Here is a 52797-nt window from a genome sequence, read left to right as displayed (position 1 = left end):
GTTTGTGGCCTATATCGGCGTAGGGTTGGGCGAGCACACCAAAGCCGCGCAGGAAGGGTTCGAGCGCGCATTGCAGCGTGCGCCGGAAGTGGTTGAATGCCACAATATTACCGGAACAATCGAGTATCTGCTGCGGGTGGAGTGTGCCGACCTGCCGTCCTACAAGACTTTTCATACCGAGGTGCTGGGAACCCTGCCGCATGTGACCTCAATTACGTCCTATGTTGTAATGGATTCACCAAAGGACGTAAGGGCCTGACGTTGAGATTGTGAACTTCAACCGACTTGCGAGGTGAATTTTCACGTCCTAGTGTCTTCTCAAGAACCAGGTCGAAAGGGGAGCAACCCCAAAGGACCACACTCAGGGAGAAGACCATGAAACTCTTTCGGATCGGTGCGCTGGCCGCAGTCGCGGCAGTAATCGGCAGCACGGCCATGTCCGCGCCATTGAAACTGCAACCCGCAAACCCGCAGCCCAACGCGAAGGCGGGACTGAATGTGAAATACGCATGGGAGGGGAATCCACCGCGCAAGATTCAGAACCTCGCCAAAGTTGATTTCCTGTTGAAAAAGGCCAAGGCGGGTCCGCCTTTGAGGGGACTGGATTACCGTGACACATCGGATGGTGATCCTGTCATGACTTTCAACGAAGCCTATAATGTGGCGGCGGAGGTTACCGGGTTTATCCGTTTTGACTCCCCCGGTATCTATGAGCTGGAAACCTGGTCCAACGATGGAATTGACGCTTATGTCGGCGGTCAACAGATCGGGTATGTCAACGGACGCCAGGGCTGCGAAGCCAACCAGCGCACCGAGGTCGAAGTGCCAAAGGCCGGGTGGTACCCGCTGAATATTAAGTATTTCCAGAAATACGGAACATCCTGCCTGATGATGAAATGGGGCAAAGCGGGTGAAAAAATGAAATGGACCCCGAACAGCGCATTCGGGCGCTGACGCCAAGCGGGGCAACAGTCGGTTGGCCCAACGGGTCTGTTTGATCGGGCATGTCGGGCTTTTCCCAAAAAATGCACGAATTTGCACAAGGCCGCCTGCAAGTCTTTTTCATCGCACCTATCTTGGGTATGAAAACCACACCCCGGGTGCGATCCCCGGGGTCAACAAAGTAACTGCTGAACCTTCGGGAGGCCGCACATGTTAATTCGACGTCTCGCGCTAGCCGGGCTCTTTCTGGGAATGTTGCCCGCCATGGCGCTGGCGCAATCCGATGAAACCTCTGCGGCGGAACTGTTTGTCGAACTCAACACACTTCAGGATATTGATGACGCCTGCCAGATGACTTTCGTGGTGAGAAATGACACGGGGCAAGGTGTTGACGCTGTTTCGTTTGAAGCCGTGATTTTCGACACCTCCGGAGGCGTGGATCGCCTGACGCTTCTGCTTCTGAGGGACCTTCCCGAGGGCCGTATGCGCGTGCGCCAGTTCAACCTGTCCGGATTGTCCTGCGAGAAGATCGGTCAGGTTCTATTTAATGGTACGAATTCCTGTCAGGTCAACGGGGCAGAAAGCGACATATGCCGGGAAACGCTGACGCTTGGCAGCCGTGTCGACGTGGAGCTACTGGGATGAGCCCGCTGGTTGCGCTGCGCGAGATCGTGGCCCTGGGTGGGCCGGTGGTTGCGATCCTGATCGTGATGTCGGTGCTGATGCTCGCCGTCACGCTGTACAAACTCTGGCAGTTTGCCGCGTGCGGCGTGGGTCGGCATCGGGTGCTGTCTCAGGCGCTGGCGGCCTGGGATGCGGGTGATCGGCAGCTTGCGCGTGACCGTCTGACACAAAGCCACAGCTACCTTGCTCCGCTCGTGAATGCGGCGATGGACGCACCGGATGCACCGGGCCTGTCCGAGCGGCTGGATGCCGAGGCCGGGCTGGCGCTGGCGGGGTTAGAGCGGGGTTTTCGCCTGCTTGATACCGTTGCGCAACTCGCGCCGCTGCTGGGGCTGTTCGGAACTGTTCTGGGTATGATCGAAGCGTTCCAGAGCCTGCAATCCGCCGGGGCTTCGGTCGATCCCTCGCTTTTGGCTGGCGGTATCTGGGTTGCGCTGATCACCACGGCAGTCGGGCTGGCGGTCGCTATGCCAACCTCGATGGTTTTGTCGTGGTTCGAAAGCCGGACAGCACGCGAGCGTGTGTTCGCTGACAAGGCACTGCGAACCGTGCTGGTTCCGGGGCAGGGCATTCAGGCCGCGACGGGCAGAGCGCATACCCCGGTCGCGCCCGAACATGCGTAATACCGCACCCTTCGTTCGCCGCCCATTGTCGATGACGCCACTCATTGACGTAATTTTCCTGCTTTTGTTGTTCTTCATGCTGTCCTCGACCTTTTCCCGCTTTGGCGAGATCGAACTGAGCAGCGCAACCAGCGGTGGGGCGGCCTCGGATGCGCCGTCGGAACGCGCTTTCGTGCAATTGGGGGCGACCCGGCTGGTACTGAACGGCGCGCCGGTCACGCCCGAGGAACTGGCGGCCCGGGTCGAAGCGGGTCAGGTTCTGATCAGCATGGACAACGACGCCACAGCACAGCATCTGGTTGATATTCTGGCTCTGCTGCGCGGCCGTGAAGACCTCAGCGTTCTGGTGCTGGAGTAAGGCCATGATCCGCCGTACCCGCCCCAGCCGTAAACGTGATTCCACCATCGCGCTGATCAATGTCATCTTCCTGATGCTGATTTTCTTTCTGATCACGGGCACGCTGGCACCACCAATGGACGGGGATCTTGAGCTGGTGAACACGTCCGATCTGGCCGGGCGCGAACCACCCGACGCGCTGGTGCTGCACAGCGACGGAACACTTAGTTTTCGCGGTGCTCCATCCAGCGCCGAGGCCTATATGCAAACCCATGATGCAGGTCCGGTACGGATCGTTCCGGACCGCAATGCGCAGGGTCAGCGCCTGATCGAAATCACCACTTCCTTGCGCCGTCTGGGGGCAACATCGGTCTTTGTCGTGACCGAACAGGCGCTCGAATGATCCGCGGGTCTGCCCTGATTGCCGCCGTGGCGATCGCGATTTCCGTGATGGTTCACTTGATGGGGCTTACTCTGACGACACCGGCGCTGCCCGGATCTGAGACACCGGATACCCGGCCTGACAGGGTGGCAATGGGCAATGCCTTCGAGGATCTGGTCGAGCCCGTGGCGGAACCCGTCGAACCCGAGCCTGCTGAAACGCCCGAGCCGCCGGAGGAAACGCCGCCCGAGCCCGAACGAACGGAACCGGTTCCGATCACCGAGGCGCTGGTCGCCTCAAACGACCCAAAGCCGGTGCCGTCCCCTGATACCGGCGAAGCCGAAATCGTTCAGCCAGAGATCGCAGAACCGGTTCAGCCTTCAATTACTGCCGAAGAAGCCGATGGCGACGACAAACCCAGCGCCGATGAAGCCAATTCCGACCCGGTCGAGGCGGAAACCGCGGCCAAAGCGCCTCAGGGCGATCCTGATGCAATCGAGGCAGCGGCAGAACCCGAACAGCCTGCCGCTCTGCCTGTCGTGCCTGAAGCGGCCGCCACCCCGCCGGTCACGGCCATTGTTCCACCCGTGCAGGAAGCGGTGGAACCGGAGATCGCCGCTCTGTCACCGATACCGGATGCGGCGGAAACAGTGGAAGAATCTGAAGATTCAGAGCTCGCCGTGACCACCTCAATCAGGCCACGCCTTCCGGACCGGCGACCAACAACGGAACGGCAAGGTGTATTGAAGGGATCGAGGGATTTCAGCGACTTGCGCTTTCCTGATCAGGTAGTCGATTCGCCTTTGACCGTTTATCGCCGCGAAGGCATCGATAGGTTCAGGCAGGGCAGCGGGGGATCGCGCTCGGGCGGGCGCGGGCCTGGGAATTCCGATGTAACCAACTATGCCGGGCAGGTTCTGGTACATCTGAATCGCGCACCGGTTGTGTTTGTTTCGGCCCGAGGTTTTGCGCAGGTGTTTTTCCAGATCGATCCCGACGGTTCACTGGCCTGGGTCGAAATCGTGGACAGTTCCGGCTCGCTCGAAGTTGAACGCGCAGCCCGCGAACAGGTCAGGCGCGCTGCACCGTTCCCACGCCCGCCCAGCGGAACCAGCCGCAAGCTGTCATTCTTCTACCAGAACAACTGATTACGGTGGGAAGTTGATGTCAATCGAACAGGGTGACAGTCGACCCGTTCGTGAGTGCCGTAAATGCGGCTTCGATATCTGACCGCAGATTCCGAACCAAAGACAGCTCCGGAAGATCCTGAGGCGCAAAAAACGCGACCTCACTTGTTTCCATGCCGGGTTCTGGTGCTGTGACGCTGCTTTCCTCGCACAGAAAGAACAGTTTGTAGAAATCTCGTATGTCCGCCGGATACGGGTGGCGTGCCTTGTGTCGCAGCGCGTAAAGCTGACGTGCGCGGACCCGCAGTCCGGCCTCTTCCCAGACTTCGCGTTCAATGTTTTCCGCCGGGGAACTGCCGATATCGGCAAACCCGCCCGGCATTGCCCATCGTCCGTCGCTGCGTTCACGGACCAGAAGGATTCGACCGTCGCGAATAATTGCGCCGCGAATATCAATGCTGGGCGTTGCGTAACCGCCGGTGTGGTGCGAGATCAGCCCTTCGATCCGTGACAGCGGGACGTGGCCAAGATCAGCCAACATGGCGCGCGCCAAAGCGGCGATCTCGTCATAGCGTTCGCGGTCAAAACCGTCCGTGGTAAAGTGCTGCCCGGTCTCGGACAGCGCCAGCAGACGTTTCGCCCGCGCAAGCCAGGTATCCTCCAGCGCGGTCGGATCCTGGCGCATCCCGGTCAGCGACGGCGGTCGCGGCGGGCGCTCATGGGTTGAAAGGCCACGCCCACATGCGCCTCGCAATAGGGTTTGCCCTGTTCAACCGGCAGACCGCAGAACCAGAAATCTTCGGTTGCGGGGTCGCCGACCGGCCATTTGCAGGTTTTCTCGGTCAGTTCCATCAAAGTCAGCTTTTTGGCCTTCTTTTCGACCTCGTTGACCTTGGCCAGCGCTTCGGGGCTGATCTCGTTGGCCGACGGTTGCGGCGGCAGGGGCTGACCGGCCGGGATGATCTGACGACGGGCCGGAATGGCGGGCTTGGCTTCGGCTGCCGGGGCAGGGGCCGGGCGTGCCGGTTCAGTCTTAGGTGCAGGTTTTTGCTTGGCTTCCGCCTTTGGTTCGGGGGCTGGTTTTTCCTTGGGTTCAGCCTTGGCCGGTGCCGCGCCCGTGGTCCGGTTCGACAGGCCCAGACGGTGCACCTTGCCGATCACGGCGTTGCGGGTCACACCACCCAGTTCCTTGGCGATCTGGCTGGCCGACTGGCCCTCGCCCCACATCTTCTTCAGTAGTTCTACACGCTCGTCAGTCCAGGACATCATTTGCCTTTCAAAAGCGGAAAGCGGCCCCGGATTCGGGCCGCCTTGGGAATTCGTATCAGCCCCCTATTTTAATCACTGCAGCCCGAGTTACAAGCTGTCTTCGAATCAGGTTGAGGTCAGATGATGCAAATTCCCGCAGATCAGAATACGCGCCATTTCGGAGTAGTGAACTGGATGGGCCTTTACACGCTGGCGCAGCGCGAGACCCTGCGCTTTCTGGCGGTGTGGACGCAGACTTTGCTGGCCCCGCTGGTGACCGCGGGGTTGTTCCTGCTGATCTTCAATATCGCTATCGGCCCCGGCAGGCCGGACGTGATGGGTGTGCCGTTCCTGACCTTCCTGGCCCCCGGAATCATGATGATGACAGTCATTCAGAACGCCTTTGCCAACACATCATCATCGATGGTGATCGCCAAGGTGCAGGGAAACATTGTCGACACTCTGATGCCTCCGCTTTCGCCGCTGGAGATTTTGCTGGGCTATCTGGCCGGCGGCATCGCACGTGGCGTATTGATAGCCTGCGTTGTCGCCATCGCGCTGGCGGTGGTCCTGGGGCTGGTGCCGCACCATCCGCTGACAGCGCTGATTTTTGTGCTGCTTGGCGGCGCTTTCATGGGGGCACTCGGGCTGCTTGCCGGAATTTTCGCCAACAAATTTGACCAGATGGCGGCGATCACCAATTTCATTGTCACACCGTTGGCCTTTTTGTCGGGAACCTTCTACTCGGTCGAAGCCTTGCCACCGGTGCTAAACCGCCTGAGCCATCTGAATCCCGTCTTTTATCTGATTGACGGGTTGCGTTACGGGATGATCGGCGTGTCCGACAGTTCGCCGTGGCTGGGTATGGCCGTCTGCGCAGGCGCAACCGGCCTGATAGGCGCGCTGACCTGGCAGATGCTGCGCACAGGGTATCGGCTAAAGGCCTAGGCGGCTTCGGCCAGCGCACCCGGCTGCAACGGGACCCGGGGTCGTCCCAGCCTGGGGTGCAACCGTGCCGCTACCGCCCATGCCCCAAACAGGGCAACGCCGCCGGCCGCAAACACGCCTGCAACCGGCGTAGCCAGAAGTACCAGTGAAGCCACGCCCGGCGTCAGAATGCCCGATACGTCCCGATAGCTGGAATAGATAGCAGACATCTCGGTCCGCTCCGACGGTTTCACGGCCATCAGAAACGGCAATCCGGCGCAGATATCCAGCACGATCAGCCAGACCGACCCCAAAACCAGCGCCGCAACCGACGCGATGGGCCATCCCGCTACGGCCCCTGCGACAACGAAACAGACCCCACAGGCGGCAAATCCCGTCCGAACCGCAGCCCGCAAAGACCGCGCCTGGACCCAGCGCAGAATCAATGGGGCGACAAACAGCATTGCATTGGTTCCCGACAGCAGAATGCCGCCAAGCTGTTCACCCAGCCCGTTCTGAATGGCAAAGATTGGCAGGTAGACCACATAGATCCACCAGCCGCACGAGCGGATCATCGCAAACAGATATCCGGCCACCAGCCGGGGCTGGGAGAAGAAACGAGGCAGAAACGCCAGTGGATTCGTTGCCGGTCCGCGTGCTTTGGTGATCAGTTTGCCATTGCCCAGGCGCATGCTCCAGAACAGGATCAGCATGCCAAAAGAGGCGACCGCGCTGATCACGAAAGGCGCTGGTGCCCATAGTTCCATCAGCAATACGCCGGCCATCGGTCCGCCAGTCCAGCCCAGCGCGCTGTAAAACATGCGGCTGGTTTCGCAGCGTCCAAGTTCGATTTTGCTGATGTAATCCAGCACGTAAGCGTTGAAGCAGACAAATGTCACAACTGTCGCCACCGTGTTTATGGCCAAGGCAGCCACCACGGCGGTCGGGCTGCCCTCGATGGCCAGAACAGCGCTGACCATGAACATCACGCAGCCGATGGTGTACGCCCAGCGCCGCGGAATGAAGCGAATGATGAATGGCACCATCAGACCGGCCGTCAGTGACACGATCCCCACCAGAAAATACACAAAGGAAACCGAAGACGCGTCGCCCAGCGCGCGATACATCACCAGCGGAAAGACCGAAATCAAAATGCCCCGAACAATCGCCTCAAAACCCGCAAGCAGTCCAAACTCGCGAACCGACGGGGCAGGAGCATGGCGGACCCATTCCGGGATTCGGCGTTCGTGCATCGCGTAATCTCTCTAAACAACAAACAACTTCGACCAGAATGCGGGTCTCGGATCAGGTGTCGTGAAGATTTGCGACACCGAGGTCGCCCTCGGGCCAAAGCGTTGGAAGTTTCCGGATATTTTTATTGCCGCGCGCGGGCCTCGCGCCAGACCAGAATCAGGGCGCCGGTCAGGATGATGGCCGAGCCTGCCAAGCTGACCGCATCCGGAATTACGCCAAAAACAGCAAAATCGTACAGGGCGGCAAAGATCAAGGTCGCGTAGCTGATCGGCGCCACGAATGAGGCGTCAGCCCTGGCCATACCGTTGACAAAACAGGCTTGCGCACAGGCCATCAGCCCACCGATCCCCGCCAGAGCGACCCATTGTGCTGCGGTGGGCGGCTGCCAAACCGCAATTACCGCGACCGTTGCGATGCCCAGCCCCATAGAGTTGTTCACCAGCAGAATCTGGATCGGAATTTCACGACCCGAGAGTTTCTTGATAAATATCAGCTCCATCCCGATCACCGCAGCCGCCGTCAGCGCCAAAAGCGCTGCGGGCTGAAAACTGGCCGGCGTGGGGCGCAACAGGATCAGCGCGCCTGTCAGGGCCACCGCTGCCGCCAGCCAGCGCCAGGGACCGACCCCCTCTTTCAGAAGAGGGATAGCAAGCATCATCGCAAAGACCGGGTTTAGGAAGGAAATCGCAGTCGCATCCGCTATTGGAATATACGCGACCGAGGCAAACATCAGCGTGACCCCCAACCAGCCAAAGCTGGTTCGCCCGACATGCAGCCCCCAATGCGGTCGCCGCAGGTTCGGACGCAGCGCGACGACCGCGCTGATGATCACGACAAAGGCAAACAGAAACCGCCCATGGCTGATCTGTATCGGATGCAGCGCCGGACCAAGCGTATCGGTGCCCAGCGCCTTGGCCAGCAGTGTTGTGCCCGCGATCAGCGCGCTTGCAACAAAGATGAGAAAAGCCGCAAGGGCAGGGTTCTGGTGCGCCGGGGTCATGGTTCAGCGGTGCGCGACGCAGGGCGAAATGACAAGTGCCAAATGCTTGTGTCAGAGTGAAATTATGCGATCCACTCAATTTCGGGGTTTTCAGAAACCGAAGGTCCCGCTATACGGCCCGCATGATCAAACACGCACATATCCTGCGCCTCCGACGCCGACGCCTGACCGCGTAACCGGCCCTGTTGATCCTTTGTGCTGTTCAAATCAGCGCAATCTCCACCAAATCAGTTGACGAAACCGGCCTTCGTGTATCACTCACGGGGCTTAACCAATCTGAAAAGGATGATCCGATGATCCCGTCCGTTCTGCCGACCTACAATCGCGCACCGCTTTCATTCGTGAAAGGCGAAGGTGCCTGGCTGACCGAGGCGGATGGCCGACGTTTTCTGGACCTCGGCGCCGGGATCGCGGTGAACGCGCTGGGTCACGCGCATCCGGCACTGGTTGCGGCTCTGACGGATCAGGCGCACGCGTTGTGGCATGTTTCGAACCTGTACCAGATCCCTCAACAGCAGGCGCTGGCCGACAAACTGGTCGAACACACATTCGCGGATACTGTATTCTTCACCAATTCCGGTACCGAAGCCTGTGAACTGGCCGTCAAGATGGCTCGGAAGCACTTCTATGACAAAGATCAGCCGGAGCGGATCGAGATCATTACCTTCGAGGGATCTTTTCACGGGCGATCCTCGGCAGGTATCGCCGCCGCAGGGTCCGAGAAGATGACCAAGGGTTTTGGTCCACTGCTACCCGGCTTCGTGCATGTTGCATTCGGTGATCTGGACGGTGTCACAAACGCCATCACCGAACATACAGCCGCGATCATGATCGAACCCGTTCAGGGCGAAGGGGGCATTCGCCCGGTTCCGGATGCGGAACTCAAGGCGCTGCGTCAGATCTGCAACGATAACGGAATCCTGCTGATCCTGGACGAAGTGCAATGCGGTGTCGGCCGTACCGGAAAGCTCTTTGCTCATGAATGGGCGGGTATTACGCCTGATATCATGTTGGTTGCCAAGGGTATTGGCGGGGGCTTCCCGCTGGGTGCCGTGCTGGCAACCGAGGATGCTGCGAACGGCATGACTGCGGGCACACATGGGTCCACCTATGGCGGCAACCCGCTGGGTTGCGCGGTAGGCTGTGCAGTGATCGATCAGGTCGCCACACCGGCTTTCCTCGAAGGCGTGAACCGCAAGGCCGGCCTGCTGCGCCAGAAACTCGAAAGCCTGATCGCCAATCATCCTGACGTTTTCGAAGAAGTGCGCGGCGCCGGTCTGATGCTGGGCCTCAAATGCAAGCCGACAAACATGGACGTGGTGAATGCCGGCTATGACAACGGGGTCATCACCGTCCCTGCCGCCGACAACGTCATTCGCCTCCTGCCACCGCTCACTCTGACCGAGGACGATATCGCGCAGGCCATGATCCGCCTGGAAAAAGCCGCCCGACAGGTCGAAGCCAGTCTCGCAACCGCCTGATCTTCATCTTTTCCCAAATACTCCGGGGGTCCGGGGGCTGGCCCCCGGCGTCCGACAGCCAAAAGCGAAATGAAATGAACCATTTTCTCGACATCCATAAAACCGATGCAGCAGCCCTGCGCAGTGTGATCGACCAAGCCGACGCCATGAAAAAGGCGCGCCTCGGCCGCCCCAAGGCGGCTCATGACGATGAACAGCCTCTCAAGGATCGCATGGTCGCGCTGATCTTCGAAAAGCCTTCGACCCGAACCCGCGTGTCGTTTGATGTGGGCGTGCGACAGATGGGCGGGCAGACCATGGTTCTGTCCGGCAAGGATATGCAATTGGGCCATGGCGAAACCATCGCCGACACCGCCCGTGTGCTGTCACGCTATGTCGACATGATCATGATCCGGACCTTTGACGAAACCATTCTGACCGAAATGGCCGAGTACTCGGATGTCCCCGTCATTAACGGTCTGACAGATCGCACCCATCCCTGCCAGATCATGGCGGACGTATTGACGTTTGAAGAACACCGCGGCCCCATCGCCGGCAAGAAGGTGGTCTGGACAGGCGACGGCAACAATGTGTGTGCTTCCTTCCTGCATGCTGCAGGCCAGTTCGGCTTCGATCTGACGTTTACGGGACCCGCTCAATTCGATCCGGAAGAAGAGTTCATGGGCTTTGCCCGTCAGAAGGGCTCGAAGATCGTGGTCGAACGTGATCCCTACAAAGCGGTTGAAGGTGCCGATCTGGTGGTCGCCGACACCTGGGTCTCGATGCACGATTCCCAGTCGGCCAAGGAACGCCGTCACAACCTGCTGCGCCCCTATCAGGTCAATGCCGAACTGATGGCCCACGCCAAACCCGACGCGTTGTTCATGCATTGCCTGCCGGCGCACCGGGAAGAGGAAGCCACGTCCGAGGTTATGGATGGCCCGAACTCGGTCATTTTTGATGAGGCCGAAAACCGTCTTCACGCGCAAAAGGCGGTCATGCGCTGGTGTCTGGGTGTTTGACGCCGGAGGGCAATACCGGGGCAGGGCCGTCGCGCCTTGCCCTTTTGATCGTCTGCGCCCATAAACGCTGCAACGCAGAAACGACAGGAGAGCACAATGATCGGACGTTTGAACCACGTCGCCATCGCCGTTCCGGACCTCGAAGCCGCATCCGCGCAATACAGCAACGCGCTGGGCGCAAAGGTTGGCGCGCCTCAGGATGAGCCGGACCACGGTGTAACCGTCGTTTTCATCGAGTTGCCGAACACCAAGATCGAACTGCTCTATCCGCTGGGCGACAACAGCCCGATCAACGGGTTTCTGGAAAAGAACCCTGCGGGCGGCATTCACCATGTGTGTTACGAGGTCGAAGATATCATTGCCGCTCGTGACCACCTGAAGGAAACCGGTGCCCGTGTTCTGGGGTCGGGAGAGCCCAAGATCGGTGCCCACGGCAAACCTGTTCTGTTCCTGCACCCCAAGGATTTCAACGGATGTCTGGTCGAACTCGAGCAGGTCTGACCACAGCCTCGGAGGATCTGATATGACGATCACGGCAGCGATAGTTTTGTTTGCGGTCATCTGGTTCATGACCTTGCTGGTGGTGTTGCCCATCCGGATCAAAACGCAGGGCGATCTGGGCGAGATCGTTCCGGGCACCCATGCGGGTGCTCCGGAAGTGCATCACATGAAGAAAAAGATGTGGATCACCACCGGGATTTCGGCCGTCCTGTGGGCCATCATCGCCGGTATCATCGTGTCCGGCGTGATCTCGGTGCAGGATTTCGACTGGCTGAACCAGCTTGACCGCCAGGGATAGCCCTTACAAGTCCGTGGCTGACAGTTGATGGTAGATATGCGTGAACGTGGCTGCTCCGATAATGGGGATCAGCAGGTTTACAAGCGGCACTGACAGCGGAATTGCCATCAACGTGCCGGCTATCCAGATGGTTGCGGAATGCCTGGCGCGCAGCTTGCGCGCGCCATCGCGGCCCAGCCTGCGCATCGCTGCCAGAGTGAAGTATTCACGCCCCAACAGGAATCCGTTCAGCGCCCAGAAGATAAACGGGGCAAGCGGCGTGAAGATCACGTATAGAACCAGCGCCAGCAGGTTGGCCGCGATCAGAACGCCCAAAAAGTTCACCGTATCCTTCAACGCCTCGGATACCGGAATGCCCACAACCGGTGGCAGATTGGGATAGTGCCTGTCCTCGACGGCCTGCGCGACCTCATCCAGAAACATCGACGTGATGGCTGAGGCGACGGGCACCATCAGAAACACGGACAGTACCATCATCAACAGCAGTGAGGACACGCTGAGCAGATCGTTCAGCCACGTGACCTCACCCAGCAAGGGTAAAGTGGCCTGGTCGCCGACAAGCGCATTGATAAGCCACAGGAAACCGGCATAAGCCACGACCAGCAATGCGAAAGTCAAGCTGACGCCCAGCAGCAGGACCTTGCGAAATCTCGGGTCTCCGATCTGGCCGAGCGCCAGGAAGAACGACTGAAAGATAATCATTCAACAACCCATTGCGTCAGCGCGGTCACGTCCGGGCGAGGGCGCTCGGGTGGTTCCGCTCCTTCGGTCGCGATGTGAATCAGGCCCGCTACACGCTCGTGATCGGCCAGGCCCAGAGCGTCCTTGCAGAACTTGCGGTCATGGACTTGCCAGCCTGACAGCCAGTTCGCGCCCCAGCCGGCGGCCAGCGCCGCGTTTAATAGCGCCAGACAGACCGCTCCGGCGGAGTAGGTCTGCTCGATGGCGGGAATTTTTTCCGATGGTTTCTGAACCTCGATCACAGCGACGGCCAGATGACCCATGTCGAACTGGCTGCGGGCCTTGGAAATATCTTCAGGCGATTTCCCTAGTCGAGCGCCGCAGTCCCCGGTCAGCTCCGAAAGACGGGCCATCGCCCCTTTTTCCAGCACAAGAAAACGCCAGGGCTCGAGCTTGCCATGATCCGGACTGCGAGCCGCGGCTGTAAGCAGGGGCATCAGCTCTCGCCGCGTCGGGGCCGGTGCGATCAGCGTTTTGGCCGGACGTGAGCGGCGGATTTGCAGAAACTCCAGAGCAGCCTGATTCTTGAGAGGCATATGTTAACTTCCTTTACATAGGCAGTTTGTATCTTGGGTGGCACTGCCTCTGATTCAAGGGCAAGCTGTTTTGGTGTCAGATCAATTTCACTCTGTCCCCGTTCATGCAAGGGTGTTGCGAACAGGGAAGCAGGATGGCCAAAGCAAAACTACGAAATATACCGGATCTGAGCGCACTTGCCGTGCCGGGCAAACAGATTTCGGTCAGGGTTACTCCAAAAGCAGCGCGTGACAGCATTGCGGTGGACGGCACCACTCTGCGTGTCTGTGTCACCGCCGCACCTGAAGATGGGACGGCAAACAAGGCGGTTCGGAAGCTTTTGGCGCGCTCCATGGGGATTTCGGCGTCTGCCTTGATCCTGAAGCACGGTCAGACCGCTCGTGACAAAACCTTTGTCTATGATCTCTGAGGTGGCGTTTCGCGTATCTGATAGACCCCCTCGGGCAGGTCCAGCGCCGCCGCCAAGTCGCGCACTTGTTCGGGTGACAGGGTAATTTTCTGAACCTGGTCCGTGCGCGGATCCAATTGTTCAAGCGTCACACATTCTGCGAAACTGTTGATAACGACATCTTCGTTCAAAGGCTTTTCGCCTTCGTCCACCAGGGTAATGACCGTCGAGTCGAATTCATGCTCAATCGAAAACATAAAGGCAAAGTGCAGGGCCAACGCAGGTAATGCAACCCATTGACTGCCAATCAGACGTGGCCGTTCCCGGCATGGCACGCTATGGTTGCGATACGGTATGACCGGTCCAAAGGATTACTGATGCGCCGCCTGATATTTTTGCTGGTTTCTGTTCTGCTGGCGGCCTGCGAAGGCGGTACTTTGCGCGTTTTGCCTGCCGAGGATTGGGACAGCGAAAGCCCGGGTTCTCAGGTCTCGTCCGCAGAGTTCCGCGAAATCAGCCGAGCAGTCGGCAAAGCGGCGCGCACTGAATGCTTGCGACAGTCGGGCAACCGGAACTGCGACTTTACGATCATGGTTGATCTGAACCCACGGGCCCCAGAAAACGCGTTTCAGACATTGGATGATGACGGGCAACCGGTGATCATTTTCACACAGACCATGATCAATTCAGCAAAGAACGCCGACGAACTGGCGTTTGTTATGGGGCACGAGGCCGCGCATCACGTTTTGGGTCACCTTGCCAGGCAGTCGAACAATTCGCAGGAGAGCGCGGTGATTTTCGGTGACCTCGCGCGCCTCGACGGAGGAGATGACGCTGATGTTGAAGCTTGGCAGAAACTGGGGGCACAGGTCGGTGTGCAGGCCTATGTTAAGGATTTCGAGCTTGAGGCCGATCAACTGGGCACCGTCATTACCTATAGGGCGGGATACAACCCCTTGGTGGGGGCAGTGTATTTCAATCGCATTCCTGATCCGGGTGACAAGTTTCTTGGCACCCATCCACCTAACGCGCAGCGTGTGCAGATAGTTCAGGAAACCGCCCGGCAACTGGGGCTGACCCCATGACATCGCTTGTCCGGATGGGCGTGATCCTGACAGATCGCGGTTCGAAATATGCGGTATCCGGTGCGCCAGTTAAGACCCGGGATGAAATCGATGCGGTTTTGAGTGAGCTGAAATCTGACAAGAGCTATGCGAAAGCCACGCACAATACCTGGGCTGCGGTACTGCCGACCGGTGCGCTCAAAGCGGATGACGGCGAAAGCGGGGCCGGAATGGTGATCCTGCGAATGATGGAGCGGGCAGGTCTGGACAGTCATCTGATCGTAGTAACGCGCTGGTACGGCGGGAAAAAACTTGGGGGTGATCGCTTTAGGCGCGTGCAGGATGCGACGCGCGCCTATCTAGATCATCAGGCGGCGGCACCTTGACCTGAGTCAAAGGCTGACGCGACCGGGTGCGATATCCTTTCTTGTAACGCGAACGGGAAAGGATGCGTGATGCTCAGCCGTAACACATTGCGACGCCATGCCGGTCTTCTGGACCAGATGGCCACAACTGTCGGAGTTGATCTGGAAGAAGCCGCCATCGCTGGCCAGGTTTCGATCGACGCGATTTCCGATGCCGTTCTGCGCTGCACCGATTGCCCCAATCCCGGCCATTGCGAGAACTTCCTGACCAAAGCGGTAGCCACAAGCCAGACGCCGGAATACTGCCGAAATCAGGAATTGCTGAACAAACTGAAACCCTGAGCGGCCGGATGTACCATGTCACCACTGGGACACATCATGACCCATCTTCGACTGGTCCTGCGCATGGGGCAGGCGACCGGCGTAGACATCGCCGCAGCGCATAAGGGCGGGCACCTGACCCAGCGGGACTGGAGCAACATGGTGCAGCGATGCCGGGGCTGTAACTGGGCCAGTGCCTGTCCTGAATGGTTGGACCGTTGTGAAGACGCGTCCAACGCCCCTGAAATCTGTATGAACAAGGCTCAGTTTGCGGTGCTGAAAACCCGGCAAAAAGGATGCAAGTGATGGATTCGGACAGACTGGGAGATATCGACAAGCACTTCTGGCTTACCCGATCGACCGCACGGATCATCGGGGTTTCGTTCTCGGATGCGATGGCCGAAGGGGAACTGTCGCCCCACGGATTTGCCGAAATCGTTACTCGGTGCCGGGCAGCGGATTGTAGCAGCAAATGTGAGTTATGGCTGGCAACGCAGCAGTCACCACCGGAAAAGGCGCCTGATTTCTGCGCAAACGCCTCTACTCTTGAGGCGCTTAGAAAGTCTTCAAAGACGAGAATGTGAGCCGTCGCACAATGGCGGTTTCGATGTCTGCTTACAGCCGCAGAAGAACACCTTCTTTGTTGCTTCGGCAGTGTATTTCACCGGCTCCAGCCCGGTTCCTTTGTGAGATCCGTCGCAAAAAGGTTGTTTCTTGGACGTACCGCAGGCGCACCAGAAATAGCTTTTCCCTTCGGTCACTTCGACCGGATAAGGGCCTTTCTGGGCAATGATCGGGCTGTCGGCCATTTGGCTGCTCCGTTGTTGGCTGATGTCATTTCAATAGTTTAGAACATAGGCCTGAAAAGGGTAGCGGTTGTGGAATTTTCAGCGCTCGTGGTCGCCTTTACCAGCGTAACTCTGCCCGAAATAACGAATTTGTGATCTGTTTAGTTGCCAGAACGCCCGCCAACTCTTATTCTGAGATTGGCCCGAAAAACCGGGCAATATCAGAAAAGTAATAGAGGATTGACGGACATGAAACTGAAACTCGCAGCCGTAGGTGCGTTTGCCCTTATTCTGACCGCCTGCTCTCAGCAGGAAGAGCCGGCCCCGGTCTATATCCAGCCTGACTATGACAAATACGGTTCTCCGAGCTGTCCGGCAGGTTATGAACTGGCCACAACCGAAGCGGGTCAGACTGTCTGTAATCCAGTTTCCCAATAAGCCTTTCGCAGGCGGTCCTTTTCAGGGCCGCCTGCAAATCCGTGCCCTGATCTGAATGTACCAATTGCCGGTCGTCACGGCGATTGACGTCTTTTGGTCAGGCCAGTTTTCCCCACAAATCATACTCTCCGGCCTCGTCGACCTCGACAGAAACGATGTCGCCCGGTTTCAGGGTTTCGAAGTTTTCGTCAATGAACAGGTTGCCGTCGATCTCGGGCGCGTCTGCCTTCGTGCGGCATGTGGCGGCGTCTTCGTCGATTTCGTCGACGATGACCTCAATCGTCTGACCAACCTTGGCCGCCAGCTTGGCCTCTGAAATTGCCTGTGCCTTTTCCATGAATCGCTCCCAACGGTCCTGTTTGACGTCAGCAGGAACGTGATCCGGCAGGTCGTTGGACCGGGCACCGTCTACGTTTTCGTATTGAAAGCAGCCAACGCGATCCAGTTGGGCTTCGTCCATCCAGTCCAGCAGGGTCTGGAATTCGGCATCTGTCTCGCCCGGATAACCCACGATAAAGGTCGAACGCAGGGTGATGTCGGGGCAGGTCGCGCGCCATGCGGCGATTTCTTCCAGTGTTTTGGCCGCGGCGGCCGGGCGGGCCATGCGTTTCAGAACATCCGGATGGGCGTGCTGAAAGGGGATGTCCAGATAGGGCAATACATTGCAACCAGCATCCGCCATCAACGGGATCAGTTCGCGCACATGCGGGTAGGGATAGACGTAATGCAGCCGCACCCAGGCTTCCAGCTGTCCCAGCTCGCGCGCCAGATCGGTGATGTGGCTGCGTACCTCGCGGTCTTTCCACGGGTTGACGTCGTATTTGCGATCCAGCCCATAGGCCGAGGTGTCCTGCGAGATTACCAGCAACTCGCGCACACCGCTTTCAACCAGCTTTTCCGCCTCGCGCAGCACCGCATGGGCGGGGCGGCTTGCCAGTTTCCCGCGCATGTCAGGGATGATGCAGAATTTGCATTTGTGGTTACAGCCTTCCGAAATCTTCAGATAGCTGTAGTGGCGTGGTGTCAGTTTGACGCCCGAGGCAGGCAGCAGGTCGACGAACGGGTCCGGATCGGGCGGAACAGCGGAATGCACGGCATCCAGCACCTGTTCGTATTGATGTGGGCCGGTGACGGCCATGATCCGCGGGTGACGCTCGCGGATGTAGTCCGGTTCCGCGCCTAGGCAGCCCGTCACGATAACCTTGCCGTTTTCCACCAACGCTTCGCCGATTGCATCCAGCGATTCTGCCTTGGCGCTGTCCAGGAACCCGCATGTGTTCACGATGACGGCATCGGCCCCTGAATAATCGGGCGAAATGCCGTACCCTTCGGCACGCAGACGGGTCAGGATACGCTCGCTATCGACCAAAGCCTTGGGGCAGCCCAAGGACACCATACCGATGGTCGGCTGGTTCGGACGGGGCGTATCGGTGATCCGGGCGGCAGGCGCCAGGTCGGGGCGGAGGTTTGGCGGGTTCGTGCTCATGGCGCGGCATATAGTGGGGAACGCTTCCCCTTGCAAATCCCGCTTTTGATTTGAATGATCCCAAGCAAAGAAAAGCCAAAAAGGCGGAGAGCAGAAAGATGAAGTGGTTGTTGCGGATCCTGTTCGTATTCGTTGCCGTAATCGGGCTGGTGATTGGCGCGTTGCTGCTGATGCCGGGCGAAAAACTGGGGTCGATTCTGGCCGAGCAGGTTCGGGCGCAGACAGGTCGCGACCTGAACCTGTCCGGAGACGTGAACCTGTCCTTCTGGCCGGTTCTCGGAATGGAAACCGGGCCCGTCACCTTTGGTAACGCTGCATGGGCCGGACCAGAACCAATGCTGAGCGCGGAACGCCTGATGTTCGGTGTCGATGCAGCGGCGTTGTTGTCCGGTGACATCAGGATCAAACGGGTCGTGGCAGAAAACCCGGTTCTTCGACTGGAAGTGTCGGATGGGCGCGCAAACTGGGAACTTGGCACAGCGACGGCTGCCACTTCGGGTGGCGATCCCGGGGGATCTGCGCCGGATGCCGAAGCTGGCACGGTCACGCTGGAGTTTCTGGAACTGACCCGTGTGCGGCTGATCTACGTCGAAAACGGTGTCACAACGATGGATTTCGCGAATGTCGATTTGTCGGCCAGTTGGCCCGAAGTCACCGCTCCAATGGTGATGGAGGCCAGCATGGCGGTGCCCGGCGGCACCGTGAAGGTCGATCTGAAAATACCCGACCTACCCGCATTTTCGTCTGGAGACGTGACCGCGTTGGAGTTGCTGCTTGCGGCGCCGGGTGGTCAGATCGGGTTTGACGGACGGGTCAACCTGGCCGGGGAAATGGACGGCCAGCTTGAGGTCCAGTCGTCAAGCACCGAGAAAATGCTGGCGGCCTTCGGGCGGGCCGGAACTTATGTGCCGCAGGGGCTGGGGCGCGTGGCGAATGTATCCGGTCAGATGACCTATACCAGCGACGGCCGGGTCGCCTTGCGGGATATGACCGCAATTCTGGACAACAACCGCCTGACTGGCGAGGCGGACATTGTCATTTCCGATCCGCCTCAGATCACGGCCCGGCTGAGCGCGGGTGATCTGGATCTGTCTCAGATTACTGGCACCGATGCCTCCACCGGTGGTGGAGCAACCAGTGCATCTGCGCCTGACACGGGTTGGTCCAAAGACCCGATTGATGCATCAGCCCTGGCTTTGGCCAACGGCAATATCCGCCTGACGGCCACCTCGATTGCGGTTCCTGGAATGACATTCGGCCAAAGCGATCTGACCATGAACCTTGATCGCGCGCGGGCTGTGTTTCAAATGCACCCGGCCACCTTGTTCTCAGGACAGTTGAACGGGCAGATGGTGGTCAACAACCGGAACGGGCTGTCGGTGGGCGGCAACCTTAGGGCTGACGGGATTGACCTGAAGCAGATGCTCTCAACGCTGGCCGGGATCGAACGGCTTTCGGGCACCGGATCGGGAACGCTCGAGTTTCTGGGCGTCGGGCAAACCGAAGACCAGATCATGCGATCCCTCAGCGGGAAAGGGGGCGTCAATGTTGGCAAAGGGGTTATCGCGGGTATCGATCTCGACCGTCTGATGGGCCGGGGGCAGGGCACGGGCGGCACAACGGTTTTCAACAGCTTGTCGGCCATGTTCACCATGGATCAAGGCACGCTGACCAATAACGATCTGCTGATGCTGTTGGATAACTACCGGGCGGATGGAAAAGGTCGCGTCGGGCTGGGTACCCGGGACATCGATTACCTGTTCACCCCGGTCGCATTGCGGGCAAATTCGGGTCAGGGCATTGCCGTGCCGGTGCGGATACAGGGGCCATGGAGCAACCCCTCGATCCGGCCGGACCTGAGCAAGGTGATCGAGGCCGCGGCTGATGCAGAACTCAAGAAGCTTGAAGATGACGCCAAGCAGAAGGTCTTTGAAAAAGTCGGCGGCGAACTGGACACAACGATCACGGACAGTGGCCAAATCGAAGATGCCATCAAGAACAAGCTTGAGGAAGAGGCCAAAAAAGGTCTTCTGAAACTGCTGGGCGCGGACTGAAATGACGGCCCGGTCAGAAATACCCGGGGCGCGACCCGCGCCCCGGTTGTTACATCAGATGGTCTGATCGTAATCGCCGACGCCCGGTTCAGTACGGATGACCGCGTCGATATCCGAAAATATGGCGCGCATCTCGCCTTCGCTCTCGCTGCTTTCGCAAACCACAACAAGGTTGGGCGTGTTCGAAGAGGCGCGTACCAGACCCCAGCTGCCGTTGTCCAGAATGACACGGGCACCGTTGACGGTAACCACCTCTTTGATCGCACGTCCGGCAAAACTTTCGCCAGCGTCGGCCTTGGCGACCAGTTTGTCGACCAGGCGGTTCAGGATATCGTACTTCTCGGTGTCTGCTGCATAGGGTGACATGGTCGGCGTCGACCACGTTTTTGGCAGCGCCTTGCGCAGGTCAGACATGCTTTGATCAGGATTGCGGTCCATCAGTTTACAGATCTCGACCGCCACGCGCATGCCGCAGTCGTAGCCGCGACCAATTGGTTCAGCCAGAAAGTAATGGCCCGATTTCTCGAACCCGGCCAGGGCGTTGATCTCTTTCACGCGGCGCTTCATGTGGCTGTGGCCGGTCTTCCAGTAATCCGCCTTTACGCCATACGCCCGAAGCTCTGGATCACTGGCGAACAGACCCGTGGACTTCACGTCGGCCACGAAGGTCGAATTGGGATAAAGCTTGGCCAGATCGCGGGCCATGATGACGCCGACCTTGTCGGCGAAAATCTCCTCACCCTCGTCATCGACCACACCGCATCGATCGCCATCCCCGTCAAACCCAAGCGCCAGATCGGCGCCGCTGGATTTCACAGTGTCGGACATGTCGTGCAACATCTCCATGGCTTCGGGATTGGGGTTGTAGTTCGGGAAGGTGTAATCCAGCCGGTTGTGGCTAGGCACGACCTCGACGCCCATCCGCTCGAATATTTCAGGGGCAAAGGCCGATGCCGTCCCGTTTCCTGTGGCACACACAACTTTCAGCGGGCGGGATATTCTGAAATCGCCAACCAGATCGTCGATATACGCCTCTTTCACGCCATCGACGAATTCATAAGATCCGCCTTCATGCGGGATACCTTCGCCATTCAGGACGATATCGCGCAGCTCGGACATCTCATCCGGACCATGGGTCAGGGGGCGGTCAAAGCCCATCTTGACGCCGGTCCAGCCGTTCGGGTTGTGGCTGGCCGTGACCATCGCCACGGCAGGCACGTCCAGATGAAACTGCGCGAAATAGGCCATCGGGCTAAGGGCCGGGCCGATATCCTTGACCTGAATACCCGCCTGCATCAGCCCCAGGATCAGCGCGTTCTTGATCGCCAGAGAATAGTCGCGGTAATCGTTGCCCACTGCAATCACCGGTTCGATCCCGCGTCTGCGCATCTGCGTGCCAAGCCCCAGACCAAGCGCGGTCATGCCGGGCAGGTTGATTTCCTCGGGGTATTTCCAGCGGGCGTCATATTCGCGGAACCCGGTGGGTTTGATCATCGCATCGCGCAGAAAGCTCCAGGTGTTGGGGGTCACCTCAGGCGTGGGTTTGGTCATAATTCTTCTCAATCGTTAAATCTGAATGGGGTTTTCTTTGGCCAGCGCATCAAAACGCATCAATGTGGCAATCAGCTGTCCCATCTGGTCCAGCGGAATCATATTGGGGCCGTCGGACGGCGCGGTATCTGGGTCCTGGTGGGTTTCGATGAACACGGCGCCGACGCCCAACGAAACCGCCGCACGGGCCATCACCGGCGCGAATTCCCTTTGCCCGCCGGACGAGCCGCCCTTGCCGCCGGGTTGTTGAACCGAATGTGTGGCATCCATCACGACCGGATAGCCGGTTTTGGCCATTTGCGGCAGTGATCGCATGTCGGCCACCAACGTGTTGTAGCCAAAGGATGTGCCGCGCTCGGTCAGCAGAATGTTCTGGTTGCCGGTGCTTTCGATCTTGTCGACGATATTGCCCATCTCCCACGGCGCCAGGAACTGACCCTTTTTGACATTGACGGCCTTGCCGGTTTCACCTGCGGCCAGCAACATGTCGGTCTGTCGGCACAAGAAGGCGGGGATTTGCAGAATATCAACCGCCTCGGCCGCGACTGCGCACTGGGCCTCGGTGTGGACATCCGTCAGTACAGGGATGCCCATCGAGCTGCGGATGTCGTCCAGCACCTTCAGCCCGGCATCGATGCCCATGCCGCGCTTGCCGGACAACGAGGTGCGGTTCGCCTTGTCATAGGAGGCCTTGAAAATGTACTGCGCGCCTGCGGCATCGCAGGCTTCTTTCATGGTGCCTGCGATCATCTGGGCGTGATCGGCGGTTTCAAGTTGGCAGGGGCCGGCGATGACGGTCAGTGGAAGATCGTTGCCAACCGTCAGGTCGGAGATTTTTACATGTTTCATGTGTCTTACGAGGATACCTGTTCACGAAGGACCGACGCGGTAAGCGAGATCAACAGGTAGATACCAGCAAACAACAGGAAAGCCAAAATCGTATTTTCGAACTTGCGCGGATAGCTGGGTTCCTGGCTGGGGACGGGGTTGACCGAGACTGTCAGGTACCGAACTTTACGGTTGGCTTCGGTGCGCGTTGTTTCCACTTGCTGCATGGCTGTTTGAAGCATCATGTCCCGCGCCGCCAGATCGGCCTGCGCCATCTGAATTCTGACACTCAGCCGCGCCAGCGAGTTTTCGCCTGCCGAGGCGTCCAGCATCTCGGCATTCAGTTCCTCCAGCACGACCTCAAGCCGTTCGATATCGGCGGTAACGCCATCGACCTTAGCCTTGTTGGGCCGCAGGTTGTCCAGAAGGGCGGCCAACTGCAGCTCCTTGTCCTGCAACAAAATCTCGATCTCGTTGATCCGGCCGCGTAGTCCCGCCAGAACGTTTTCGGGATCAAGTACCGCGCCTTCCAGCTGCAGTTCGATCAGCTTTTCTTGCGCCTTGCGCCGCTCTTCCTGAGCGGTTTCAAACCCCTTCATGGCGTCCCGCATCTGGTCTTCGCGTTTCAGTTCGGTCAAGCCGTTGATTGTATCTTCGGCATAGGAAATCAGCCGGTTCGACAGATCAACGGCGATATCCGGATCCGGGGCCGCAACCTCCATCCGGACGATTCCATCCGTGGGGTCGTAGCCGATTGTCACCATGCGCTTGTACAGTTTGTACGTCTCTTCCAGGCTGGCGTCGGGGGAAAGCCGCTGCACCGGGTCGATCCAGTCCTGCTTAAAGATTTCAGCAAAGCCTGTATCGCGTTCAAGACGTTGCAGGGCATCCTTGGATTCCAGAAACTCCTGCGTCGCGACCGAGTCCTGTGCCGTTGCAAACTGCGTTCCTGAAAGCAGGCCGCCAATCGAACCGCCGCCGCCGTCGGCCTGCAGGATCGAAAACGCCGAGTCGCTGGCATACATCGGCGTCGCAACGCGGTAGAAGTAATACCCCACAACGAATGTGGGCAGCAGCACAAACGCGGCCAGACGGGCAAACAGGGTAAACAATTTCCGTTTGCGACGCCGGGCGACCTCTTTCTGGATCTGGCTGATCTCATAGTTGCGCCGTTCAGTCGGGCTCCACTCCGGGCCGGGCAGGGGATGGGATTTATCTCCGACAGTTTGCGGCAGGTGGACCGTTACCTTGTCCTCGACCTGAGCCGTGCCCTGCTCGTCCTTGTTACCCGCAGCCGCCAGATCCAGCAGGTTGTTGCCCTGAAAAGGGTCGATCCCCTTTTTGCGCAACAGGCGAACCGCGTCGTAATCCGACGTGGCCGCCAGCCCGTTCTTCTGTGCCAGCCGTCGCGCCATGCGTAACTGGCGCCCGGTCAGCCCCTCGCGCTTGATTTCGTCCAGTTCAGTTCCGGGCTGTTTACTGTTGGCCGCTTCGGGTGGTTGAGTCGCACTTCGAATACGCGAAATCGCATCTGCGCGCGCATCCGGTGTACCTTCGCCTTGGCGTTTTCGGCGCCAGTTGTATTTTCTAGCCTTGGGTTTGGTAGTCATATAACTGTTTTGCCTCTTCCAAGGTTTCGAACATGTAAAGCTGCCCGTCCACTAGAACCGCTGCCTGACGCGCAAATTTTTCCAGAGTGGTTGGAGAATGCGACACAATCACAAGCGTTGTGGTGCGCAATCTCTCTTTCAGGATCGAGCCCGCTTTCTTGTTGAATTCGACATCGGTTGTGGCGGGCATGCCCTCATCAATCAGGTACATGTCGAAATCAAGTGCCAGCATCAGCGCAAACGTGAACCGGGCCCGCATGCCTGATGAATAGGTCGCAAGCGGTTGGTTGAAGTATTCGCCCAGACCGCACAGCCATTGGCAATATGCCTCGATATAGTCGGGGTCCATGCCGTAGATCTTTGCGATATATCGCGAGTTTTCCAGCGCCGACATCTTGCCGGAAACCCCTCCGGTAAACCCCATTGGGAAGGACACCTTACATTCGCGGCGGATCACCCCCTCGTCAGGTTTTTCCAGACCGGCCATCATGTTGATCAGCGTGGTTTTTCCGGTTCCGTTGGGTGCAAGTATCCCAACCGAGCGGCCAAGTTCGATCCGAAAGGAAACACGATCAAGGATCACCTTGCGCCGGGTGCCGGTCCAGAAGGACTTGCTGACATTTTCGAATTCAAGCATTGCTGGCCTGTTTCGCTTCGGAGTTGCGGTCTTTCCTCGATGAAAGAACGCATCGTTTACGAGTTCTTGTTGGCTACATTATGTCGAATTGTGAAACAAATGATCAATGCGCCCCACAAGGTGCTGTGGCTTTTGTGATATAACGGCAGTTGGCGCAGGCGCGCGCGGTCTCTATCTTTCAGCGAAACCCGTTTGGAAACCTGTCTTAGGAATTGCTGCCACCAGATGACCACTCTTGCCCAGGAAATCCGGTCCTGCCGGATCTGCGAAGCGCGTTTTGCCGCGACGCAGACCGCGCATGAGCCACGCCCGGTAGTCTGGTTCCGTCCCGGAACGCCGATCCTTGTTGCAGGACAGGCACCGGGCGCGCGGGTGCATGACTCAGGTCGTCCCTTCACAGACCCTTCGGGCGACCGATTGCGCGACTGGTTGGGGATTGATGAGAGCGTGTTTTATGACCGATCCCGTGTTTCAATCGTTCCGATGGCTTTCTGTTTCCCCGGCTATGATGCGCGCAAGGCCGATCTGCCGCCGCCCGCAATCTGTGGCGAGACTTGGCATGACAGAATCATGCAGGCATTGGGAGCGGTTCCGCTGACCGTTCTGGTCGGTGCCCATGCCCATACCTACCATCTGGGTGCGCGTACGTCCGTGACAGAGACGGTCCAGAACTGGCGAGACCACGCGCCGCAGGTCTTTGCCTTGCCTCATCCGTCCTGGCGCAATACGGCATGGCTGAAAAAGAACCCCTGGTTCGAGGCAGACCTGCTGCCGGTTCTGCGCGCCAGGGTGCAAGAGGTTCTGAATGACTGAGACAACGGCCTTGGATGCCGCCCATTCCGCGATGGAGGCTGCCCCGCAGGATGACGCAGCCCGGCTGAAGTTCTTTGAACGACTGGCAGACGCTGAACTGTTCCTGCTGCTGACGGAAGAAGCGCGGGACGATAACGTCTCGCCCGAGGTGTTCGATGTGGCGGACGGACGTTTTGTGCTGGCGTTTGATCGCGAAGACCGGCTTGCCCGGTTTGCAGATCGTCCCGTTCCTTATGTCGCCCTGTCCGGGCGGGTTCTGTCTTCGCTGCTGGCAGGGCAGCGAATTGGTCTGGGGCTCAACCTCGAGGTCGCCCCGTCCTCGATGCTGATCCCGCCAGAGGCTTTGGGATGGCTGACGGAGACCCTTCAGCATTCCCCGCAAGAGGTTCAGGAACAACTGGCCGAGTTCCTTCCCCCGGCGGGTCTTCCGGATGAACTGCTGACTGCCCTTGATACCAAACTGTCGACGGCGGTGGGGTTGGCGCAGGCTGCTTTCCTGGCCGGAACCAGATCGGCCAGCGGAGCATCTGGTCATTTGCTGGGTTTTGTCGGGGCGGTCGAAGGCGCAGAACCGGCCCTTGCCAAAGCCGCGTCCGAAGCGCTGACATTTTCCGGAATCGAAGCTGGCGCGATGGATGTCGGCTTTTTCGCGCCCGGGGACCAAGTCACGTTAATGTTGGAAAAAGTCGGGCTGCGGTTTGACCTGCCGCAGCCCGAAAAGCGTGATGTCGGGCGCTCTGCGCCCGGTGGTGATCCCGAACGGCCGCCAATTCTGAAGTAATTCGCTAGCCGGATGCTCCCTACCGTGACGGGCAGGGCGGCAAGACTACTCGGCGGCAGGTTCCAGTTTGTCCTGCGTCCGGGTTTCGAAATCGCTGGCGTCGTGACGCTCGTGCAACTGCGTGTGCGGCTCGCCAAAGGCCCGGTTTACCATACGGCCTCGCTGTACCGCGGGCCGCGCATCGACCGCCTTGGCCCAACGCATCAGGTTCTTGTAGGAATCAACGTCCAGGAACTCGGCTGCGCTGTAGAGGCGGCCCAGAACCAGTTGCCCGTACCACGGCCAGATTGCCATATCGGCAATGGTATAGTCTTCGCCAGCGATAAAGGTCTTGTTGGCCAGTTCCCGGTCCAACACGTCCAGTTGCCGCTTTGTTTCCATTGCAAACCTATTGATCGGATATTCCCATTTCTCTGGCGCGTAAGCATAGAAATGGCCGAACCCGCCGCCCAGATAGGGCGCGCTTCCCATCTGCCAGAACACCCAGCTCATGACTTCCGTGCGTTCAGGCCCTTCCTTGGGCAGAAACGCATCGAATTTCTCGGCCAGATGGAACAGGATCGAGGCACTTTCGAACACGCGCACCGGCTTGTCACCCGACCGGTCCCACAGGGCCGGGATCTTCGAGTTCGGGTTGGCCTCGACAAATCCTGAACTGAACTGATCCCCTTCACCGATATTGATCAGCCACGCATTGTATTCGGCACCCTTGTGCCCCAGCGCCAGCAGTTCTTCCAGCATGACAGTGACCTTGACCCCGTTGGGCGTGGCCAGAGAATAAAGCTGCAGGGGATGCTGACCGACCGGAAGGTCCTTGTCATGGGTCGCGCCTGCGATCGGGCGATTGATATTGGCGAATTGTCCGCCGCTTTGGCTGTCCCATGTCCAGACCTTCGGGGGTTCATAGGTGGGTTGCTCGCTCATCTCTATCTTGCCTTTCTCAGCAAAGTGGGAGGAATTGTCCGACATCCCAACAGCTAATATTGCAATCGGCAGAGTCCAACCCCGGTTAACAGGTCTGTTTTGTAACAATGGCTGCAAAACCCGTCACGAAATCTCATCCGACCTCACAGCGGCGCGAGCGGGGCTATGTTTTGGCCGTGTATTGCCTATTCTTTGACCAGACCCGCAAAACGGGCGATCCTGCTAACCCCGGACCCAATAGGATTTACGACATGAAACGCTTTGCCTTGTCCCTTGCCACCGCGCTGACCCTGGCCGTGCCCGCCTTTGCCGGTGATCAGTATATTGACGGAACCGGATTTGCCGTCTCGGGCTACGACGTTGTCGCTTATCGCGGCCTGGATCAGGTTCCGGTCGGGCAATCTCAGCCCGAAGCCGTTCGCGGCAATGCAAACTTCACGGCAGATTACAATGGTGCCACGTGGGCCTTTTCAAGCGCAGAAAACCGCGACAAGTTCCTTGAAAATCCTGCCTATTACGCTCCGCAATATGACGGACATTGCGCCTATGGCGTTTCCAAAGGCGGCAAGGTTCCGGGCAATCCGAACCTGTGGCGCATCGTGGATGACAAGCTGTACCTCAACATCACCGATGTTGTGGTCGGGTTCTGGGAAGAGGACGTGCCCGGCAACATCAATCTGGCCGAAGGCAACTGGCCGGGTATCGAACCCGACGCCGCCTCGACCAGTGTAATCCCAAAGTTCACTTCGGAAGGCCCTGTAACAAACTGAGCCTTACCTGTTTAAAACACCAAAGCCCGGCTCCCCACCGATGCCGGGCTTTGGCTTTGCGGCAAGGGCTCAACTTGCCATGCAATAATCGTCGCGTGTGCGCTGATCGGATTCGAACCGGATCCTGACACTTTTGGCACCGGGAAACTTGCGGGCCATGATTGCGTCAGGAACCACAACCTCTCCTGCGCCTGACTCTTTCGACTGAAAACTCAAAACCTCGGTTTCGGCGTGCCGGCAACCAGCCAGGACCGTTGTTGGCAGGGCCACGCGGTTTGCCCCTTCGCAAACTGAGGAGGTCACAAAATAAGTCAGATGCCGACCATTGCACCCGACAGCCTCGGGGATGTGGTCGGACAATGCAGATTGGGCACCTTTTCCGGAGGAAACCGGATCAGCATCTGATTCATTCGATTGCGACAGGACGTTGCGCAGCATATCCCGGCAGGCGTCGATTGCGGTTGCATCCAGTTCGATGACCCGTTTGCGAATTTTCGGACGGCGTGGCTTTCGGCCGGCCGACCCGGCAGTCCCTTTTGCAACCATGCCCTCTCGGCGCAGCAGATCATAGGCCGCCTTGGCATTGGCAAAGCCGGAACTGTCACCTTCGGTGTGGTCCGGATGGGCATGAAACGCGATATGTCGCCACGCTTCGCGGATGTCATCGGAATTAGCAGACGGGTCCAGGCCGAGATGTGCCAAAGCATCCTGGCGCGCCCTGATCTTGTCAGCAGGCTCCATACTCAAATCACTCATTAAACACTACACTGAAACCACATTGAGCAGCTTCATGGCTTTGTCAAATTTTCAGGTAAATTTAAGGCGTTGCGGGAACAATGCGGCAATTCCATCTTGGATTGTCCGTCAGGCGCACCCGGAAGGGGTATCCCGTCTGAAATAAAGGAGGTTTCGCAAAAAAGCCCCTGTCTGGCGGTGGCCAAACAGGGGCAGAATGGAACGTGCCAACCGGGTCAGGCGACGTTCTGCAATTCAGTTTTCGGCGTAATTCCCAGCGCAAAGCAGACATCACGGGTCAGCTCGGGGCGGTTCAGCGTGTAGAAATGCAGTTTGTCCACGCCGCCCTCCAGCAAGTCCGAGCACAATTCTGTGCACATTGCCGTCGCCAGCAGGTCTTCGCGATCATCACGCACGGCCTTTTCGAAAGCGTTTTCGACCCAGGCCGGAATGCGCGTTCCGCAGCGGCGGGCAAAATTCCGTGCGCCCTTCCAGTTCTCGATGGGCAGGATGCCGGGCACGATGGGTTTGTCGATGCCGGCCTTTTCGCACGCGTCGCGGAACCGGAAATAGGTTTCGGCCTCAAAGAAGAATTGTGTCAGGGCCTCTTCCGCGCCCGCGTCCAGTTTTGCCTTGAGCCAATCGATATCCGCCTGCGCGTTGGAGGCTTCTGGGTGGATATCTGGATAGGCGCCCACACGGATCGAGAACATCTCGGTTTCGGCCAGTGCGGAAATCAGCTCGACCGAGCTTGCGAACCCGTCCGGGTGCGGAACGAACTGATCCTGACCCTTGGGCGGATCACCGCGCAGAGCAACGATGTCCTGAACGCCCGCGCGGGCAAACGTGTCGGCGATCTCCAGGGTTTCCTGACGCGAGGCATCGACGCAGGTCAGGTGCGCGGCCACCGGCAGATCCAGCGACTTGTGCAGGGTCGCCACAGCGTCGCGTGTCAGTTCGCGTGTGGTGCCGCCTGCACCATAAGTGACAGAGACAAATCGTGGTGCCAGCGGAGCAAGAATGTGAACCGTGTCCCACAACCGAAAGGAAGCTTCGAGCGTCTGCGGCGGAAAGAACTCGAATGAGATATCTGGCTTGGTCATCGTGGCCTCGTCTTAACAACCTGGATCCCTTGTGCCACGTCCCGCCATGTGAGACAAACTCATATAATTCAAGAACAACATGAGTCGAACAGCGATGCACATTGAATTCCGACACCTTCGTACGATCAAGGCGATCCATGATTGCGGTGGACTGGCGCGGGCTGCAGATCAATTGAACATTACCCAGTCTGCGTTAAGCCATCAGATCAAGGGGTTAGAGGATCAGGCCGGTGTTGAACTGTTCCTGCGCCGCTCGAAACCGATGAAGCTTTCGGCGGCGGGTGTACGCCTGTTGCGTCTGGCCGAACAGATCCTGCCGCAGGTTGAGGCGGCCCAGCATGAGTTTTCATCGCTTCGGGACGGGCGAACCGGGCGCATGCATATCGCAATCGAATGCCACGCCTGTTTCGAATGGCTGTTTCCGGTGCTGGAATCATTCAGGAAAACCTGGGCAGATGTCGACGTGGACATTCGCCCGGGCCTGGCCTTTGACGCGCTTCCGGCTTTGCAGAAAGAAGAGGTCGACCTGGTTGTTTCTTCCGACCCCGAGGACCTGCCGGGTGTCGAGTTCGTGGAACTGTTCGACTACAACGCGGTTTTTGTCGCTGCTTCGGCGCATCCGCTGGCGCAAAAGGAATTTATCGAGGCCGAGGATTTTCGCGGTCAGACCCTGATCACATATCCGGTCGAACGCACGCGGCTGGACGTGTTCAGCCAGTTGCTGATACCCGCCCGTGTGGAGCCTGCATCGATCCGGCAGGTGGAGCTGACAGCCGTCATCCTGCTGCTGGTGGCCTCAAACCGCGGTATTTCGGTACTGCCGGACTGGGTTGTGCGCGAGGTCAAGTACAACTCGGATTACGTCACCCGGCCCCTGACCAGCGAAGGGATCACGCGCAGATTGTACGCGGCGGTCCGGTCAGAAGATCTGGAAAAACCGTTTGTGCAGGAACTGGTCAATCTGGCCCGGACCGAGGCACGCAGGCTTCAGGCGCAATAGGTCCAAGCCACGGCGCAAGCTGTGGGGCAGCTATGCGCATCAACCCTCTTGGCAACGGCGCAATGCATCAGTATACGCGCGGTTTGACCGGACAGGAGCCCATACACAATGGTTGGCAGTGCAAATCTCAACATCATGATCAAGGCCGCGCGAAAGGCGGGGCGTTCTTTGGTCAAGGATTTTCGTGAAGTCGAGAACCTGCAGGTGTCGATGAAGGGTGCCGGAGATTTTGTTTCCAAGGCCGATATTGCAGCCGAGGCGATCCTGAAAGAGGAACTGCTCGGCGCGCGTCCGACCTATGGCTGGCTGGCGGAAGAGGGCGGTTCGATCGACGGCGAAGACCCGACCCGTCGTTGGATTGTGGACCCACTGGACGGCACAACCAACTTTCTGCACGGCCTTCCGCACTGGGCGATTTCCATCGCGCTGGAACACAAGGGCAAGATTGTCGCCGGTGTGATCTACGATGCGGCCAAGGACGAGATGTTCTTTGCCGAAAAGGGCGAAGGCGCATGGATGAATGACCATCGTATCCGGGTTTCGGGCCGGCACCGCATGATCGAATCCGTGTTTTCTACGGGTCTGCCGTTTGGCGGGCGGTCGGATTTGCCCGCGACGTTGCAGGATTTGGCCCGGCTGATGCCGGTGTGCGCCGGCGTACGCCGCTGGGGTGCCGCTGCACTGGACATGGCCTATGTCGCGGCTGGCCGGTACGAAGGGTTTTGGGAACGCCGCCTGAACGCCTGGGATTTGGCCGCAGGCATCATCATCGTGAAAGAAGCGGGTGGGCTGGTTCAGGCGCTGGACCCTGAGGGCGAAATTCTGTCCGACGGCGAAGTCATCTGCGCCAACGAGCCGATCTTTGACAGTTTCGCCAAGGTGATCCGGGGATAACGGAACATTCCCGCCACAGCGAAATTTTCGATGACGCGCCCCAATCAGGGCGCGTTTCTCGTTTCAGAAGTCGACTTCGATGGCGACGCCGTTTTCGATCGCAAGATCGACCACCGCGCTGGCGACGGCCAAATCCTGCAGTCCCACACCTGTACCATCGAATAACGTGACCTCTTCTGCCGAGGTGCGGCCCGGATGCGTGCCGTTGATGACCTCGCCGATCTGACGAATGTCTTTTTCGGATTTTGCCCCAGCCGCGACCGCGTGCTGGCACTCACCCAGCGTCACCGCCTGCGCGACTTCGTCCGTGAAGACACTGGCGCGAATGATCAGATCCGTTTCCACTTCCTGTTTCCCAACCGTGTCGGTGCCCATGCACGCGACATGCGTGCCATCCGACACATGTTGCGACAGTAGTGAAGGCGCGAAGGACGACGTGATGGTGATGATCACATCCGCTTCGGCCAGACCCGGCAGGTCCACGGCCTCGAATGGCAATCCCGCGTCTTCGGCAACCTTGGCGAGATTGGGCAGCATTTCGGGATGCATGTTCCAGCCGATGACCTTTTCAAACTTGCGCTGTTCCAGCGCCGCCCGCAGTTGAAAGGCAGCCTGATGCCCTGCGCCAACCATGCCGATAACCTTGGCATCCTTCCGGGCCAGATGGTTGATCGACACGGACGAGGCCGCTGCGGTTCTGAGGGCTGTCAGCAGATTGCCACCAACCATTGCTTTGGCCCGTCCGGTACCCGGGTCGAACAGGAAAACGGTGGACTGATGGTTGATCACACCGTGCGTTTCCAGATTGTTGGGCCAGTATCCCCCGGCCTTCAGGCCCAATGTCATACCTGCCCGGTCAAATCCGCCTTTGAACCCGTATAGCGCATCCGCATGGCCAATGGCTTCGCGCACAACCGGAAAGTTGTAGGCATCCCCTGACGCCATCGCGGCAAATACCTGTTCGACAGCCGCATAGCTTTCCTTTCGGCCCATCAGGGCTCCGATTTCCTTTTCGGGAACGATATACATCGTTTGCGCCTTTCCTGAATGTTGGCGGAGAACGTAGCAAACGGGGCAGATTGCAAACTGCCCCGTCTGTCAGATTGGATACCGGTCAGTAGGCCTTGCCACGGGCAGAAACCGGCCACAGCGTTTCAACCTTGCCGTCGCGCACACCAACATACCAGTCATGGACGTTGGCCGTCGGGTCGCAATGGCCGGGCACCAGCCGCAGTTTGTTATTCACCTTCAGCGCTCCGCCGGGATCGGAAATCACCCCGTGTTCATCCGAGCATTTGATGTATTCCACATCGTCGCGCCCATAGATAAAGGGCAGCCCGCTATCGACTGACTGGGCCTTGAGACCTGCATCGCAGATCGCCTTGTCGGCTTTGGCATGGCTCATCACGCTGGTCAGGATGAAGAACGCGTTCTCCCATTCCCCCTGATCGATCCGATTGCCGTCCTTGTCGAGGATCCGGCCATAGTCGGCATCCATGAAGGCGTAGGACCCACACTGAAGTTCATTGTAAACGCCAGAATTGGATTCGAAGTAGTAAGACCCCGTGCCACCGCCCGAAACCAGTTCAGGTTCCAGTCCGACGGCCTTCAGCCCCTGCACCGCATCCGCCACCATGGCGATTGCAACATCGAGCTTGGCTTTGCGATCGTCAAAACTGTCCATGTGCTGCATTGCGCCCTGATAGGCCTGAATGCCCAGAAACTTAAGGTTGTCAGCGGCATCAACGGCTTGCGCAATCGCAACCACATCCGCTGTTGTCGTCACACCGCAGCGCCCCGCACCGCAGTCGATTTCGACAAAAACACTCAGTTCCGTTCCGTGCCGCACTGCCGCGGCGGACAGATCGGCGACGTTGTCGATGTCATCCACACAGACGATGACGTGGGCGTCATATTTTGGCAGTCGCGCCAGCCTGTCGATCTTGGCCGGGTCGCGCACCTGATTTGACACCAGAATGTCCTTGATGCCGCCGCGGGCAAACACCTCGGCCTCGGACACTTTCTGGCAGCACACGCCAACCGCGCCGCCGAGCTCTTCCTGCAGTTTGGCAACGTCCACCGATTTGTGCATCTTGCCATGCACCCGGTGGCGCATCCCGTGTGCCTTGGCATAGTCGCCCATCTTGCGGATGTTCCGCTCCAGCGCGTCAAGGTCCAGGATCAGGCAGGGGGTCTGGATTTCGCTTTCATCCATGCCAATGGCGGCGGGGACGTCAAAGCCGACTTCCAGTTCGTCCATGTTCAAAGGTTTGTTCATTGTCATCCTCCTTACCCTGCCAGCCAGGGAAGCTTGTCCAGATCCACATTTCCGCCGGTAATGATCACCCCGACGCGTTTGCCCCGGAACACTTCGGGGTTTTTGAGAATGGTCGCCAGCGGCACCGCCGACGAAGGTTCCATCACCACGCGCAGGTACTTCCATGTCAGTTTCATCGCATCGATGATCTCATCCTCGGTCGCGGTGAAAATGTCGGTCACGTGGTTTGAAACGAAATGCCATGTGTTTTCTTTGAGGGGCACCAGCAGGCCGTCGGCCACCGTCTTGGGCGCGTCATCTGCAATGATCCGACCGGCTTTGAACGAGCGATATGCGTCATCAGCCTGTTCCGGTTCAGCCGCGTAAATCGCGGTTTCCGGGGCCAGGTTGGAGACGGTCAGGCAAGTCCCCGACACCATGCCGCCGCCGCCGATCGGGGCAATGACGGCATCCACGCCATCCGTCTGTTCCAGCAATTCCGCCGAACATGTCGCTTGACCCGCGATGACGCGAGGGTCGTTATAGGGATGCACGAACTCGCCACCGGTTCGGGCCTGTACTTCGGCAAACGTTGCTTCGCGGGACGAAGTCGACGGCTCGCATTCGGTGATCGTACCGCCATAGCGGCGCACCGCGTCCTTTTTGGCCTGCGGTGCAGTGCGGGGCATGACCACGTTGCACGGAATGCCTCGCCGGCCCGCCGCATAGGACAGGGACAGGGCGTGGTTGCCACTGGAATGCGTGCAGACGCCCTTGGCGGACTTCTCTTCGCTCAGCCCGAAAACGGCGTTGCACGCACCGCGTACCTTGAAGGCGCCGGCTTCCTGAAAGTTCTCGCATTTGAAGTACAACTGCGCACCGGTGAGGTCATCCAGATATTCCGAACGCATGACCGGAGTGCGGCGGATATGGGGTTTGATCCGCTCATGCGCCGCGCGCATGTCGGCGATGGTCAGATCGGCTGCGGTGACTTGATCCAGCATCTTCGCCTCCTACGCTGCAGCCTGAGCATGGCCGGACGGACCACTGCGATAGTAATCCTGTGCCGCGGCAACACCGCTGCCCAGTTTGATGGGGTAGTTCAGATCGGCCATGGCCATCTCGATCGTGGCGAGGCCAGACAGAACCATAACGTCGGTCAGCGATCCCAGATGCCCGATACGGAACGCCTTGCCGTTCAGTTGCCCCAGACCAACTCCGAACGAGACACCATAGGCGTTGAAGGCGTGGTCGGTCAGGGCGTTACTGTCGAACCCATCGGGAACATAAACCGCGCTGACGGTATCCGAAAACAGATCCGGGCTTTGCGCCACCAGCTTCAGCCCCCACGCATCCACGGCCCGGCGAACACCTTCGGCCAGACGGAAATGGCGGGCGTAGACATTTTCGAGCCCTTCTTCGAACAACATTTTCAGGCTTTCCCGCATACCGTAGATCAGTTGCAGGGGCGGGGTATATGGAAAGCCGCCGGATGCGTTGGCTGCAAGCATGTCGCGGAAGTCAAAAAAGGTGCGCGGCAGTTTCGCGGATTGCATCGCCTCCAGAGCCTTGGGGCTGGCGCACAGGATCGCCATTCCGGTCGCCAGCATGAACCCCTTTTGCGAGCCCGACACGGCGATATCGACTCCCCATTGATCAAATTCGAACGGCATCGAGGCAAGCGAGCTGACGCAATCGACCATCAAAAGCGCCGGATGGTCGGCCGCCTCCATAGCATTGCGAACCGCAGCGATGTCCGAGCGCACACCGGTCGCCGTTTCGTTGTGAGTGACCAGTACAGCACGGATTTCGTGGTTCGTGTCTGCAGCCAGGGCGGCTTGGAACTGATCCGCCGGCGCGCCGCTGCCCCAGGCGCATTCAATGACCTGCACGTCTAGCCCGTGCCGTTCGCACATATCGATCCAGCGGTGGCTGAAGACGCCATAGCGCGCGACCAGAACCTTGTCGCCGGGGCTGAGCGTGTTGGTTATCGACGCTTCCCACCCTCCGGTTCCGCTGGCCGGGAATGTGATGATCTTGCCATCGGTGGTGCCGAACACCTTCTTTGTGTCCTCCAGCACGGGGGCAAAGGTTTCGACGAAATCCGGCGCACGGTGATCCTGTGTCTGAACATGCATGGCCAGACGCAGACGATCGGGGATGTTGGTCGGGCCGGGTATGAAGACCGGATTCTGGTTTGACATGACTGAGTCCTCCGCTTTGTCAGAATTGTGACTGCGCAGGCGTCAGCTTGCAATTTTCTTGAAAAATATTTTCATTTTTGCAATTAAATATGTAATACCCTGAAATTATGAGTTTTTCAGTTTCTCAAATTTGTAAGCCGGAATATGGCCTGAAAATTTCCAATCTATGGCTAGGCGAAATTGCGAACAGGAAACAGAAATGAACAATCAAAAGCGGCCACGCGGCAGACCAAAATCCCTGTTCAAGGAAAGTTCGGCCGGGACCATGCAATCGCTGGACCGGGCGCTGGGTGTTCTGAGCGCGGTTGCCCGTTTCGAACGCGCGGCCCTCAGCGATCTGGCCCGTGAAATCGATGTGCCCACGGCTACGACACACAGGATTCTGACGACCCTGCAAAAGCACGGCTATGTGACTTTTGACGATGAGCGGCAGGAATGGATGATCGGGATCGAAGCCTACCGGACCGGCGCATCCTTTTTGCGGCGCAACAGTGTTTTGGAGATCGGCCGCCCCATTTTGCGCCGTCTCATGCAGGACAGTGGGGAAACGGCCAATCTGGCTGTACCGGACGGCGCCGAGGTCGTCTTTGTCGGGCAGGTCGAAACATCGAACCCGATCCGCGCTTTCTTTCCGCCCGGGGCGCGAACACCCATGTACGCATCAGGAACAGGCAAAGCCATTCTGGCAGCCATGAAGGAAGCTTCCCTGCAAAAAGTCCTGCGCGGCACGGAACTGACCGCCTTCACCCAGCATACGCAGGTGCCCGAACCGCAGTTGTTGCTGGATTTGGCCAAAACGCGCGGGCGTGGCTGGTCGCTGGACAGGGAAGAACGGTATGAAGGTATGTCCTGCATCGGCGCCGCGATCTACAATGACCGGGGTGAACCCTGCGCGGGAATATCTGTCTCTGGCCCGTCGGTGCGGTTTGACGAAACACGTGCGCCGGAACTTGCAGACCTTGTGACAAAGGCCGCTGCTGAAATCACGTTCCTGAGCGGGGGGCGCACACCGGATCACTCCGATCTGTCAGACGGGTGATTGACGCCGTCGTTCCAAGGTATTGGCCCATGCGCGCGGGGATTGCCGCCTTCGATACAACCCAGATTGACGCCGCATTCGGCGGGGTCGGACCGGCGCTGGTGATACACGTAGATGCCGCAGGTTTTGCAGAAGTGATGCTTGGCCGTGTGCGTGCCCCAGGTGTACAGGCTGAGGTTCCCAGCACCCTTTAATACGCGCAGACTTTCGGTGGTCGCGGTGACCGCCGCTGCTCCGCGCCGCAGGCAGAATGAGCAATCACAACGGGCGGCCGAGGACAGGCCTTCAGGAAACTCGGCCTCGATTTCCACTGCGCCGCAATGGCAGGTGGCTGTCATTCTGGTCATCTGCGAGGCACTTTCGGAATGCGGGATTGGGTCAGCTTGTACTTGTGTTCGGGGTGGGGCGGGTGGCCATGGGTCCGGTTCCAGAAACCGGGTCCGCCCCGGCGCAGCCAAACCGGAATGCACAGCACCAATCCGACCACAAAGCCGCCGGTATGCGCCCAGTAGGCGACACCACCCTCATCAGGGTTGCTGGCCAGGCTTCCCAAAAACTGCATCCCCAGCCAGATGCCCAGCATGATAAAGGCAGGAATGGTGAAGACGCGGAAATAGATGATCAGGATCAGAAGAACATCGACCCGCGCTTTGGGGAACAGCAAGAGGTAACCGCCCATGACACCGGCAATGGCGCCAGAGGCTCCGATGGTCGGCACGATGGAGTCTGGCGCGGTCAGGACATGAATCAGGCCTGCTCCGATGCCCGACAGTACATAGAATAGCAGAAAGGGCAGGTGGCCCATCTCGTCTTCCAGATTGTCGCCGAAGATCCACAGAAACAGCATGTTCCCCGCCAGATGCATCCAGCCGCCGTGCAAGAACATCGAGGTCACCAGGGTTTCAAAGCTGAACCCGTCCGTGATGCGCGCGGGGATGACTGCATAGTCGTAGTAAAGCTGGTTGATCAGTCGTGCGTTGTCCATAACGCCGACATAGCTGAGGAAAATCAGGATATTGGCCGCCATCAGAATATAGACGACATACGGCGTGCGCCCCGAAGGGTTATGGTCTCGGATCGGAAACATGGGGCGACGCTGGGCTTTTCCCGGCCCAGCGTCAAGACATGCTTACGCCGCACCCCCCAAAAGGGCTGCGTTTCCTCCGGCCGCAGTTGTATCGACGCAGACGTGGCGCTCTCCCAACACGCGGGCGCGGTCGGGCAAGCCCGGGATCAGGGGCAGGATCGGACCTTCCCGTCGCGCCAGAAGGCGTTCGATTTGCCGGGCGGTTTCTTCGTCACCCCACCACAACACGCCCGAAATCCCGGTCAGGTTTTCGATCCGGTGCAGGTCCAGGTTGCCGGTTGCGCAGATGGCGGTGCCGCCAAGTGCCTTTACAGCCTCCGCCTGTGCCTGAGTGGCGTCTTCACCGGGTCCCATGCACAGCAGGGGCGCGCGGGGTGTTTCGCTCAGGCGGTTGGATTCGCCGGTCGGGCCGGGCAAGGAGCGTGTCCGAGTTGGCGCGGCTTGTCCTTCTGGTTTGGGCAGCGTTGTCATGATTGAGTCCCATTGACCCGGGCTTTTCTGTCTGTCCGGCGCGCAGAATCGCGCCATGTAGTTTGGCCCGCCCGCCTTGGGGCCGGTGCCGGATAGCCCTTCTCCTCCAAATGGTTGCGAGCCGACAATCGCGCCGATCTGGTTGCGATTGACGTAGATGTTTCCGGCATGCACCGCCTCGGTCACGTGTTGAACACGGTCGTCAATCCGGGTGTGCAGGCCAAATGTCAGGCCATAGCCGGTCGCGTTGATATCCGCGATCACCTGATCGATTTCGGCGGCCTTAAAGCGGGCGACGTGCAGAACGGGTCCAAAGATCTCGCGCTCCAGTGCGGTGATGCCTGACACTTCGATCAGGGTCGGAGCAACAAATGTGCCTTCGGGCGGAAGGGGCATTTCTTTCAATACGCGGCCGTCGGCGCGGGCGCGGGCCACATGGTCGGCAATACCCTGCCGCGCGGTTTCATCGATAACCGGGCCGCTGTCAGTCGAAATCAGCCACGGGTCGCCCAATTGCAGGGCATTCATGGCACCCTTGAGCATTTTGAGAAGGTCGTCGGCGATGTCTTCCTGCACGTAGAGACAGCGCAAGGCTGAGCACCGTTGGCCAGCGGACTGAAACGCGCTTTCAATGATGGATTGCACGGCCTGTTCCGGAAGCGCGGTGCTGTCGACGATCATAGCATTCAAACCGCCGGTTTCCGCAATCAGCGGCGTGCCCGGGCGCAGGTTTTCTGCCATGGCGGCGCGGATTTTCAGTGCCGTCGCAGTCGAGCCGGTAAAGGCCACACCGGATACCCGCGGGTCAGAGGTGAGAGCTGCGCCAACCGAAGGCCCACCCGGCAACAATTGCAGGGCATCGCGGGGCACACCGGCCTCGTGCAGCAATTGCACGGCCCGATGGGCGATCAGCGGTGTTTGCGGTGCAGGCTTGGCCAGAACGGCGTTGCCGGTCGCCAGCGCCGCCGAAATCTGACCCGAGAAAATCGCCAGCGGAAAATTCCACGGACTTATGCAGGTAAAGGTTCCGGCCGGTTTGGCATCGGGAATATTGGCCGCATAATAGCGCAGGAAATCGACAGCTTCGCGCAGCTCGGCTACCGCGTCGGGCAGGGTCTTACCGGCTTCCCGCGCCAGCAGGGCAAACAGTTCCCCGAAGTTTTGTTCATAAAGATCGGCAGCCCTGTTCAGGGTTTCCCGGCGCTCGGAAGCAGGGGCCTGCCACGGTGCCGCTGACGCAAGGGCCAGTTCGACATCGTCTGCGCTGGCGGGGGCAACCGCCCCGGGCCGGTCCATCGGTTGCGCCGGGTTAATGACCGGCTCATCCGCTTCGGGCGCAGCGTTGTCGGACAGCAGGGGCCGTGCGTACCAGTGATGGGCCCGGAACCTGTCCCTTGCGGCGTCGATCCTGTCCAGCGTAGGCGTGTGATGCAGGTCGAACCCAACCGAGTTTTTTCGCTCGGGCTGGAACAGATCGGGACCGGTGGTCAGCGGCGTGACAGCGTGTTCAATGGATCCGAACGGGTCGGCTGCAACTTCTTCCGGGGGGACGTCCTCATCCACAATCTGGTTCACGAAGGACGAGTTCGCACCGTTCTCCAGCAACCGCCGCACCAGATAGGCCAACAGATCGCGATGCGCGCCAACCGGGGCGTAGATACGGCAGCGCGTGTTGCTTTTGTCCTTGACGATCCGGTGCAGGGTTTCGCCCATGCCGTGCAGGCGCTGGAACTCGTACGGCTGGTCGTCGGCCATATGCAGAATCGCACTGACGGTGTGGGCATTATGCGTGGCAAACTGCGGATAAATCCTGTCCGTCATGCCGAGAAGCTTCCGGGCGTTGGCAATGTACGAGACGTCGGTTGCGGCTTTGCGAGTAAAGACGGGGAACCCGTTCATGCCCTCGACCTGAGCCCGCTTGATCTCGGTATCCCAATAGGCGCCTTTTACCAGCCGCACCATCAGTTTGCGGTCGTGACGTTCGGCCATTTCATAAAGCGTATCCAGAACCAGCCCGGCGCGGGGGCCGTAGGCCTGAACAACGATGCCGAAGCCGTCCCAACCCGCCAATGCGGGTTCAGACATGACAGCCTCGATCACTTGCAGCGACAAGGACAGGCGGTCTGCTTCTTCCGCGTCCACGTTCAGACCCATCCCCGCGGCTTTGGCCAGCAATGCCAGCGCGCGCAAGCGGGGAACGAGTTCATCCATCACCCGCTGTTCCTGCGCCAGCTCATAGCGCGGATGCAGAGCGGACAGTTTCACTGAAATGCCGGGGTTGGCACGGATGTCGTCATGGGTGCAGGCATCGGAAATCGCGGTGATGGCGCGGGAATAGGACAGATGATAACGCGCCGCATCCGCCTCGGTCCGGGCGGCTTCGCCAAGCATGTCATAGGAATATGTGTAGCCCTTCGTCTCCATCCCTTTGGCGCGCGACATGGCCGACTGAATGGTTTCGCCCAGAACGAACTGGCGCCCCATTTCTTTCATCGCCCGTCCGACTGCTGTTCGGATCACCGGTTCACCCAGCCGCTTGATTGCACTGCGCAGCACACCCACGGGCGAGGCCTTGTCTTCATCCAGCACTTTGCCCGTCAGCATCAGCGCCCAGGTCGACGCATTGACCAGCGAGGACGAGGAGTGGCCCAGATGCTTGCCCCAGTCCGACGGTGCGATCTTGTCTTCGATCAGCGCATCGATCGTGTCGGCATCCGGAACGCGCAACAGGGCTTCGGCCAGACACATAAGCGCGATGCCCTCATCCGTGGACAGGCCGTATTCGGCCAGAAACACCTCCATCATGCCCGGCGATGTGCTGGATCGAATATCACGTACCAGTTGCGCCGCCGCCGCGCATATGGCGTTTCGGTCGGCAACCGTCAGATTTGCCTGTTCGGTCAGGCGTTCCAGTACAGTGTCCTGGTCGGCATAAGTTTGGCTGTCGATGACAGAGCGCAGGTTGTGTGACATCTTTCCTCCGGGCTTTTGATGAGTATACCGTCGAAATTTCGGGACAATCGCCTGATTATGGGAAATACTTGGGTAAATGGACCGTATTTTCGGGTAGGTGCGATGCAAAAAGACTTTTTGGATATTGATCGGTTCGATCAGTCAATTCTGACGATTCTGGCAGAGGACGGACGGGTATCCGTCGCGGACTTGGCGCGGCGGATTGGATTGTCGAAATCGCCGACACAGGCGCGCCTAAAACGGCTTGAGGCTGAAGGCATCATCACGGGCTATCGCGCCTTGCTTGATCCTATCCGCCTTGGACTGGATCATGTCGCGTTCGTCGAGGTACGCATGTCCGACACGCGAGAAAAGGCATTGGCCGAGTTCAACGCGGCGGTGCGTCGGGTGGCCGAGATCGAGCAGGCGCATATGATCGCCTCGAACTTCGACTACCTTCTCAAAGTCCGCACAGGGTCCATGTCTGAATACCGGGCGGTCCTTGCGGAAAAGATCTCGTCCCTGCCACATGTGGCGAATACATCGACTTTTGTCGCGATGGAGGCCGTGAAGGAAACCGGATTGTCCGGGGCCATCGAAAGGATCGGTTGACGAAACCGCGGGATGCACCATCATTGGCAGATGAAACTTCATGCCCTGCCTCTGATTGCCGTACTGGCCGCTACGGTTGCCAACGCTGAAGAATGTCCGCCAGCGCCCGACCATGTCGAAGACGTCGACCTGCTGATCTCGCAGGTTCAACAGGCGCCCAGCGAACAGGCCGCGCGTGAAATTTCGGGCCTGATGTGGGAGTTGTGGCGGGATGCGCCCGATGAAGATGCACAAGCCATGCTGGACCGCGGCATGGCGCGCATCCAACGTCGCGATCTGTCGGGCGCGATACAGGAATTTGATCGGTTGATTGATTATTGCCCATCCTACGCCGAAGGCTACAATCAACGGGCTTTCGCAAATTATCTGCGTTCCAATTTCAAGGCGGCCCTGGTTGACCTTGACCGGGCAATCGAGCTTTCGCCCAACCATGTCGCGGCGATCAGCGGCCGGGCGCTGACACTGCTTGGGTTACACAGAATAGATCAGGCGCGTGAAGCGCTGGATGAAGCGCTGGTTTTAAATCCGTGGCTGGCCGAGCGTCATCTGGCCGGGCCGGGCGGACCGCTGGAACCCCCGGGCGAGGATATCTGACAATTGGTCATCCTGTGAAAATGTTTGGGGCGGCTTGAAAAACTGAATGCCCCGGTAGCCTTCTTCGATGCGTATGGGACAAGGCCGTTGCGAATAGCACCGATTGCTATACTCGACGGTTATCCGAACACGTTGTTGGCACCGCGCGTCACCGCAGGCGCATTCCGTCGCTGTCAAACCGATAGGCTTTATCCGGAGAGAACGACAGGTGCAGTTCTTCCCCTTCCGATATGGCATGTTGGCCGAACAACCGGGCTGTCACCGAATGCTCATGCACTTTTGCAATGACATTCGTATCGCCGCCCAACTTTTCAACGTGGCTCACGCGCGCGGCCAAGGGGCCGCCATCGGACAGGAACAGGTCTTCGGGACGGATGCCGATGGTGTTCTGCCCTTCGCCATGGACCAGATCTTCCGGCAGGAAATTCATCGAGGGTGAGCCCAGAAAGCCAGCAACGAACTGGTTGGCCGGGTTATTGTACAATTCCATCGGGCTACCGATCTGTTCGACCCGACCGTCGCGCAGAACGACGATCTTGTCGGCCAGCGTCATGGCCTCGGTCTGATCGTGGGTCACGTAGATCATCGATGCATCCAGAGCGCGATGCAGGTTGGCGATCTCGATCCTTGTGTTCATGCGAAGCGCGGCGTCCAGGTTCGAAAGCGGTTCGTCAAACAGAAACAGCTTGGGTTCGCGGACGATCGCCCGGCCGATGGCGACACGCTGCCGTTGGCCACCTGACAGTTCAGACGGAAAACGATCCAGATACGGCTCCAGGTTCAGCATCCGGCTGGCATTGGCAACGCGTTCTTCGATCACCGCTTTGGGCTGTTTTTCCTGTTTCAGCGCCAGCGTCATGTTTCCGCGCACGCTGAGGTGAGGGTAGAGCGCATAGCTCTGGAACACCATCGCGATCCCGCGTTTGGAGGGCGGAACAAGGTTGACCTCATGGCCACCGATGCTGATTTCGCCCGAGGATGCATCCTCGAGCCCTGCAATCACACGCAGCAAGGTTGATTTGCCACAACCTGATGGGCCGACGAAGACGACAAATTCACCTTCTTCAACTTCAAGCGTGATGTCTTTCAGGACATGCACATTGCCAAAGGACTTGTTTACATTGGTCAGGGTCAGAGCGGTCATTGTGCGGGCTCCTCAAGGGAAACGGGTTGGCCGGTCCGGATGCTTTCATCCGCGGCCAGACAGATGGCGAGCGACTGTACGGCGTCGGTCATATGGCGGGTCAGGTCGATGTCTTCGGCAATGGCGCGCAGCATATAGGCCTGTTCGGCGTCACAGAGCTCCTGATGGCCGGGTTCATCGGGCATTTCGATTGTGCGGTCTCCCTCCGGCGTGTGGACCAGCAGCCCGCCGACTTTCGTATGGCCATCGATATCGGCGGAAGCGCCCTTGTTGCCGTCCGTGATCGAAACGGACCCTTTGGGGGAAACGATATCTTTCACAAAGAACGCGGTTTCGGACATCATCGGGCCCCAGCCCGCTTCGTACCAGCCGACCGATCCATCGTCGAAGATCACCTGAAACTGACCGTAATTGTACATGTCAGGCGCGATCTCATCGGACAGGCGCAAGCCCATGCCATGCACGCGGACAGGGCGCGCGTCGGTGATCTGGCACATCACGTCGACATAGTGCACGCCGCAATCGACGATGGGCGAGGTGGTCTGCATCAACGCTTTGTGCGTCTCCCATTCTGCGCCCGAAGATTGCTGGTTCAGGTTCAGGCGGAACACATAAGGCCCGCCCAGATCACGCGCCTCGGCAATCAGCCGCATCCATGAAGGGTGGTGGCGCAGGATATACCCGACGACCAGTTTGCGGTTCAGTCGAGTGGCGGTTTCAACCACGCGCCGTGCGTCAGCGACGTTGGTGGCAAGAGGCTTTTCAACGAACACATGCGCACCGGCTTCCATCGCCGCGCAGGCGTAGTCGGCGTGACTGTCCGAGTAGGTGGCGACCACCACCAGATCCGGTTTCGCTTCGTCCAGCGCCGCTGCGAAGTCCGAATAAGCCGGATAACCAGCAAGCTCAGGGTGATCCACACGGCCGGACCGGTTCACCAATCCGACAATCTGGGCGTCGGGATGGTGGTGGTGAGCCAGCGCGTGGCTCAGCCCCATATTGCCAAGGCCTGCAATCAGAACACGGGTCATTTGACAGCTCCTGAAGTGATGCCACGGATCAACTGGCGCGAGAAGATGACGTACAGGATCAGCACCGGCAGGATCGCCATGGACAGCGCTGACAGAACCGCGTTCCAATCGGTCACAAACTGACCGATGAAGACCTGGCTGCCCAGCGTCAGCGTTTTGGTTTCTTCAGCCGGGGCAAGGATCAGCGGGAACCAGAGGTCGTTCCAGATCGGGATCATGTTGAACACGGCCACGGTTGCCATGGCAGGGCGGACCAGGGGCAGCACCAGCCGGAAGAAGATCGTGTATTCCGACAGCCCGTCGATGCGGCCGGCATTCTTCAGGTCATCGCTGACCTGTCGCATGAACTCGGACAGGATAAACACCGCCAACGGCAAACCTTGCGCTGTATAGACCAGTATCAGCGCCCAGAGGCTGTTCACCAGCCCTGTTGCCACCATCATTTCAAGGATTGCGACGGTGCCGATGCGGATCGGGATCATGATCCCAAGCGCCAGATAAAGGCCCATCACCAGGTTACCTTTGAATTGGTATTCGGACAGCGCATAGGCCGCCATGGCACCGAACAGCAGGATGAAGAACAACGATGCCACGGTGACGATCATCGAATTCTGGAAATAAAGGAAGAAATCCCCCTGCTTCATCACCGTCTCATAGCCGATCATCGAAAAGCTTTCCGAATTCGGCAAAGCCAACGGTTCGCGAAAGATGGCGCGGCGGGATTTGAAGCTGTTGATCAGGATCACGAAGACCGGGAACAGGGCAATCAACGTGTAGAGGATCAGCGCGCCGTGCATGGCGTACATATTGAGGGGGTTATGACGTGCTTTGTTCATCGCTTGACCCTCACAGTTGATACCGGCGCATCCGGGTCTGGATGCCGAACAGGTAGATGCAGACACCGACGAGGATGATGGCGAACATCGCACCGGCTATTGCGGACCCCATATGCGGATCGCCCAATTGCAATTGGAAGCCGAAGAAGGTGCGGTACATGAATGTGCCCAGAATGTCGGTTGAGAAGTCCGGACCCGCCAGCGCACCTTGGGCCGCATAGATCAGGTCAAACGCGTTGAAATTGCCTACGAAGGTCAGGATCGAGATAATCCCGATCGACGGCAGGATCAGCGGCAGTTTGATTTTCCAGAATGCGGCGGCACCGGTGATGCCATCGATCTCTCCAGCCTCAAGAATTTCTTCCGGAATGGTCAGTAGGGCGGCATAGATCAGCATCATCGGGATGCCCACGAATTGCCAGACCGAGATCAGCGCCAGCGTGGTCAACGCGTATTCCTCTTTCCCCAGCCACGGTGCGTAAAGAGACTTGAGGCCGATGGCGTCCAACATGGACGGCGCGATGCCCCAGATCGGTGACAGGATAAGCTTCCACGCGAACCCGACGATCACGAAGCTCAGGATCGTAGGGATGAAAATCGCTGACCGGTAAAGCGCAGCAAACCGCAGGCGCGGGTGGCTGAGCAGGGCAGCCAGCGCGATCCCGATGGGGTTCTGCACCAGCATGTGGATCAGGAAGAACCAGAAATTGTTGCCCAATGCGTTCCAGAACTGTTCAGACCATATGGGGTCGAAAAACAGCGTTTGGAAATTCTGCAATCCAACGAAGACGCGGCTCTGATCGATTTCGGTGTAAAGCGCCAGACGCAGCGTGTTGAACAGCGGAAAGATCATCACTGCGGTGTAAACCAGCACGGCGGGTGCAAGAAAAACAACGATATGCCAGCGGAAGCGGGGGCGGTTCATCGGACTGCTTTCAATGGAGTGTCGGGTATACCCGGGCGATCATCGCCGCCCGGGTAAGGTTGAGGCCAGACTTACTGGTGCGGCGCGTACCAGGAGGACAGACCCTCCTGAAGTTCTGCGCCCAGTTCCTCGGGGGTGCTGGTGCCTTTGATGGCGGCGACCGATGCGCCCCAGGTTTCGTTTTCAAGGTTCGGCGTGCCGCGCGACAGGATTTGATAGGTCGAGCGGATGGTCGATTCACACTCGTCGCGCCAGCCGACGAATTCCTTGGCCAGCGGGTCCTGCAGTTCAACCGGAGTATTGGACAGCGGGAAGAAGCCGGGCACGGCGTTGCCGAAAATCTTGGCGAACTCGGGGCTTGCGACCCAGGCGAGGAAGGTTTCTGCCGCTTCGGGATGATCGGTGGCAGCATTCATGCCAATGCCGATATCGGTGTGGTCCGAGATGTAGCAGGTATCGCCCGCATTTTGGACCGGGGGCTTGAACGCGCCCATTTCGAAATCCGCCTGCGAGTTGAAACCGGCAATCTCCCATGAACCGGCAGGGTAGATCGCAGCGCGGCCCAGCGTGAAGATATTCTGGCTGTCAGGGTAGGTCTGCGCCTCGTACCCGTCGCCCAGATATTGGCTCCAACGTGCCAGAGTGGCGTAGGGGGCTGTCCACGGCTCATCGGTCAGTTTCTGCTCGCCCGCGATCAGGGCCTGTCGACCTTCTTCGCCTTTCCAATAGTTCGGACCGATGTTGTTATAGCCCATCGTGGCGGCTTCCCACTGGTCGTTGGTGCCCATCGCCATCGGGATGTAGCTGCCGTCTTCTTTGATCTTGTCGAGCGCGGCAAAGAATTCATCTTCTGTGGTTGGGACTTCAATACCCAGTTCGGCAAACGCATCCTTGTTGTAGATGAAACCATGGATCACCGACGCCATTGGAACGCAGAAGCTGGCCGAGCCGTCATCCGTCTGCCACGCGGACTTGGCCACGTCCGAGAAGTTGCTCATCGCTTCGACCGAGGACAGATCGGTCAGGTGACCAGCTTCGTACAGGGCCAGAGAAGCGTCGAAAGGACGGCAGGTGATCAGATCTCCGGCCGAACCTGCATCGAGCTTCGAGTTCAGAACCGCGTTGTATTCTGCCGGGGCCGACGGGGTGAATTGCAGTTTGATGCCCGGGTTTGCGGCCTCGAACGCCGGAATGATCTGCTCTTGCCACAAAGTCAGGTCGTCATTGCGCCAGCTTTCGATGGTCAGCGTCACATCCTCGGCCATGGCGCCGGTCGCGGCCAGTGTCGAGCCGAGCAAGGCCAGTTTCAGACTTCTATATGTCATTTTTCTCTCCCAGTTGGTTAGCAGTCATGTGTCCTGCGCCAGTGCGGCGCTCAGGTTTCCATTTGCATTGCGCAGTCGCGCGGTTGCTTCGAGTAAGGTCAGGTCAAGCGCCGCGATCAGAATGGCGGGTTTTACCTCGCCTTTTGCAATCGCCAGCGCCCGGTTGGCCGTTTCGCTGTGGACGCGGGCGATGCGGCAAACGATGCCGGTGGCCCGGGCGCGCAGCTTGTCATTGTCGGCGTGCAAGTTGACCATCATGCCGTCGTGAACATGACCCAGTTCCAGCGCCATCAGCGTGGACAGCATGTTCAGGGCGATCTTCTGCGCGGTTCCGGCCCCCATGCGGGTCGAACCCGAAACCAGTTCGGGCGGTGTTGCCAGCAGGATCGGAATGTCGGCCTTCTGCAAAAGTGGGCTGCCGGCATTGTTGGCAATACCGATCACGCAGGCGCCGCGCGCGCGGGCAATCTCGATGGCTGCCACCGTATAGGCGGTTGAGCCGCTGGCTGAGACCGCGATGACCGTGTCACGCTTGCCTAACGCGCTGAAAGCCTGGTCAAGCCCGTCCTGCAGATCCTCGGCGTCACCGGGCATTTCCACCCCGGTTGGAAGGCCACCGGCCATATGAATGCGCAGTTGGTTGGACGGTATCGAAAAGGTTCCGCCCAGTTCCTGCGCGTCTGCTGCGGCCATCAGGCCGGAAGATCCGGCGGCGGTGTAATGCAGAACTCCACCTGCCTGAATCGTCCGTGCCATTGCGTGCGCACCCTTTGCGATCGCGTCGGCCGCGTCACGTACGGATTGCGCCGCCGCTATCTGGCCCTCGGCCAGCAGCAATGCCGAGGCGGAAAGGTCGCCCGAATCCAGGTTGGCGGCAGCGCTGTGCACTTGTTCTGTTGATGGCAGCGTCAAAGGATTCCCCCTGTTGATCGGTTTACAATACCTATTTAATACCAATTGTCCAACACTTTATTTTCTTCATGATTTCCCGGCTATTGGCGCGATAATTGGCAGTTTTTTGTTGATTTCGGCCTAATTCAGTCTTTCAAAAAGCTTAAAGGTATTATAATGGTATTGTCATGACTGAGTCCCTTGCAGATGCTGTTTTGGCCGTGGATGGTGGTGGAACGCGATGCCGCGTTGCCTGCGCCATTGCGGGCAGTGTCTGCCAGGTTGAAGCTGGCTCTGCGAATGTTTCAACGGATTTTAATGGTGCCGTGGGTCAGATTCGGGCCGGGCTTGACGCGTTGGCGGGAAAGCTTGGCGTTGATCCCCGTTCGTTGATCGGCCTGCCTGCGTTTGTTGGCCTCGCCGGTGTGACAGATGCCGCTTTGGCACAAAGACTTAAAGATGCGGTGGGGTTTGCCTGCGCGCGTGTCGAAGACGACAGGCCTGCTGCGGTTCGGGGCGCGCTGGGCGCGCAGGATGGCGTCGTGGTCCATTGCGGAACCGGTTCGTTCCTGGCGTCGCAGCGGAACCGCGTCATGCGGTTCGCGGGTGGCTGGGGCCCCGTTCTTGGTGACGAGGCATCGGCGCAATGGGTTGGCCGGCAAGCATTGTCCCGAACGCTGAGCGCACTTGATGGCGTTCATCCCCGGTCCGACCTGACGCGAAGCCTGTTGTCCGATCTTGGGGGCGCGCCCGGTATCGTGCAGTTTGCCGGCAGGGCCACACCATTTCAGTTCGGCGAACTCGCGCCCCAGGTCACGAAAGCTGCCGGAAACGGCGACGTCGCCGCCGTGCGGATCATGCGGGCAGGGGCGGATTATGTCGTGGAAACCGCTGGTCAATTGGGCTGGCAAAGCGGCGTCACGATTTGCCTGACCGGCGGTATTGCAAAGCACTATGCCGATTATCTGCCGCCGGACATGCAATCCTGCATTCGCCCGCCATTGGGAGAGCCTTTGGCAGGGGCACTGGAACTGGCGAGGGAGGTTCAGCATGAGTATCACTGATTTCCTGCGCCCCGATGCGTGGCTGGGCCGCGACAACGGACCCCGCTACGTGCAACTGCGACGCAGATTGCAGGAAGGTGTCGATACGGGCGTGCTGCCGCCGGGCTCTTCGCTGCCTTCCGAGCGGGAACTGGTTGAAATAACAGATCTTTCGCGCGTGACCATCCGAAAGGCTATTCAGGAGCTGGTGCAAGAGGGCGTCATCGAGCAAAGGCAGGGCTCGGGGTCGTTCATCCGTCAGCGATTGCCCCGTGTCGAGCAGTCGCTGACGCACCTGACATCCTTCACCGAGGATATGGCCAGCCGGGGCATGCAAACCACCTCGAAATGGCTTGAGCGCGGAGTGTTCGAGCCGTCTGCCGAGGAAGTGAACGCCCTGAACCTGTCCGAGGGCGAGCAGATTTCCCGTATCTATCGCCTGCGCGAGGCCGATGGCCGGCCGCTGGCGTTGGAACGGGCAGCCTTGCCGCTGGACATCCTGCCCAACCCGATCGAAGTGACCACATCCCTGTATGAAGTGCTGGACGATCTGGGGCATCGCCCGGTTCGTGCGGTGCAGAAGATTTCAGCCCTCAACCTGGCGGCGCGCGAGGCGGATTTGCTGGCTGTTCCCGAAGGCGCGGCAGGGCTGAACATAGAACGCATATCATTTCTGAAAAATGGACGGGTCGCGGAACTGACCCGATCCCTCTATCGCGGTGACGCCTACGACTTCGTAGCCGAATTGCGGTTGTAACACGGAAAGGCCGGTACTCTTATGTCCGCAGAAACCACAAAAATGCGCCGGGAGATTCTGGAAATCCCCGACGCGGTCGAACGGCTGCTGTCTCAGGGCGCGTCCCAGATCCAGACGGCGGCCCAACTGGCGCGCGATGCCGATCCGCGTTTTCTGGTGTCAGTGGCGCGCGGTTCGTCCGATCATGTCTGCACCTATCTGAAATACGCCAGCGAGTTGCTGCTGGGTTTGCCGGTGGCCTCGGTCGGACCTTCCGTCAGCTCAATTTATGGCGTTGATCTGAAGGCAGACGGAACACTGTGCCTGTCGGTCTCCCAGTCGGGTCAAAGCCCGGATATCGTCGGAATGACCCGATCGCTCAAGGCGTCAGGCGCGCTTACGATGGCGATCACCAACAACACAGAATCGCGCCTGGCCGAGGTGGCGGACGCGGTATTGCCGATCCACGCGGGCCCCGAGCTGAGCGTGGCGGCCACCAAGACATTTGTAACATCGCTTGTTGCCGGGCTGTGGCTGTTGGCCGAGATCAAGGGTGATGCGGCGCTGTTGCACGCCATTCACGCGCTGCCAGGTCACCTGGCCGACGCCGCTCGATGTGACTGGTCTGCCGCAGCCGCGGCCATCGACGGGCGATCACTGTTTACTCTTGGCCGCGGACCCTCGCTGGCGATCTCCAACGAAGCCGCCCTCAAGATCAAGGAAACTTGCCAGATCCACGCCGAAAGCTACTCGGCCGCCGAAGTGCTGCATGGGCCTGTCTCCATTGTCGACGAGGGGTTTCCAACGATTGTGTTTGCCGCCCGCGACGCCGCCGAGCAAAATGCGGCTGAAGCGGCCGATGCGCTGGCAGAAAAAGGAGCGACCGTGTTTGCAGCGACGGACAAGGTCAAACGGGCCGAACCTTTGCCGGTTGTGCGCACTGATCACTGGCTGACAGATCCGATAACGGCGATCACGGCCTTTTATGGCATGGTCGAAGCCGTAGCTGACAATCGCGGAATTGATCCCGATACCCCACGACATCTGAAGAAAGTGACCGAGACGGTATGAGCGCCAGCGCGATAACATTCAGAAACGGAAAGATATTTGACGGTACGCAGTTGCTGAGCGATCGGCCGGTGCGGCTCGTCGATGGGAACCTGACTATTCTTGGACGCGAATCGGATGCATCCGGTGAAGGGGTCATCGTTGATCTGGGCGGAGATATCCTGAGCCCCGGATATGTCGACCTTCAGGTCAACGGCGGGGACGGGGTGATGTTCAATGACGACCCCTCCGTCGAAACCCTTGGCCGGATAGCTGCGGCACACAAGCGGCTTGGTGTGTCGCACCTGTTGCCGACGCTGATCACCGACACGGCAGAGAAGACGGCGGCAGCTATCGAGGCCGCTGTTCAGGCGTTTCGGAAAGGTGTTCCCGGCATTGCCGGTCTGCATCTGGAAGGACCGCATTTGTCGGTTGCCCGAAAAGGGGCGCATGACGCTTCTTTGATCCGGTCCATGGGGGATGCGGACCTTGATGCGCTGATCAGGGCGGCCGAGTTGCTGCCATGCCTGAAAGTGACGCTCGCCCCCGAGGCAGTGACACTGGAACAGGTCATGGAACTTAAGCAGGTCGGCGCATTGGTGTCGCTGGGCCATAGCGATGCGGATTTCGAAACCTGCCAGCGCTATGCCAAAGCTGGGGCATCTTGCGTCACTCATCTGTTCAACGCGATGAGCCAGATGGGCAATCGTGAACCTGGCCTTGTCGGCACCGCCTTGGCCAATGGTGGTTTGTCTGCAGGCCTGATCGCCGACGGCATTCATGTGCATCCCGAAGTGATGCGGGCCGCCTGGGCCGCCAAAACCGGACCCGGCCGGATCTTTCTTGTCAGTGATGCAATGGCTGTGGCCGGAACGGATCAAGCCGAATTCAAACTGGAGGGGCGTCGCATAACGCGCACAGATGGGCGGCTGACCCTTGGCGATGGAACTTTGGCTGGCGCCGATCTGGA

At 59.0% G+C, this 52797-nt stretch carries 61 protein-coding genes (2 of these 61 cut by a window edge); 32 read left to right on the top strand and 29 right to left on the bottom strand.

Annotated elements, in window-relative coordinates:
* From ACR0J2_RS05900 to ACR0J2_RS05870, 7 genes are all read left to right on the top strand, one after another.
* Window positions 1-259, top strand: partial view of an Lrp/AsnC family transcriptional regulator gene (locus ACR0J2_RS05900; RefSeq protein WP_480811948.1) — the 3' portion only. 194 nt of this gene lie to the left of the window's left edge; the window shows 259 of its 453 coding nt (coding positions 195-453); its start codon lies off the left edge, out of view; it ends in the stop codon at window positions 257-259.
* Window positions 260-375: 116 nt separating this feature from the next.
* Entirely contained in the window at window positions 376-954 is a 579-nt protein-coding gene (locus ACR0J2_RS05895; RefSeq protein ID WP_170609646.1) for a PA14 domain-containing protein, read from the top strand.
* A gap of 198 nt (window positions 955-1152) precedes the next feature.
* The gene (locus ACR0J2_RS05890; protein WP_480811947.1) at window positions 1153-1587 is read left to right on the top strand and encodes a hypothetical protein; all 435 of its coding nucleotides are present in this window, start codon (window positions 1153-1155) and stop codon (window positions 1585-1587) included.
* Window positions 1584-2249, top strand: a complete 666-nt coding sequence (locus ACR0J2_RS05885) for a MotA/TolQ/ExbB proton channel family protein (protein ID WP_480811946.1) — start codon at window positions 1584-1586, stop codon at window positions 2247-2249. Before ACR0J2_RS05890 ends, ACR0J2_RS05885 begins: the two co-directional genes overlap by 4 nt.
* 31 nt (window positions 2250-2280) lie before the next feature.
* Complete coding sequence (locus ACR0J2_RS05880) at window positions 2281-2607, top strand: ExbD/TolR family protein (RefSeq protein ID WP_321251888.1); 327 nt, start codon at window positions 2281-2283, stop codon at window positions 2605-2607.
* A gap of 4 nt (window positions 2608-2611) precedes the next feature.
* Window positions 2612-2989, top strand: coding sequence for an ExbD/TolR family protein (locus tag ACR0J2_RS05875; protein WP_170609652.1), 378 nt, complete (start codon window positions 2612-2614; stop codon window positions 2987-2989).
* Window positions 2986-4116 carry an energy transducer TonB family protein gene (locus tag ACR0J2_RS05870; RefSeq protein WP_480811945.1) on the top strand — a complete coding sequence of 377 codons (1131 nt, stop codon included), beginning with the start codon at window positions 2986-2988 and terminating at the stop codon, window positions 4114-4116. Before ACR0J2_RS05875 ends, ACR0J2_RS05870 begins: the two co-directional genes overlap by 4 nt.
* A gap of 19 nt (window positions 4117-4135) precedes the next feature.
* On the opposite strand, the gene ACR0J2_RS05865 is transcribed toward ACR0J2_RS05870, so the two are convergent.
* The gene (locus ACR0J2_RS05865) at window positions 4136-4780 is read right to left on the bottom strand and encodes an NUDIX hydrolase (protein ID WP_480811944.1); all 645 of its coding nucleotides are present in this window, start codon (window positions 4778-4780) and stop codon (window positions 4136-4138) included.
* 5 nt (window positions 4781-4785) lie between these two features.
* Window positions 4786-5361, bottom strand: a complete 576-nt coding sequence (locus ACR0J2_RS05860; protein WP_170610884.1) for a GcrA family cell cycle regulator — start codon at window positions 5359-5361, stop codon at window positions 4786-4788.
* A gap of 126 nt (window positions 5362-5487) precedes the next feature.
* Between ACR0J2_RS05860 and ACR0J2_RS05855 the strand changes: the two genes are divergently transcribed.
* Window positions 5488-6291: an ABC transporter permease gene (locus ACR0J2_RS05855; RefSeq protein WP_480812034.1), complete on the top strand. Its 804-nt coding sequence runs from the start codon at window positions 5488-5490 to the stop codon at window positions 6289-6291.
* Here the strand turns inward: ACR0J2_RS05855 and ACR0J2_RS05850 are convergent.
* Together ACR0J2_RS05850 and ACR0J2_RS05845 are read right to left on the bottom strand one after the other, a co-directional pair.
* Complete coding sequence (locus ACR0J2_RS05850; protein WP_480811943.1) at window positions 6288-7523, bottom strand: MFS transporter; 1236 nt, start codon at window positions 7521-7523, stop codon at window positions 6288-6290. The two genes, ACR0J2_RS05855 and ACR0J2_RS05850, sit on opposite strands and share 4 nt — an antisense overlap.
* 122 nt (window positions 7524-7645) lie before the next feature.
* Entirely contained in the window at window positions 7646-8524 is an 879-nt protein-coding gene (locus ACR0J2_RS05845; protein ID WP_480811942.1) for a DMT family transporter, read from the bottom strand.
* Window positions 8525-8817: 293 nt separating this feature from the next.
* Between ACR0J2_RS05845 and ACR0J2_RS05840 the strand changes: the two genes are divergently transcribed.
* The 4 genes from ACR0J2_RS05840 (at window position 8818) to ACR0J2_RS05825 (ending at window position 11805) form a co-directional block, all read left to right on the top strand.
* Entirely contained in the window at window positions 8818-10005 is a 1188-nt protein-coding gene (locus ACR0J2_RS05840; protein WP_480811941.1) for an acetylornithine transaminase, read from the top strand.
* Between the two features lie 74 nt (window positions 10006-10079).
* Complete coding sequence (gene argF / locus ACR0J2_RS05835) at window positions 10080-11006, top strand: ornithine carbamoyltransferase (protein ID WP_480811940.1); 927 nt, start codon at window positions 10080-10082, stop codon at window positions 11004-11006.
* Window positions 11007-11102: 96 nt separating this feature from the next.
* Complete coding sequence (gene mce / locus ACR0J2_RS05830) at window positions 11103-11507, top strand: methylmalonyl-CoA epimerase (protein ID WP_170609666.1); 405 nt, start codon at window positions 11103-11105, stop codon at window positions 11505-11507.
* 22 nt (window positions 11508-11529) lie between these two features.
* Window positions 11530-11805 carry a DUF1467 family protein gene (locus ACR0J2_RS05825; RefSeq protein ID WP_170609668.1) on the top strand — a complete coding sequence of 92 codons (276 nt, stop codon included), beginning with the start codon at window positions 11530-11532 and terminating at the stop codon, window positions 11803-11805.
* Window positions 11806-11808: 3 nt separating this feature from the next.
* On the opposite strand, the gene ACR0J2_RS05820 is transcribed toward ACR0J2_RS05825, so the two are convergent.
* Complete coding sequence (locus tag ACR0J2_RS05820; RefSeq protein ID WP_480811939.1) at window positions 11809-12507, bottom strand: EI24 domain-containing protein; 699 nt, start codon at window positions 12505-12507, stop codon at window positions 11809-11811.
* Window positions 12504-13082: a nitroreductase family protein gene (locus ACR0J2_RS05815; RefSeq protein ID WP_480811938.1), complete on the bottom strand. Its 579-nt coding sequence runs from the start codon at window positions 13080-13082 to the stop codon at window positions 12504-12506. The genes ACR0J2_RS05820 and ACR0J2_RS05815 overlap by 4 nt, the downstream gene beginning before the upstream one ends.
* 134 nt (window positions 13083-13216) lie before the next feature.
* Here ACR0J2_RS05815 and ACR0J2_RS05810 point away from each other — a divergent pair, with 134 nt between their 5' ends.
* Entirely contained in the window at window positions 13217-13492 is a 276-nt protein-coding gene (locus ACR0J2_RS05810; RefSeq protein WP_480811937.1) for a DUF167 domain-containing protein, read from the top strand.
* On the opposite strand, the gene ACR0J2_RS05805 is transcribed toward ACR0J2_RS05810, so the two are convergent.
* Complete coding sequence (locus tag ACR0J2_RS05805) at window positions 13480-13728, bottom strand: hypothetical protein (RefSeq protein ID WP_480811936.1); 249 nt, start codon at window positions 13726-13728, stop codon at window positions 13480-13482. The genes ACR0J2_RS05810 and ACR0J2_RS05805 overlap by 13 nt on opposite strands.
* 120 nt (window positions 13729-13848) lie before the next feature.
* Here ACR0J2_RS05805 and ACR0J2_RS05800 point away from each other — a divergent pair, with 120 nt between their 5' ends.
* The 5 genes from ACR0J2_RS05800 to ACR0J2_RS05780 all read left to right on the top strand — a co-directional run bounded on the left by ACR0J2_RS05800 (window position 13849) and on the right by ACR0J2_RS05780 (window position 15805).
* Complete coding sequence (locus ACR0J2_RS05800; RefSeq protein WP_170805241.1) at window positions 13849-14556, top strand: M48 family metalloprotease; 708 nt, start codon at window positions 13849-13851, stop codon at window positions 14554-14556.
* On the top strand, window positions 14553-14921 hold the full coding sequence (locus ACR0J2_RS05795) for a YigZ family protein (RefSeq protein ID WP_480811935.1): 369 nt from the start codon (window positions 14553-14555) through the stop codon (window positions 14919-14921). Before ACR0J2_RS05800 ends, ACR0J2_RS05795 begins: the two co-directional genes overlap by 4 nt.
* Before the next feature lie 69 nt (window positions 14922-14990).
* Window positions 14991-15242, top strand: coding sequence for a DUF6455 family protein (locus ACR0J2_RS05790; protein ID WP_170609681.1), 252 nt, complete (start codon window positions 14991-14993; stop codon window positions 15240-15242).
* Between the two features lie 15 nt (window positions 15243-15257).
* On the top strand, window positions 15258-15527 hold the full coding sequence (locus tag ACR0J2_RS05785) for a DUF6455 family protein (RefSeq protein ID WP_480811934.1): 270 nt from the start codon (window positions 15258-15260) through the stop codon (window positions 15525-15527).
* Window positions 15527-15805, top strand: coding sequence for a DUF6455 family protein (locus tag ACR0J2_RS05780; protein ID WP_480811933.1), 279 nt, complete (start codon window positions 15527-15529; stop codon window positions 15803-15805). The genes ACR0J2_RS05785 and ACR0J2_RS05780 overlap by 1 nt, the downstream gene beginning before the upstream one ends.
* On the opposite strand, the gene ACR0J2_RS05775 is transcribed toward ACR0J2_RS05780, so the two are convergent.
* Window positions 15788-16030, bottom strand: a complete 243-nt coding sequence (locus tag ACR0J2_RS05775) for a CDGSH iron-sulfur domain-containing protein (protein WP_480525553.1) — start codon at window positions 16028-16030, stop codon at window positions 15788-15790. The two genes, ACR0J2_RS05780 and ACR0J2_RS05775, sit on opposite strands and share 18 nt — an antisense overlap.
* 228 nt (window positions 16031-16258) lie before the next feature.
* On the opposite strand from ACR0J2_RS05775, the gene ACR0J2_RS05770 reads away from it, so the two are divergent.
* Complete coding sequence (locus ACR0J2_RS05770) at window positions 16259-16447, top strand: hypothetical protein (RefSeq protein ID WP_170609689.1); 189 nt, start codon at window positions 16259-16261, stop codon at window positions 16445-16447.
* 97 nt (window positions 16448-16544) lie between these two features.
* Here ACR0J2_RS05770 and rimO read toward each other — a convergent pair whose 3' ends face one another.
* Entirely contained in the window at window positions 16545-17933 is a 1389-nt protein-coding gene (gene rimO / locus ACR0J2_RS05765; protein WP_480811932.1) for a 30S ribosomal protein S12 methylthiotransferase RimO, read from the bottom strand.
* 98 nt (window positions 17934-18031) lie between these two features.
* Here rimO and ACR0J2_RS05760 point away from each other — a divergent pair, with 98 nt between their 5' ends.
* Window positions 18032-19987, top strand: coding sequence for an AsmA family protein (locus ACR0J2_RS05760; RefSeq protein ID WP_480811931.1), 1956 nt, complete (start codon window positions 18032-18034; stop codon window positions 19985-19987).
* Between the two features lie 54 nt (window positions 19988-20041).
* Here ACR0J2_RS05760 and ACR0J2_RS05755 read toward each other — a convergent pair whose 3' ends face one another.
* The 4 genes from ACR0J2_RS05755 to ACR0J2_RS05740 are packed head-to-tail and all read right to left on the bottom strand — an operon-like array spanning window position 20042 to window position 24613.
* Window positions 20042-21538 carry a phosphomannomutase/phosphoglucomutase gene (locus tag ACR0J2_RS05755; protein WP_480490304.1) on the bottom strand — a complete coding sequence of 499 codons (1497 nt, stop codon included), beginning with the start codon at window positions 21536-21538 and terminating at the stop codon, window positions 20042-20044.
* Between the two features lie 15 nt (window positions 21539-21553).
* Entirely contained in the window at window positions 21554-22387 is an 834-nt protein-coding gene (gene kdsA, locus ACR0J2_RS05750; protein ID WP_480811930.1) for a 3-deoxy-8-phosphooctulonate synthase, read from the bottom strand.
* 5 nt (window positions 22388-22392) lie between these two features.
* Window positions 22393-23976: a KpsE/RkpR family capsule polysaccharide export protein gene (locus tag ACR0J2_RS05745; RefSeq protein WP_170816738.1), complete on the bottom strand. Its 1584-nt coding sequence runs from the start codon at window positions 23974-23976 to the stop codon at window positions 22393-22395.
* On the bottom strand, window positions 23954-24613 hold the full coding sequence (locus tag ACR0J2_RS05740) for an ABC transporter ATP-binding protein (RefSeq protein WP_170609701.1): 660 nt from the start codon (window positions 24611-24613) through the stop codon (window positions 23954-23956). The genes ACR0J2_RS05745 and ACR0J2_RS05740 overlap by 23 nt, the downstream gene beginning before the upstream one ends.
* Before the next feature lie 225 nt (window positions 24614-24838).
* On the opposite strand from ACR0J2_RS05740, the gene ACR0J2_RS05735 reads away from it, so the two are divergent.
* The gene (locus ACR0J2_RS05735; RefSeq protein WP_480811929.1) at window positions 24839-25426 is read left to right on the top strand and encodes a uracil-DNA glycosylase family protein; all 588 of its coding nucleotides are present in this window, start codon (window positions 24839-24841) and stop codon (window positions 25424-25426) included.
* Window positions 25419-26207, top strand: coding sequence for an SseB family protein (locus tag ACR0J2_RS05730; RefSeq protein ID WP_480811928.1), 789 nt, complete (start codon window positions 25419-25421; stop codon window positions 26205-26207). The genes ACR0J2_RS05735 and ACR0J2_RS05730 overlap by 8 nt, the downstream gene beginning before the upstream one ends.
* A 45-nt stretch (window positions 26208-26252) precedes the next feature.
* Here the strand turns inward: ACR0J2_RS05730 and yghU are convergent, their stop codons facing one another.
* Window positions 26253-27131, bottom strand: a complete 879-nt coding sequence (gene yghU / locus ACR0J2_RS05725; protein ID WP_321251941.1) for a glutathione-dependent disulfide-bond oxidoreductase — start codon at window positions 27129-27131, stop codon at window positions 26253-26255.
* A 251-nt stretch (window positions 27132-27382) separates the two neighbouring features.
* Here yghU and ACR0J2_RS05720 point away from each other — a divergent pair, with 251 nt between their 5' ends.
* Entirely contained in the window at window positions 27383-27901 is a 519-nt protein-coding gene (locus ACR0J2_RS05720) for a YHS domain-containing (seleno)protein (protein WP_480811927.1), read from the top strand.
* 69 nt (window positions 27902-27970) lie between these two features.
* Here ACR0J2_RS05720 and ACR0J2_RS05715 read toward each other — a convergent pair whose 3' ends face one another.
* Window positions 27971-28657, bottom strand: coding sequence for a J domain-containing protein (locus tag ACR0J2_RS05715; protein WP_480811926.1), 687 nt, complete (start codon window positions 28655-28657; stop codon window positions 27971-27973).
* A 215-nt stretch (window positions 28658-28872) separates the two neighbouring features.
* Entirely contained in the window at window positions 28873-29739 is an 867-nt protein-coding gene (gene metF / locus ACR0J2_RS05710) for a methylenetetrahydrofolate reductase [NAD(P)H] (RefSeq protein ID WP_170609711.1), read from the bottom strand.
* 94 nt (window positions 29740-29833) lie between these two features.
* On the opposite strand from metF, the gene ACR0J2_RS05705 reads away from it, so the two are divergent.
* Both ACR0J2_RS05705 and ACR0J2_RS05700 read left to right on the top strand, forming a co-directional pair.
* Window positions 29834-30739 carry a LysR family transcriptional regulator gene (locus ACR0J2_RS05705; RefSeq protein ID WP_480811925.1) on the top strand — a complete coding sequence of 302 codons (906 nt, stop codon included), beginning with the start codon at window positions 29834-29836 and terminating at the stop codon, window positions 30737-30739.
* Between the two features lie 108 nt (window positions 30740-30847).
* A complete protein-coding gene (locus ACR0J2_RS05700; RefSeq protein WP_170609715.1) occupies window positions 30848-31633 on the top strand; it encodes an inositol monophosphatase family protein in 786 nt (261 codons plus the stop codon).
* Between the two features lie 63 nt (window positions 31634-31696).
* Here the strand turns inward: ACR0J2_RS05700 and bhcD are convergent, their stop codons facing one another.
* The 4 genes from bhcD to bhcA all read right to left on the bottom strand — a co-directional run bounded on the left by bhcD (window position 31697) and on the right by bhcA (window position 36094).
* Entirely contained in the window at window positions 31697-32662 is a 966-nt protein-coding gene (gene bhcD / locus ACR0J2_RS05695; protein ID WP_480811924.1) for an iminosuccinate reductase BhcD, read from the bottom strand.
* Between the two features lie 85 nt (window positions 32663-32747).
* Window positions 32748-33911, bottom strand: coding sequence for a 3-hydroxy-D-aspartate aldolase BhcC (gene bhcC / locus ACR0J2_RS05690; protein ID WP_480811923.1), 1164 nt, complete (start codon window positions 33909-33911; stop codon window positions 32748-32750).
* Between the two features lie 11 nt (window positions 33912-33922).
* Window positions 33923-34894 (bottom strand): beta-hydroxyaspartate dehydratase BhcB, encoded by a 972-nt coding sequence (gene bhcB, locus ACR0J2_RS05685; protein ID WP_170609729.1) that lies wholly within the window; start codon window positions 34892-34894, stop codon window positions 33923-33925.
* A 9-nt stretch (window positions 34895-34903) separates the two neighbouring features.
* Window positions 34904-36094: an L-aspartate--glyoxylate aminotransferase BhcA gene (bhcA, locus tag ACR0J2_RS05680; RefSeq protein ID WP_480811922.1), complete on the bottom strand. Its 1191-nt coding sequence runs from the start codon at window positions 36092-36094 to the stop codon at window positions 34904-34906.
* 199 nt (window positions 36095-36293) lie between these two features.
* Here bhcA and ACR0J2_RS05675 point away from each other — a divergent pair, with 199 nt between their 5' ends.
* Window positions 36294-37133 (top strand): IclR family transcriptional regulator, encoded by an 840-nt coding sequence (locus tag ACR0J2_RS05675; protein ID WP_480811921.1) that lies wholly within the window; start codon window positions 36294-36296, stop codon window positions 37131-37133.
* On the opposite strand, the gene ACR0J2_RS05670 is transcribed toward ACR0J2_RS05675, so the two are convergent.
* Genes ACR0J2_RS05670 through putA form a run of 3 tightly spaced genes read right to left on the bottom strand, consistent with a single transcriptional unit; the run spans window position 37109 to window position 41664 of the window.
* Entirely contained in the window at window positions 37109-37480 is a 372-nt protein-coding gene (locus ACR0J2_RS05670) for a GFA family protein (protein ID WP_170609735.1), read from the bottom strand. The two genes, ACR0J2_RS05675 and ACR0J2_RS05670, sit on opposite strands and share 25 nt — an antisense overlap.
* Window positions 37477-38220: a rhomboid family intramembrane serine protease gene (locus tag ACR0J2_RS05665; protein ID WP_170609737.1), complete on the bottom strand. Its 744-nt coding sequence runs from the start codon at window positions 38218-38220 to the stop codon at window positions 37477-37479. The genes ACR0J2_RS05670 and ACR0J2_RS05665 overlap by 4 nt, the downstream gene beginning before the upstream one ends.
* Before the next feature lie 42 nt (window positions 38221-38262).
* Window positions 38263-41664: a bifunctional proline dehydrogenase/L-glutamate gamma-semialdehyde dehydrogenase PutA gene (gene putA, locus ACR0J2_RS05660; protein WP_480811920.1), complete on the bottom strand. Its 3402-nt coding sequence runs from the start codon at window positions 41662-41664 to the stop codon at window positions 38263-38265.
* A 102-nt stretch (window positions 41665-41766) separates the two neighbouring features.
* Here putA and ACR0J2_RS05655 point away from each other — a divergent pair, with 102 nt between their 5' ends.
* A complete protein-coding gene (locus ACR0J2_RS05655; RefSeq protein WP_170609741.1) occupies window positions 41767-42255 on the top strand; it encodes an Lrp/AsnC family transcriptional regulator in 489 nt (162 codons plus the stop codon).
* Between the two features lie 30 nt (window positions 42256-42285).
* Window positions 42286-42849, top strand: a complete 564-nt coding sequence (locus tag ACR0J2_RS05650; protein ID WP_170805693.1) for a tetratricopeptide repeat protein — start codon at window positions 42286-42288, stop codon at window positions 42847-42849.
* Between the two features lie 148 nt (window positions 42850-42997).
* Here the strand turns inward: ACR0J2_RS05650 and ACR0J2_RS05645 are convergent, their stop codons facing one another.
* The 6 genes from ACR0J2_RS05645 to ACR0J2_RS05620 all read right to left on the bottom strand — a co-directional run bounded on the left by ACR0J2_RS05645 (window position 42998) and on the right by ACR0J2_RS05620 (window position 49022).
* Complete coding sequence (locus tag ACR0J2_RS05645) at window positions 42998-43993, bottom strand: ABC transporter ATP-binding protein (RefSeq protein WP_321251970.1); 996 nt, start codon at window positions 43991-43993, stop codon at window positions 42998-43000.
* Window positions 43990-45024, bottom strand: a complete 1035-nt coding sequence (locus tag ACR0J2_RS05640; RefSeq protein WP_170805259.1) for a Gfo/Idh/MocA family protein — start codon at window positions 45022-45024, stop codon at window positions 43990-43992. The genes ACR0J2_RS05645 and ACR0J2_RS05640 overlap by 4 nt, the downstream gene beginning before the upstream one ends.
* On the bottom strand, window positions 45021-45860 hold the full coding sequence (locus tag ACR0J2_RS05635) for a carbohydrate ABC transporter permease (RefSeq protein ID WP_170682055.1): 840 nt from the start codon (window positions 45858-45860) through the stop codon (window positions 45021-45023). Before ACR0J2_RS05635 ends, ACR0J2_RS05640 begins: the two co-directional genes overlap by 4 nt.
* Window positions 45861-45870: 10 nt before the next feature.
* Entirely contained in the window at window positions 45871-46785 is a 915-nt protein-coding gene (locus tag ACR0J2_RS05630) for a carbohydrate ABC transporter permease (RefSeq protein WP_170609749.1), read from the bottom strand.
* Between the two features lie 71 nt (window positions 46786-46856).
* Complete coding sequence (locus ACR0J2_RS05625) at window positions 46857-48110, bottom strand: ABC transporter substrate-binding protein (RefSeq protein WP_480811919.1); 1254 nt, start codon at window positions 48108-48110, stop codon at window positions 46857-46859.
* A gap of 24 nt (window positions 48111-48134) precedes the next feature.
* Window positions 48135-49022, bottom strand: coding sequence for an N-acetylmuramic acid 6-phosphate etherase (locus ACR0J2_RS05620; protein ID WP_170609753.1), 888 nt, complete (start codon window positions 49020-49022; stop codon window positions 48135-48137).
* 167 nt (window positions 49023-49189) lie between these two features.
* On the opposite strand from ACR0J2_RS05620, the gene ACR0J2_RS05615 reads away from it, so the two are divergent.
* The 4 genes in view from ACR0J2_RS05615 to nagA are tightly spaced (at most 21 nt apart) and all read left to right on the top strand, a layout consistent with a single transcriptional unit that may run on beyond the window.
* The gene (locus tag ACR0J2_RS05615) at window positions 49190-50065 is read left to right on the top strand and encodes a glucosamine kinase nucleotide-binding domain-containing protein (protein WP_480811918.1); all 876 of its coding nucleotides are present in this window, start codon (window positions 49190-49192) and stop codon (window positions 50063-50065) included.
* Entirely contained in the window at window positions 50052-50801 is a 750-nt protein-coding gene (locus ACR0J2_RS05610) for a GntR family transcriptional regulator (protein ID WP_170609757.1), read from the top strand. The genes ACR0J2_RS05615 and ACR0J2_RS05610 overlap by 14 nt, the downstream gene beginning before the upstream one ends.
* A gap of 21 nt (window positions 50802-50822) precedes the next feature.
* A complete protein-coding gene (locus tag ACR0J2_RS05605) occupies window positions 50823-51851 on the top strand; it encodes an SIS domain-containing protein (protein ID WP_480811917.1) in 1029 nt (342 codons plus the stop codon).
* A protein-coding gene (gene nagA / locus ACR0J2_RS05600) for an N-acetylglucosamine-6-phosphate deacetylase (protein WP_480811916.1) crosses the window boundary here: on the top strand, window positions 51848-52797 show its 5' portion. 193 nt of this gene lie beyond the right edge of the window; the window shows 950 of its 1143 coding nt (coding positions 1-950); it begins with the start codon at window positions 51848-51850; its stop codon lies off the right edge, out of view. Before ACR0J2_RS05605 ends, nagA begins: the two co-directional genes overlap by 4 nt.

The organism is Ruegeria sp. CG4, assembly GCF_056537185.1.
Note: the sequence above shows the minus strand (reverse complement) of the source record. Positions and strands in the feature narration are given on the sequence as shown.

Excerpts from the sequence above, each read along its gene's own strand:
- ACR0J2_RS05895 (WP_170609646.1), top strand. The coding sequence starts at position 376 with ATGAAACTCTTTCGGATCGGTGCGCTGGCCGCAGTCGCGGCAGTAATC.
- ACR0J2_RS05890 (WP_480811947.1), top strand. The coding sequence starts at position 1,153 with ATGTTAATTCGACGTCTCGCGCTAGCCGGGCTCTTTCTGGGAATGTTG.
- ACR0J2_RS05885 (WP_480811946.1), top strand. The coding sequence starts at position 1,584 with ATGAGCCCGCTGGTTGCGCTGCGCGAGATCGTGGCCCTGGGTGGGCCG.
- ACR0J2_RS05880 (WP_321251888.1), top strand. The coding sequence starts at position 2,281 with ATGACGCCACTCATTGACGTAATTTTCCTGCTTTTGTTGTTCTTCATG.
- ACR0J2_RS05875 (WP_170609652.1), top strand. The coding sequence starts at position 2,612 with ATGATCCGCCGTACCCGCCCCAGCCGTAAACGTGATTCCACCATCGCG.
- ACR0J2_RS05870 (WP_480811945.1), top strand. The coding sequence starts at position 2,986 with ATGATCCGCGGGTCTGCCCTGATTGCCGCCGTGGCGATCGCGATTTCC.
- ACR0J2_RS05865 (WP_480811944.1), bottom strand. The coding sequence starts at position 4,780 with ATGCGCCAGGATCCGACCGCGCTGGAGGATACCTGGCTTGCGCGGGCG.
- ACR0J2_RS05860 (WP_170610884.1), bottom strand. The coding sequence starts at position 5,361 with ATGTCCTGGACTGACGAGCGTGTAGAACTACTGAAGAAGATGTGGGGC.
- ACR0J2_RS05855 (WP_480812034.1), top strand. The coding sequence starts at position 5,488 with ATGCAAATTCCCGCAGATCAGAATACGCGCCATTTCGGAGTAGTGAAC.
- ACR0J2_RS05850 (WP_480811943.1), bottom strand. The coding sequence starts at position 7,523 with ATGCACGAACGCCGAATCCCGGAATGGGTCCGCCATGCTCCTGCCCCG.
- ACR0J2_RS05845 (WP_480811942.1), bottom strand. The coding sequence starts at position 8,524 with ATGACCCCGGCGCACCAGAACCCTGCCCTTGCGGCTTTTCTCATCTTT.
- ACR0J2_RS05840 (WP_480811941.1), top strand. The coding sequence starts at position 8,818 with ATGATCCCGTCCGTTCTGCCGACCTACAATCGCGCACCGCTTTCATTC.
- argF (WP_480811940.1), top strand. The coding sequence starts at position 10,080 with ATGAACCATTTTCTCGACATCCATAAAACCGATGCAGCAGCCCTGCGC.
- mce (WP_170609666.1), top strand. The coding sequence starts at position 11,103 with ATGATCGGACGTTTGAACCACGTCGCCATCGCCGTTCCGGACCTCGAA.
- ACR0J2_RS05825 (WP_170609668.1), top strand. The coding sequence starts at position 11,530 with ATGACGATCACGGCAGCGATAGTTTTGTTTGCGGTCATCTGGTTCATG.
- ACR0J2_RS05820 (WP_480811939.1), bottom strand. The coding sequence starts at position 12,507 with ATGATTATCTTTCAGTCGTTCTTCCTGGCGCTCGGCCAGATCGGAGAC.
- ACR0J2_RS05815 (WP_480811938.1), bottom strand. The coding sequence starts at position 13,082 with ATGCCTCTCAAGAATCAGGCTGCTCTGGAGTTTCTGCAAATCCGCCGC.
- ACR0J2_RS05810 (WP_480811937.1), top strand. The coding sequence starts at position 13,217 with ATGGCCAAAGCAAAACTACGAAATATACCGGATCTGAGCGCACTTGCC.
- ACR0J2_RS05805 (WP_480811936.1), bottom strand. The coding sequence starts at position 13,728 with ATGTTTTCGATTGAGCATGAATTCGACTCGACGGTCATTACCCTGGTG.
- ACR0J2_RS05800 (WP_170805241.1), top strand. The coding sequence starts at position 13,849 with ATGCGCCGCCTGATATTTTTGCTGGTTTCTGTTCTGCTGGCGGCCTGC.
- ACR0J2_RS05795 (WP_480811935.1), top strand. The coding sequence starts at position 14,553 with ATGACATCGCTTGTCCGGATGGGCGTGATCCTGACAGATCGCGGTTCG.
- ACR0J2_RS05790 (WP_170609681.1), top strand. The coding sequence starts at position 14,991 with ATGCTCAGCCGTAACACATTGCGACGCCATGCCGGTCTTCTGGACCAG.
- ACR0J2_RS05785 (WP_480811934.1), top strand. The coding sequence starts at position 15,258 with ATGTCACCACTGGGACACATCATGACCCATCTTCGACTGGTCCTGCGC.
- ACR0J2_RS05780 (WP_480811933.1), top strand. The coding sequence starts at position 15,527 with ATGGATTCGGACAGACTGGGAGATATCGACAAGCACTTCTGGCTTACC.
- ACR0J2_RS05775 (WP_480525553.1), bottom strand. The coding sequence starts at position 16,030 with ATGGCCGACAGCCCGATCATTGCCCAGAAAGGCCCTTATCCGGTCGAA.
- ACR0J2_RS05770 (WP_170609689.1), top strand. The coding sequence starts at position 16,259 with ATGAAACTGAAACTCGCAGCCGTAGGTGCGTTTGCCCTTATTCTGACC.
- rimO (WP_480811932.1), bottom strand. The coding sequence starts at position 17,933 with ATGAGCACGAACCCGCCAAACCTCCGCCCCGACCTGGCGCCTGCCGCC.
- ACR0J2_RS05760 (WP_480811931.1), top strand. The coding sequence starts at position 18,032 with ATGAAGTGGTTGTTGCGGATCCTGTTCGTATTCGTTGCCGTAATCGGG.
- ACR0J2_RS05755 (WP_480490304.1), bottom strand. The coding sequence starts at position 21,538 with ATGACCAAACCCACGCCTGAGGTGACCCCCAACACCTGGAGCTTTCTG.
- kdsA (WP_480811930.1), bottom strand. The coding sequence starts at position 22,387 with ATGAAACATGTAAAAATCTCCGACCTGACGGTTGGCAACGATCTTCCA.
- ACR0J2_RS05745 (WP_170816738.1), bottom strand. The coding sequence starts at position 23,976 with ATGACTACCAAACCCAAGGCTAGAAAATACAACTGGCGCCGAAAACGC.
- ACR0J2_RS05740 (WP_170609701.1), bottom strand. The coding sequence starts at position 24,613 with ATGCTTGAATTCGAAAATGTCAGCAAGTCCTTCTGGACCGGCACCCGG.
- ACR0J2_RS05735 (WP_480811929.1), top strand. The coding sequence starts at position 24,839 with ATGACCACTCTTGCCCAGGAAATCCGGTCCTGCCGGATCTGCGAAGCG.
- ACR0J2_RS05730 (WP_480811928.1), top strand. The coding sequence starts at position 25,419 with ATGACTGAGACAACGGCCTTGGATGCCGCCCATTCCGCGATGGAGGCT.
- yghU (WP_321251941.1), bottom strand. The coding sequence starts at position 27,131 with ATGAGCGAGCAACCCACCTATGAACCCCCGAAGGTCTGGACATGGGAC.
- ACR0J2_RS05720 (WP_480811927.1), top strand. The coding sequence starts at position 27,383 with ATGAAACGCTTTGCCTTGTCCCTTGCCACCGCGCTGACCCTGGCCGTG.
- ACR0J2_RS05715 (WP_480811926.1), bottom strand. The coding sequence starts at position 28,657 with ATGAGTGATTTGAGTATGGAGCCTGCTGACAAGATCAGGGCGCGCCAG.
- metF (WP_170609711.1), bottom strand. The coding sequence starts at position 29,739 with ATGACCAAGCCAGATATCTCATTCGAGTTCTTTCCGCCGCAGACGCTC.
- ACR0J2_RS05705 (WP_480811925.1), top strand. The coding sequence starts at position 29,834 with ATGCACATTGAATTCCGACACCTTCGTACGATCAAGGCGATCCATGAT.
- ACR0J2_RS05700 (WP_170609715.1), top strand. The coding sequence starts at position 30,848 with ATGGTTGGCAGTGCAAATCTCAACATCATGATCAAGGCCGCGCGAAAG.
- bhcD (WP_480811924.1), bottom strand. The coding sequence starts at position 32,662 with ATGTATATCGTTCCCGAAAAGGAAATCGGAGCCCTGATGGGCCGAAAG.
- bhcC (WP_480811923.1), bottom strand. The coding sequence starts at position 33,911 with ATGAACAAACCTTTGAACATGGACGAACTGGAAGTCGGCTTTGACGTC.
- bhcB (WP_170609729.1), bottom strand. The coding sequence starts at position 34,894 with ATGCTGGATCAAGTCACCGCAGCCGATCTGACCATCGCCGACATGCGC.
- bhcA (WP_480811922.1), bottom strand. The coding sequence starts at position 36,094 with ATGTCAAACCAGAATCCGGTCTTCATACCCGGCCCGACCAACATCCCC.
- ACR0J2_RS05675 (WP_480811921.1), top strand. The coding sequence starts at position 36,294 with ATGAACAATCAAAAGCGGCCACGCGGCAGACCAAAATCCCTGTTCAAG.
- ACR0J2_RS05670 (WP_170609735.1), bottom strand. The coding sequence starts at position 37,480 with ATGACCAGAATGACAGCCACCTGCCATTGCGGCGCAGTGGAAATCGAG.
- ACR0J2_RS05665 (WP_170609737.1), bottom strand. The coding sequence starts at position 38,220 with ATGTTTCCGATCCGAGACCATAACCCTTCGGGGCGCACGCCGTATGTC.
- putA (WP_480811920.1), bottom strand. The coding sequence starts at position 41,664 with ATGTCACACAACCTGCGCTCTGTCATCGACAGCCAAACTTATGCCGAC.
- ACR0J2_RS05655 (WP_170609741.1), top strand. The coding sequence starts at position 41,767 with ATGCAAAAAGACTTTTTGGATATTGATCGGTTCGATCAGTCAATTCTG.
- ACR0J2_RS05650 (WP_170805693.1), top strand. The coding sequence starts at position 42,286 with ATGAAACTTCATGCCCTGCCTCTGATTGCCGTACTGGCCGCTACGGTT.
- ACR0J2_RS05645 (WP_321251970.1), bottom strand. The coding sequence starts at position 43,993 with ATGACCGCTCTGACCCTGACCAATGTAAACAAGTCCTTTGGCAATGTG.
- ACR0J2_RS05640 (WP_170805259.1), bottom strand. The coding sequence starts at position 45,024 with ATGACCCGTGTTCTGATTGCAGGCCTTGGCAATATGGGGCTGAGCCAC.
- ACR0J2_RS05635 (WP_170682055.1), bottom strand. The coding sequence starts at position 45,860 with ATGAACAAAGCACGTCATAACCCCCTCAATATGTACGCCATGCACGGC.
- ACR0J2_RS05630 (WP_170609749.1), bottom strand. The coding sequence starts at position 46,785 with ATGAACCGCCCCCGCTTCCGCTGGCATATCGTTGTTTTTCTTGCACCC.
- ACR0J2_RS05625 (WP_480811919.1), bottom strand. The coding sequence starts at position 48,110 with ATGACATATAGAAGTCTGAAACTGGCCTTGCTCGGCTCGACACTGGCC.
- ACR0J2_RS05615 (WP_480811918.1), top strand. The coding sequence starts at position 49,190 with ATGACTGAGTCCCTTGCAGATGCTGTTTTGGCCGTGGATGGTGGTGGA.
- ACR0J2_RS05610 (WP_170609757.1), top strand. The coding sequence starts at position 50,052 with ATGAGTATCACTGATTTCCTGCGCCCCGATGCGTGGCTGGGCCGCGAC.
- ACR0J2_RS05605 (WP_480811917.1), top strand. The coding sequence starts at position 50,823 with ATGTCCGCAGAAACCACAAAAATGCGCCGGGAGATTCTGGAAATCCCC.